At 41.7% G+C, this 57,671-nt stretch carries 42 protein-coding genes (2 of these 42 running past the window's edge); 37 read left to right on the forward strand and 5 right to left on the reverse strand.

Annotated features, from left to right (window positions below; translation table 11 throughout):
* The 11 genes from atpH to BLS24_RS06810 all read left to right on the forward strand — a co-directional run.
* Positions 1–325: the 3' portion of an ATP synthase F1 subunit delta gene (atpH, locus tag BLS24_RS06760; protein ID WP_091757379.1), read on the forward strand. 215 nt of this gene lie to the left of the window's left edge; 325 of the gene's 540 nt are visible here — the last part of the coding sequence; the start codon falls outside the window, past its left edge; its stop codon occupies positions 323–325.
* A 22-nt stretch (positions 326–347) separates the two neighbouring features.
* Positions 348–1,868 (forward strand): F0F1 ATP synthase subunit alpha, encoded by a 1,521-nt coding sequence (gene atpA, locus BLS24_RS06765; protein WP_091757381.1) that lies wholly within the window; start codon positions 348–350, stop codon positions 1,866–1,868.
* Positions 1,869–1,885: 17 nt separating this feature from the next.
* Positions 1,886–2,749, forward strand: coding sequence for an ATP synthase F1 subunit gamma (atpG, locus tag BLS24_RS06770; protein WP_091757383.1), 864 nt, complete (start codon positions 1,886–1,888; stop codon positions 2,747–2,749).
* 142 nt (positions 2,750–2,891) lie between these two features.
* Positions 2,892–4,286 (forward strand): F0F1 ATP synthase subunit beta, encoded by a 1,395-nt coding sequence (gene atpD / locus BLS24_RS06775; RefSeq protein ID WP_091757385.1) that lies wholly within the window; start codon positions 2,892–2,894, stop codon positions 4,284–4,286.
* Between the two features lie 5 nt (positions 4,287–4,291).
* On the forward strand, positions 4,292–4,720 hold the full coding sequence (atpC, locus tag BLS24_RS06780) for an ATP synthase F1 subunit epsilon (RefSeq protein ID WP_091757387.1): 429 nt from the start codon (positions 4,292–4,294) through the stop codon (positions 4,718–4,720).
* Between the two features lie 165 nt (positions 4,721–4,885).
* The gene (locus tag BLS24_RS15525; RefSeq protein ID WP_091757389.1) at positions 4,886–7,663 is read left to right on the forward strand and encodes a carboxylesterase family protein; all 2,778 of its coding nucleotides are present in this window, start codon (positions 4,886–4,888) and stop codon (positions 7,661–7,663) included.
* Positions 7,664–7,683: 20 nt separating this feature from the next.
* Positions 7,684–8,871 carry a glycoside hydrolase family 5 protein gene (locus BLS24_RS06790; RefSeq protein ID WP_091757391.1) on the forward strand — a complete coding sequence of 396 codons (1,188 nt, stop codon included), beginning with the start codon at positions 7,684–7,686 and terminating at the stop codon, positions 8,869–8,871.
* A gap of 143 nt (positions 8,872–9,014) precedes the next feature.
* On the forward strand, positions 9,015–10,262 hold the full coding sequence (locus BLS24_RS06795; RefSeq protein ID WP_091757393.1) for an ATP-binding protein: 1,248 nt from the start codon (positions 9,015–9,017) through the stop codon (positions 10,260–10,262).
* Positions 10,263–10,310: 48 nt separating this feature from the next.
* Positions 10,311–11,228: a macro domain-containing protein gene (locus BLS24_RS06800; RefSeq protein ID WP_091757395.1), complete on the forward strand. Its 918-nt coding sequence runs from the start codon at positions 10,311–10,313 to the stop codon at positions 11,226–11,228.
* Between the two features lie 94 nt (positions 11,229–11,322).
* Positions 11,323–12,159 carry a tetratricopeptide repeat protein gene (locus BLS24_RS06805; RefSeq protein ID WP_091757397.1) on the forward strand — a complete coding sequence of 279 codons (837 nt, stop codon included), beginning with the start codon at positions 11,323–11,325 and terminating at the stop codon, positions 12,157–12,159.
* A gap of 117 nt (positions 12,160–12,276) precedes the next feature.
* Positions 12,277–12,681, forward strand: coding sequence for a hypothetical protein (locus tag BLS24_RS06810; RefSeq protein WP_091757399.1), 405 nt, complete (start codon positions 12,277–12,279; stop codon positions 12,679–12,681).
* Between the two features lie 25 nt (positions 12,682–12,706).
* Here the strand turns inward: BLS24_RS06810 and BLS24_RS06815 are convergent, their stop codons facing one another.
* Together BLS24_RS06815 and BLS24_RS06820 are read right to left on the reverse strand one after the other, a co-directional pair.
* On the reverse strand, positions 12,707–13,168 hold the full coding sequence (locus BLS24_RS06815) for a hypothetical protein (protein WP_091757401.1): 462 nt from the start codon (positions 13,166–13,168) through the stop codon (positions 12,707–12,709).
* A 50-nt stretch (positions 13,169–13,218) separates the two neighbouring features.
* Positions 13,219–13,857: a hypothetical protein gene (locus BLS24_RS06820; RefSeq protein WP_091757403.1), complete on the reverse strand. Its 639-nt coding sequence runs from the start codon at positions 13,855–13,857 to the stop codon at positions 13,219–13,221.
* 245 nt (positions 13,858–14,102) lie between these two features.
* On the opposite strand from BLS24_RS06820, the gene BLS24_RS06825 reads away from it, so the two are divergent.
* Both BLS24_RS06825 and BLS24_RS06830 read left to right on the forward strand, forming a co-directional pair.
* The gene (locus BLS24_RS06825; protein WP_091757405.1) at positions 14,103–14,459 is read left to right on the forward strand and encodes a helix-turn-helix domain-containing protein; all 357 of its coding nucleotides are present in this window, start codon (positions 14,103–14,105) and stop codon (positions 14,457–14,459) included.
* Between the two features lie 488 nt (positions 14,460–14,947).
* A complete protein-coding gene (locus BLS24_RS06830; RefSeq protein ID WP_242872247.1) occupies positions 14,948–16,588 on the forward strand; it encodes a glycoside hydrolase family 43 protein in 1,641 nt (546 codons plus the stop codon).
* Between the two features lie 14 nt (positions 16,589–16,602).
* Here the strand turns inward: BLS24_RS06830 and BLS24_RS06835 are convergent, their stop codons facing one another.
* Positions 16,603–17,544 carry a helix-turn-helix transcriptional regulator gene (locus BLS24_RS06835; RefSeq protein WP_091757408.1) on the reverse strand — a complete coding sequence of 314 codons (942 nt, stop codon included), beginning with the start codon at positions 17,542–17,544 and terminating at the stop codon, positions 16,603–16,605.
* A gap of 319 nt (positions 17,545–17,863) precedes the next feature.
* Here BLS24_RS06835 and BLS24_RS06840 point away from each other — a divergent pair, with 319 nt between their 5' ends.
* The 13 genes from BLS24_RS06840 (at position 17,864) to BLS24_RS06900 (ending at position 38,080) form a co-directional block, all read left to right on the forward strand.
* Positions 17,864–19,264 carry an endo-1,4-beta-xylanase gene (locus BLS24_RS06840; RefSeq protein ID WP_091757410.1) on the forward strand — a complete coding sequence of 467 codons (1,401 nt, stop codon included), beginning with the start codon at positions 17,864–17,866 and terminating at the stop codon, positions 19,262–19,264.
* Between the two features lie 17 nt (positions 19,265–19,281).
* Positions 19,282–22,197, forward strand: a complete 2,916-nt coding sequence (locus tag BLS24_RS06845; RefSeq protein WP_091757412.1) for an extracellular solute-binding protein — start codon at positions 19,282–19,284, stop codon at positions 22,195–22,197.
* 16 nt (positions 22,198–22,213) lie between these two features.
* Entirely contained in the window at positions 22,214–23,152 is a 939-nt protein-coding gene (locus tag BLS24_RS06850) for a carbohydrate ABC transporter permease (RefSeq protein ID WP_071175018.1), read from the forward strand.
* Position 23,153: 1 nt separating this feature from the next.
* Positions 23,154–24,017 (forward strand): carbohydrate ABC transporter permease, encoded by an 864-nt coding sequence (locus BLS24_RS06855; RefSeq protein WP_091757414.1) that lies wholly within the window; start codon positions 23,154–23,156, stop codon positions 24,015–24,017.
* A 20-nt stretch (positions 24,018–24,037) separates the two neighbouring features.
* Positions 24,038–25,564, forward strand: coding sequence for a hypothetical protein (locus tag BLS24_RS06860; RefSeq protein ID WP_091757417.1), 1,527 nt, complete (start codon positions 24,038–24,040; stop codon positions 25,562–25,564).
* Between the two features lie 4 nt (positions 25,565–25,568).
* Entirely contained in the window at positions 25,569–26,228 is a 660-nt protein-coding gene (locus BLS24_RS06865) for a Yip1 family protein (protein WP_091757419.1), read from the forward strand.
* Between the two features lie 21 nt (positions 26,229–26,249).
* A complete protein-coding gene (locus BLS24_RS06870) occupies positions 26,250–28,820 on the forward strand; it encodes a DUF5696 domain-containing protein (protein WP_143015148.1) in 2,571 nt (856 codons plus the stop codon).
* A 14-nt stretch (positions 28,821–28,834) separates the two neighbouring features.
* Positions 28,835–29,743, forward strand: coding sequence for a carbohydrate ABC transporter permease (locus BLS24_RS06875; protein WP_091757423.1), 909 nt, complete (start codon positions 28,835–28,837; stop codon positions 29,741–29,743).
* The gene (locus BLS24_RS06880; protein ID WP_091757426.1) at positions 29,736–30,746 is read left to right on the forward strand and encodes a carbohydrate ABC transporter permease; all 1,011 of its coding nucleotides are present in this window, start codon (positions 29,736–29,738) and stop codon (positions 30,744–30,746) included. Before BLS24_RS06875 ends, BLS24_RS06880 begins: the two co-directional genes overlap by 8 nt.
* 68 nt (positions 30,747–30,814) lie before the next feature.
* The gene (locus BLS24_RS06885; protein ID WP_091757428.1) at positions 30,815–32,293 is read left to right on the forward strand and encodes an ABC transporter substrate-binding protein; all 1,479 of its coding nucleotides are present in this window, start codon (positions 30,815–30,817) and stop codon (positions 32,291–32,293) included.
* Positions 32,294–32,357: 64 nt separating this feature from the next.
* Entirely contained in the window at positions 32,358–34,085 is a 1,728-nt protein-coding gene (locus tag BLS24_RS06890; protein WP_091757430.1) for an SGNH/GDSL hydrolase family protein, read from the forward strand.
* Positions 34,086–34,104: 19 nt separating this feature from the next.
* On the forward strand, positions 34,105–36,120 hold the full coding sequence (locus BLS24_RS06895; protein WP_091757432.1) for a glycoside hydrolase family 3 protein: 2,016 nt from the start codon (positions 34,105–34,107) through the stop codon (positions 36,118–36,120).
* 79 nt (positions 36,121–36,199) lie between these two features.
* Positions 36,200–38,080 carry a sialate O-acetylesterase gene (locus BLS24_RS06900; RefSeq protein WP_176764362.1) on the forward strand — a complete coding sequence of 627 codons (1,881 nt, stop codon included), beginning with the start codon at positions 36,200–36,202 and terminating at the stop codon, positions 38,078–38,080.
* A gap of 9 nt (positions 38,081–38,089) precedes the next feature.
* Here BLS24_RS06900 and BLS24_RS06905 read toward each other — a convergent pair whose 3' ends face one another.
* Complete coding sequence (locus BLS24_RS06905; RefSeq protein ID WP_091757436.1) at positions 38,090–38,974, reverse strand: AraC family transcriptional regulator; 885 nt, start codon at positions 38,972–38,974, stop codon at positions 38,090–38,092.
* Between the two features lie 80 nt (positions 38,975–39,054).
* Here BLS24_RS06905 and BLS24_RS06910 point away from each other — a divergent pair, with 80 nt between their 5' ends.
* Positions 39,055–41,043 (forward strand): alpha-glucuronidase, encoded by a 1,989-nt coding sequence (locus BLS24_RS06910; RefSeq protein WP_091757438.1) that lies wholly within the window; start codon positions 39,055–39,057, stop codon positions 41,041–41,043.
* Positions 41,044–41,052: 9 nt separating this feature from the next.
* Here BLS24_RS06910 and BLS24_RS06915 read toward each other — a convergent pair whose 3' ends face one another.
* Complete coding sequence (locus tag BLS24_RS06915) at positions 41,053–41,922, reverse strand: helix-turn-helix transcriptional regulator (protein WP_091757440.1); 870 nt, start codon at positions 41,920–41,922, stop codon at positions 41,053–41,055.
* Positions 41,923–42,125: 203 nt separating this feature from the next.
* Here BLS24_RS06915 and BLS24_RS06920 point away from each other — a divergent pair, with 203 nt between their 5' ends.
* The 10 genes from BLS24_RS06920 to BLS24_RS06965 form a co-directional block, all read left to right on the forward strand.
* The gene (locus tag BLS24_RS06920; protein WP_176764363.1) at positions 42,126–44,969 is read left to right on the forward strand and encodes a glycosyl hydrolase 115 family protein; all 2,844 of its coding nucleotides are present in this window, start codon (positions 42,126–42,128) and stop codon (positions 44,967–44,969) included.
* Positions 44,970–45,015: 46 nt separating this feature from the next.
* Positions 45,016–45,954, forward strand: a complete 939-nt coding sequence (locus tag BLS24_RS06925; protein WP_091757444.1) for an ABC transporter permease — start codon at positions 45,016–45,018, stop codon at positions 45,952–45,954.
* A 15-nt stretch (positions 45,955–45,969) separates the two neighbouring features.
* The gene (locus tag BLS24_RS06930) at positions 45,970–46,842 is read left to right on the forward strand and encodes a carbohydrate ABC transporter permease (RefSeq protein WP_091757446.1); all 873 of its coding nucleotides are present in this window, start codon (positions 45,970–45,972) and stop codon (positions 46,840–46,842) included.
* 119 nt (positions 46,843–46,961) lie between these two features.
* On the forward strand, positions 46,962–48,671 hold the full coding sequence (locus BLS24_RS06935; protein WP_091757448.1) for a type 2 periplasmic-binding domain-containing protein: 1,710 nt from the start codon (positions 46,962–46,964) through the stop codon (positions 48,669–48,671).
* A 166-nt stretch (positions 48,672–48,837) separates the two neighbouring features.
* Entirely contained in the window at positions 48,838–50,961 is a 2,124-nt protein-coding gene (locus BLS24_RS06940; RefSeq protein WP_091757450.1) for a glycoside hydrolase family 3 C-terminal domain-containing protein, read from the forward strand.
* Between the two features lie 188 nt (positions 50,962–51,149).
* On the forward strand, positions 51,150–52,628 hold the full coding sequence (locus tag BLS24_RS06945) for an L-fucose/L-arabinose isomerase family protein (RefSeq protein WP_091757452.1): 1,479 nt from the start codon (positions 51,150–51,152) through the stop codon (positions 52,626–52,628).
* A 239-nt stretch (positions 52,629–52,867) separates the two neighbouring features.
* The gene (locus BLS24_RS06950; RefSeq protein WP_091757454.1) at positions 52,868–54,553 is read left to right on the forward strand and encodes a GH25 family lysozyme; all 1,686 of its coding nucleotides are present in this window, start codon (positions 52,868–52,870) and stop codon (positions 54,551–54,553) included.
* A gap of 249 nt (positions 54,554–54,802) precedes the next feature.
* Positions 54,803–56,032, forward strand: coding sequence for a UTP--glucose-1-phosphate uridylyltransferase (locus BLS24_RS06955; RefSeq protein WP_091757456.1), 1,230 nt, complete (start codon positions 54,803–54,805; stop codon positions 56,030–56,032).
* 141 nt (positions 56,033–56,173) lie between these two features.
* Positions 56,174–57,190: a UDP-glucose 4-epimerase GalE gene (gene galE / locus BLS24_RS06960; protein ID WP_071175038.1), complete on the forward strand. Its 1,017-nt coding sequence runs from the start codon at positions 56,174–56,176 to the stop codon at positions 57,188–57,190.
* Positions 57,191–57,237: 47 nt separating this feature from the next.
* Positions 57,238–57,671 carry the 5' portion of a phosphatase gene (locus BLS24_RS06965; protein ID WP_091757458.1) on the forward strand. Its footprint extends 379 nt past the window's final position, so 434 of the gene's 813 nt are visible here — the first part of the coding sequence; it begins with the start codon at positions 57,238–57,240; its stop codon lies beyond the right edge, outside the window.

Genomic DNA, 57,671 nt, shown 5'->3' on the forward strand with positions numbered 1-57,671 from the left:
TTTGAACTTCATCAAGATCTTGATCGAGAAGGGATTACTTAGAGAATTCTCTGCTTGTCAAAAGAGATTCAGGAAATGCTACAACGAGGAACACGGTATCGCAGATGCCCTTGTTACCACGGCTGTGGCGCTGGATGAGGCACAACTCAAACAGTTAACTGATAAACTTGAGAAGTTAAGCGGCAAAAAAGTGTTGCTGAAGCAGAAGGTAGATAGTGGCGTCCTTGGTGGCGTAAGAGTAGATCTTGAGGGACAGCTCTTTGACGGAACAGTCAAGGGCAGGTTATCCGAGCTTCGCAGAAAAGTTGATGAGACAGTCATCTAAATAATATACATCGGAGGATGATATGGAACTAAAACCAGAAAAAATATCCGAGGTCATTCGAAGCCAGATAAAGAATTATCAGAACGCAATTATCCAGAATGAAACCGGTACAGTTCTTACCGTTGGTGATGGTATCGCCAGAGTAAGCGGACTTTTGAACTGTATGGCAGGTGAGCTTCTGGAGTTCGAGAATGGTACATTCGGAATGGCTCAGAACCTCGAGGAAACAGTAGTATCCGCGGTTTTGTTCGGCGAGGATGTTGGTATCAGCGAAGGACAGACCGTTAAACGTACAGGTCGAGTTGTTTCTGTTCCTGTAGGCGAGAAGATGATCGGACGTGTTGTAAACGCTATCGGTCAGCCAATCGATGGAGCAGGTCCAATCGAAACCACAGAATATAGACCAGTTGAGTCACCAGCTCCTGGTATCATTGCCAGACAGCCTGTTAAGGAGCCTCTCCAGACAGGTATCAAGGCTATCGATTCCATGATCCCTATCGGTAGAGGTCAGCGTGAGCTTATTATCGGTGATAGACAGACTGGTAAGACTACAATTGCTATCGATACAATCCTTAACCAGAAGGGTAAGGATGTTATCTGTATCTACGTTGCTATTGGACAGAAGCGTTCAACAGTAACAGCACTTGTAGAAGATCTGAAGAAGGGCGGAGCAATGGACTACACTATCGTAGTTGCTGCTACAGCTTCTGAGCCTAGCCCACTTCAGTATATTTCACCATATACAGGTTGTACTATGGGTGAGTACTTCATGAATAAGGGAAAACACGTGCTTTGCATCTATGATGACCTTTCTAAGCATGCTGTAGCTTATCGTGCACTCTCACTTTTGATCAGAAGACCACCAGGACGTGAAGCTTATCCTGGAGACGTTTTCTATCTTCACTCAAGACTTCTTGAGAGAGCTGCTAAGCTTTCTGATGAAAACGGTGGCGGATCACTTACAGCCCTTCCAATTATCGAAACTCAGGCCGGAGACGTTTCAGCGTATATTCCTACAAACGTTATCTCCATTACTGATGGACAGATATTCCTTGAGACAGAGCTCTTCCACTCAGGTATCATGCCAGCGGTTAACCCTGGTATCTCAGTATCTCGAGTAGGTGGTAACGCTCAGATCAAGGCTATGAAGAAGGTTGCCGGAACACTTAAGCTTGTTTATTCACAGTATCGTGAACTGCAGAGTTTCGCTCAGTTCGGTTCAGATCTTGATGAAGATACAAAGGCTCGTCTTGCACAAGGTGAGCGTATCGTAGAAGTTCTGAAGCAGGACAAGAATCAGCCTGTTCCAGTTGAGAAGCAGGTTGCGATTCTCTATGCGGTTGTCAACAACATCCTTATCAAGGTCAATACCGAAGATGTTGCTGAATACGAAGCAGGCCTTTACGACTTCCTTGACAGCGATCCTACTGGTATCGCAGTTATGAAGGAAATCCGTGAGACTGGTAAGCTCGAGAGCGACACTGAGAATAAGTTAAAAGAAGTACTGAACGCTTATACTGAAAACTTTATCAAGAAAAAATAATCAGGAGGAAAACTTAAATGGCTGGATCAATGAAAGCTGTTAAACTCCGAATAAAGAGCGTTCAGAGCACGATGCAGATCACGAAGGCGATGCAGCTGGTTGCAGCTTCAAAGCTTCGTAAGGCAAAGGAAAAGGCTGATAACTCAAAGCCTTACCTTGAGACCGTGCTTGCAACACTTACAGATATAGCCAATGGAAACAATGATTTCCGTTCTATCTTTACCAAGAGTAATGAAGATAATGATAGATGGCTATATGTTGTAATCGCCGGAGACAGAGGTCTTGCAGGCGGATACAACTCAAATCTGTTCAAGTTTGTTGAGAAAGAGATCAAGGATAAGAGCAATGTTACAGTTCTTCCTATCGGTAAAAAATCTGTTGAGTTCTTTAAACACAGAAATGTGCCTATCCTCACAGAAGAGTATGCCGAGGTTGCCAAGATCACAATCTCAGATTGCTTCCAGATAGCAAAGCTGCTCTGTGGATCATATGGCGGAGATGGTTTTGGACATGTATTCCTGTGCTACACAAATTTCGTGTCCATGCTCTCTCAGGTACCTACCGCTACATCACTTCTCCCATTATCTGATCTCAAGACAGATAACAAAGAGAGCGATGGCAAGGCAAAAGACCTGATTCTGTATGAGCCAAACAGTGAAACAGTGTTCGATACAATTGTTCCTGAATATTTAGCTGGAATCTTGTACACAAGTATCAATATCTCATATGCTTCTGAGCTTGCTGCTCGTAGAACAGCCATGGAGGCTGCGACAGACAACGCAGAAGAAATGATCGAGAACTTGAGCTTGTACTACAATAGAGCTCGTCAGGCAAGCATCACACAAGAAATCACGGAAATCGTGGCTGGTGCTGAAAGCTAAAGTAATCACTTGGCGAGGTTTTTACGAGCCTAGTGTACTACTTTGTTCTGGCTCGTGCATAGCACGAGAGCAGAACTTCCATATAAGAGCAGAACTTCCATATAAAATATGAAGGAAAATAAAACATTTAAGGAGTTTAACAATGAGTGAAAATCATGTTGGAAAGGTAATACAGGTTACAGGTCCTGTACTTGACATCCGCTTCAAAGAGGGTGAACTTCCAGATCTTCACAATGCTATAGAGATCATGATCGAGGACCGCAAGCTTATTGCAGAGGTTGCTCAGCAGGTCGGAGATGACGTAGTTCGTTGCGTAGCTATGAGCTCCACTGATGGTCTTGTACGTGGCGTTGATGCCAAAGATACAGGAAGTCCTATCACTGTACCAGTTGGTGAAAAGTGCTTAGGAAGAATCTTCAACCTTCTTGGAGAGCCTGTTGATAACGAACCTGCACCAGAGGGAGTAGAGAGATGGGCAATCCATCGTCCAGCTCCTGCTTATGAGGATCAGGTTCCTGCTACAGAGATCTTTGAGACAGGTATCAAAGTCGTTGACCTTATCTGCCCTTACGCTAAGGGTGGTAAGATCGGTCTTTTCGGTGGTGCCGGCGTAGGTAAGACAGTTCTTATCATGGAGCTTATCAACAACGTTGCTAAAGCTCACGGTGGTATTTCCGTATTCACCGGTGTAGGTGAGCGTACTCGTGAAGGTAACGACCTTTACGGAGAAATGAAAGAAAGTGGAGTTATTGATAAAACTGCACTTGTTTATGGACAGATGAATGAGCCACCAGGAGCCAGAATGAGAGTTGGTCTTTCTGGACTTACAATGGCTGAATATTTCCGTGATGTAAAGAATCAGGATGTGCTTCTTTTCATCGATAACATCTTCCGTTTCACACAGGCTGGTTCAGAGGTTTCAGCCCTCCTTGGACGTATGCCTTCAGCCGTAGGTTATCAGCCTACACTGGCTACTGAAATGGGTGCTCTTCAGGAGCGTATCACATCCACCAAGAAGGGATCTATCACATCAGTTCAGGCCGTATACGTACCTGCTGATGACCTTACAGACCCTGCTCCTGCTACAACATTCACACACCTTGATGCTACAACCGTTCTTTCCAGAGATATCGCATCAAAGGGTATTTATCCAGCTGTTGATCCTTTGGATTCAACAAGCCGTATCCTTTCTCCAGATATCGTAGGAAAAGAGCATTACGAAGTTGCTAAGGGTGTACAGCAGGTTCTTCAGAGATATCGTGAACTTCAGGATATCATCGCTATCATGGGTATGGATGAGCTTTCAGAAGAGGATAAGCTTACAGTTTACAGAGCACGTAAAGTACAGAACTTCCTGTCACAGAGCTTCTCAGTTGCTGAGCAGTTCACAGGTCTTCCTGGAAAGTACGTTCCTCTCAAAGAGACAATCCGTGGCTTCAAGATGATCCTTAATGGTGAGTGCGATGATCTTCCAGAGAGTGCATTCCTTCTTGTAGGAACTATTGACGAAGTCTTCGAGAAAGCAAAGAAAGGATAACTATTATGTCCAGTTATCATTTACAGGTTGTGTCCCTAGATGGTCTCGAATTCGAGGGTGATGTTCAAAAGATCATGCTTCGTACAATAGATGGTGATGTTGAGATTTTGGCTCGTCACACCAACTACTGTACAGCTATTGGCATGGGCACCGCCAAAGTGACCATGGACGACGGCCAGGAGAGAAAAGCAGCCTGTATCGGTGGAATGCTTTCTGTAATGAACGGAGAGGTCAGAGTCCTTCCTACTACTTGGGAGTGGAGTGAAGACATCGATCTTGATCGTGCCATTGCTGCTAAGCTCAAAGCTGAAGAAACTTTGAATGACAAAGCAATCGACAAGGAAGCAAGAATTCGTGCCGAGGCCAAGCTCTACAGAGCTCTTGTACGAATCGGTTCCTCCGGTAAGGATAAAAGCAAATTATTCGATAATTAAAAATGACCCGCCTAGGATTTAGAGTCCCAGGCGGGTTTTTGATTGCAAAAATACAACTTAGCAACCTTTAGAATAGATGTAGCAATAATTGAATAGACCATTTTCCTCAAAAATTTTACTCTACGATAAGAGACTGTATTTTTTAACACAATGGGGTGAAAGATTATGTTAAGAACAACAAAAGTAGAAAATGGTTTAGTTAAAGGTCTTGCAGGCGAAGATCCTCGAATTACCGTATACAGAGGAATTCCTTTTGCAAAGCCACCAGTTGGGGAAAATAGATTCAGGGCTCCACAGCCATGCGACAACTGGGAAGGAACATTAGAAGCATACGATTTTGGACCGATCTCTTATCAGGACACACCTGGTATTGGCGGTGGCCTCTACGACAGAGAGTGGCACGTTGATCCAGAGATTCCAATGAGCGAGGACTGCCTCTATCTCAACATTTGGACTCCTGCTAAAAGAACTGACGAAAAGCTCCCAGTACTTGTATGGTACTTTGGCGGCGGCTTCCAGTGGGGCTACACAGCAGAGATGGAATTTAACGGAGAGGCACTTGCTAAAAGAGGCATCGTAGTAGTAAGCGTTGCCTACAGACTTGGCTGCTTCGGATTCCTTGCACACAAGGATATAACAGCAGAATCACCAGAAGCTCCAGGTAACTTTGGTCTTCTGGACCAGAGATTTGGACTTCACTGGGTTCATAGAAACATCGCTGCATTTGGCGGAGATCCAGATAGGATCACCATTTCAGGTCAGTCAGCAGGTGGCTCTAGCACAATGCACCAGCTCACCAATCCTGAGAACTACGATATCGTAAAGGGCGCTGCAATCCTTAGCGGAATCATCAGAATGCCTAAGGCAGATGACGATATCTTTAGACCACTTAATCTCTCCCAGGCAGAGGATCTCGGTGCTCAGTTCTTTGAAAGTCTCGGGGTAAAAGACCTTTCAGAAGCCAGAAAGCTCACATCAAAAGAACTGCTCGAAGGCTATGATAAATTTGTTCAGGATCATCCAAGAATGTTCCCTATCATCGATGGTAAGTTCTGCGACAGCGATCCTGTAGAGCGTTTTGTAAATAGAAAATGTGCTGATGTTCCTGTAATGTCAGGAAATACATCAGATGAATTTAAGATAGATGGAATCAGCATGGTAGAGTCCTCTGTAAAGAGTGCTTTTGGCGATGCTCATAAAAATGCACCTGACCAGAAATTCTACTATTACAGATTTGATCCAGATATTCCTGGAGATGGACATCCTGGAGATAGCTATCCTGGAACCTTCCATTCATGCGATCTTTGGTTCTTCTTTGGAAATCTTGCAAAGTGCCACAGACCATATGCAGGCCATCACTATGACCTTCAGAGACAGATGTGCGACTACTACGCAAACTTCATAAAAACTGGAAATCCTAATGGCGAAGGTTATGACAAGCTTCCACTTCCAGAGTGGACACCTTATACACCAGAAAATCCAGCAGAAATGGAGTTCCTTGGAAAAGGCGCTGTACCTAGATTTGAAGGTGGCATCAGACAGAATAGCCAGAAGCAGGCAGTTAACCCATATCTTCCTTCATGGGAGTACATCCCAGATGGTGAGCCATATGTATTTGGCGACAGAGTTTATGTCTATGGTTCACATGACCTCTATCAGGGCGAAACATTCTGCCTTGGGGATTATGTTTGCTGGTCAGCTCCAGTTAATGACCTTGGAGAATGGAAATATGAGGGAGTAAGCTATCCAAAGATTTCAGATCCTCTTAATCCAGATGGACATATGTGCCTCTATGCACCAGATGTTACTGTTGGTCCAGATGGAAAATATTACCTTTACTACGTTCTTGATAAGGTATGCGTTGTGTCAGTTGCAGTTTCAGATACACCGGCAGGTCCTTACAAGTTCTACGGATATGTTCATTACGAAGATGGAACCAAGCTTGGAGAAAAAGAAGGCGACGAGCCACAGTTTGATCCTGGTGTAATTACAGAAAACGGAGTCACATATCTTTTCACAGGATTCTGCGGACAGGGCGACAAGTCAAGACATGGCGCAATGCTCACTGTTCTTGGCGAAGACATGCTCACAGTTAAGAAAGCGCCTAAGTTCATCGCTCCTGGCAATCAGTACAGCCAAGGAACACCATACGAGGGACATGCATTCTTTGAGGCTCCATCAATCAGAAAGCACGGTGATACATATTACTTTGTATATTCATCAGAAGTTATGCATGAGCTCTGCTACGCAACATCAAAAGATCCTGAGGGACCTTACGAGTACGGCGGAGTAATCGTAAGTAACTGCGACCTCCACATCGACAGCTACAAGAAGGCTGAGGAGGCAACAGCTTACGGAGCCAACAACCACGGCAGCATCGTTGAGATTGCCGGCCAGTGGTACATCTTTTACCATAGACACACAAATGGAACATGGTTCAGCAGACAGGGCTGCGCTGAGAAGATCAACTTCGAGGCAGATGGCTCTATCAAGCAGGTTGAGATCACATCTTGCGGACTTAACAACGGACCACTTTCTGACAAGGGCGAGTACCCAGCTTATATCGCTTGTAACATCTTCACAAAAGAGCATAAGATATATGTTGAAGCAGGTGCTCCAAGAGTTGTCCAGGAAGGCGGAGATGGTGACCAGAACCCTGGCTACATCAAGGATATCGTCGATGGAACAACCATCGGATTCAAGTACTTTGACCTCAAGAAGGTTACCGGTCTTAGAATTAAGACAAGAGCTTACTACAACGGAACTTTCGAGATCAGAACAGCTCTTGATGGCGAAGTTCTTGGCGAGATCAAGGGCATCGGCTCAAATATCTGGACTTCATTTGAAGGTAAGCTAAAAGAGCTTAGCGGCACACATGCACTGTACCTGACTTACAAGGGAACAGGAAATGCAAGCTTGTCTTCAATTGAGTTCCTTCACTAATTTGAGGGGAATAGAAATTTATGTCAAAAAAGAAACTTATTATTTTTCCACTTGTCTTCGCACTCCTTACAGGGTGCGGAGCCAGTGCACCAGTAGATGATGGAGGTGCAAGCGCTACAGCTGAAGCTAGTGTGGAAGTAGCCCAGGATGTAAGTAGTACTGAGGCATCAGAAGGGAAATATGATATGAGAGATATCACACCTAAGGATCTTGTGGCCGAGATGACCACCGGTTGGAACCTTGGTAATACCTTTGATTCATGGGGTGGCTCAGGACTTTCAGATGAGACCTATTGGGGTAACCCCAAGACCACCAAGGAAATGATCGACGCTGTTCACGACAAAGGCTTTAATTCAATCAGAATTCCTGTGACATGGTATGATCACATGGGCGAAGCTCCTGAATATACCGTTGATGAAGCTTGGATGGACCGCGTAGAAGAAGTTGTCAACTACGCCCTTGATGATGGAATGTATGTTATCATTAATTCTCACCACGAAGAAGAGTGGCGTATTCCAGACAATGCTCACATCGATTCAGTTGACGAACAGGTAAAGGTTCTCTGGGTTCAGATTGCAGAGAGATTTGAGAAATATGGAGATCATCTTATCTTCGAAGGGCTCAATGAGCCAAGAGTAAAAGGCGGTCAGGATGAATGGAACGGCGGAACGCAGGAAGTTCGAGATTGTGTAAACAGACTCAATCAGACCTTCATCGACGCAGTTCGTTCAACAGGTGGCAACAATGAAAAGAGACTTGTTCTCATTACAACTGTTGCTGATTCACCTGTTAAACCGGCAATCAACGGTCTTACAATTCCAGATGATGAGCATATGGCAGTAACGATCCATGCTTACACACCTTATGATTTCACCTTCAAGTCAGACAATTCCTATGATAAGTGGGATGGTTCTCATAAGGCTGATATTGACTATATGTTTGCTGATCTAAGAAATAAGTTCATCAGCAAAGGCATTCCAGTCCTTATGACAGAGTACGGCGCTGTTAACAAAGATGGCAACGAAGATGAAGTATGCAACTGGGTTACCTACTACCTCACCAAGGCAAAAGAACTTTGTATCCCATGCTTTTGGTGGGACAACGGCCAGTTCAATGCCGGCAATGAATTCTTCGGAATCTTCAACAGAAATACCCTCAGCTGGGAAAGAGAAAAAGTCGCTGACGCGATAGTTGAAGTATATAAGTAAATATGAGCATTATAAAACGGTCGCAAATCTAAAATTTGCGACCGTTTTCAATCGTATTTTCAATCGTAAAAATTTGCGACCGAAAATACGATTGAAAAATAATCGATAATCTTCTATTATAGAATTATAAATGGAGGATGATCATGAAAGAAACAAGGCAATTAGAGTTCAAATCTGATATAACAAATACATTTTTAAAAACTGTTAGTGCTTTTGCAAATTATGATGGCGGTCAGATTATATTTGGTTTGGCTGATGATGGAAGTGTAATAGGACTTACTAATCCAAAGCAAGCATGTCTTGATATAGAAAATAAGATAAATGATTCAATTCGCCCTCAGCCTCAGTATGAGTTATCTGTTGATGACAAGAATAAGACTGTTGTTCTCGTAGTAGAAAGTGGGAGAAATAAGCCATATACTTACAAATCAAAGGCATACAGAAGAAATGATACGGCAACGATTGAAGTAGATGAGCTGGAACTCTCCAGACTAATTCTTCAGGGAAAAAATACAAATTATGAAGAACTTCCTGCAAGTAGGCAAGACTTATCATTCAAGATATTAGAAGAAAAAGTTAAACAAGAAATAGGAATAAGGGTATTTAACAAAGATGTGTTAAAAACATTGAATCTGTATAGCGATTCTGAAGGATATAATAACGCTGCTGAGCTTGTTGCGGATCAGAATAATTTTCCAGGAATTGATATCGCAAAATTTGGAGATAGTATAAACATCATATTAAAGCGTGTAACATTTGAGCATCAGTCAGTATTAGAGCAAATAGAACAGACGGTTCAAATTTTCAAAGACTATTACCAATATGAAGAAATACAGGGAATGAATAGAAAAACAGTAAGTAAGATTCCAGAGGAGGCATTCAGAGAATCAATTGCTAATGCGATAATTCATAGAACATGGGATGTTAATGCTCAGATAAGAGTTATGATGTTTGATGACAGGATTGAAATATCTTCTCCAGGCGGTTTGACATCAGGTCTTTCAAAAGAAGAGTACCTCAAAGGAAATGTTTCTATCCTAAGGAACCCTATTCTAGGGAATATCTTCTATAGATTACATATTGTTGAGATACTAGGAACAGGAATTTTGAGGATCAAACAGGCCTATGAAAGCAGCAACACTAAGCCTTCGTTTGAAATATATGACAATTCTATCAATGTTATCTTACCTGTTATGGATAGTTTGGTACTTTCTGAAGATGAAGAAATGGTATATAAAATCTTGAGTAAATCACAGCCTAAATCTGTCGGTGAAATTACAGAAGAGGTTCCTTTTGGAAAGTCAAAAGTAACTACATTGATAAAGGGATTGGTTGATAGAAAATATGTCACAGTAGTTGGCAATGGTAGAGGAACGAAGTATAAGTTGTAATGATAAGAATAGCATTGAATTATAAGCGAGTTTTATTTGGAGAAAACTATGGCATATAAAATAGTCCATAAAAGCCTAAAATCAATTAAGGCTGACGTAATAGTTAATGCTGCAAACACAAAACCAATTTGTACGCCGGGTTGTGAAATGGAGCTGTATGTAGCAGCAGATGCAGAAAAAATGTTGGATGCAAGGCGAATGCTTGGTGAGATAGAGCAAGGAAAAGCAGCATCTACAGAAGCATACAATCTCATGGCTGCTAGAGTGATTCATACTGCAATGCCTAGACATGGCTGTGACAATAGGGCTAAAGAAAAAGTGCTTAGAAACTGCTACAGAAATTCCTTTAAGTTGGCAGGAAGCTTCTCTTGTAAAAGTATAGCAGTGCCCATTTTTATGTTGGATAGTAAAACTTTTCCTAAAAGAAAAGCAATCGAAATAGCTATGGGGGAAGTGACTAAATACTTATCTAAAAACGACATAACAATATACATTGCTGTTCCTCAAATAGATGAGTTTGTTCTGCCAGATAATTTAATGCAAGATATTGATTCTTTACTTTATTATGAGGGTGAATCATATGGCGGAAATTCTTTACAGGATACAATAGAGAAGGAAACCGAAAGTTTTGGAGAATGCTTTTTTAGACTCGTGGATGAAAAGGGGCTCACTGATGCTACAGTATATAATAAGGCTAATGTAAACCGAAAGGTAATCTCTAAACTCCGTATAAAACCTGATAGAAATGTAGATAAAAAGACGGCGATTGCGCTTGCAATAGGTTTGGAGCTTGATATAAATGATACGGAATATTTTCTTAAACTTGCTGGTTTTGCCCTTTCTCCGAGAATTAAGTTTGACCGCATAGTCAGGTATTTTATAGAAAGTGGTAAATATGATATTCAAGAGATAAATGAAGCTCTTTTTAAATATACTGAAAGGGTGTTAGTTGGAGCTGATAAATAAATGTCTCTTGTGAAGAGACCTGTAAGAATCACTAAGACTGTACTATTTAGACAATACAAAGAATTATATTATTCTAGGAGGCATAGTCGTTGTGATGAATTTAATGATAGAAGAAAAGATAAAAGAAGAACTAAGAAAGAGTCTTAATGCCTTTAAGGAATCTGATAATCCAAGACTTTATGAGTTGATTAAAAAAGTAGTTATAGATGGTTGGAACTGTTACGAAGATCCGTTCTCATTTGCTGTGGCTCTTGACACCGCGGATATGACATGCCCTATGCCTGAGGCAGTTGGGGATATTGTAATTGATTTATATACAGTTGCTTCCGAAAATCAGATAAATAAGGGAACTGCCCTAAATAATCTTGGAGTTATTTTCTATAATGATCGATACGGGAGAAAAGATCAGTCCAAGGCTATTGAGTATTATAATGAGGCTGCAAAGAATGGTGATGAAGCAGCGTTCGCAAACCTTGGCTATTGTTATTATTATGGTTCTGGTACTCAAATAGATTATGAAAAAGCATATTACTATTTCAGCAAGGCTGCTCTAAAGGGCTCTGCTGAAGCAATGTATAAATTAGGAGATATGTTCAAATGCGGTCATTACGTAGATAAGGATGAAGATCTTGCTAGAACAGCGTATGTTAAGGCAATTAGTTTATTAGAAGATAATTCATATTTTATTCCATGTACTGGAAAGGCATATTTGCGAATTGGTGATATGTATTATGAAGGTATAGGAACGGAAATTGATCTTAATTTTGCATTGGAAGCTTATCAAAAAGCAGAAGCAGCTTTTTATGAGATGTTGCGTCTTGGTGATATTTACAGTGATAGTTCAATGAAACATGTAAAAAATAGGATTGCTGAAATAATGCTCAAAAAAGATGAGTATATTCCACAAATTGATTGGACCAAGAAGTTTTAGTGATGGTACACAGTGGTGTATAGTGTTAAAAAATGTCTCTTCACGGGAGACCTACAAGAAGTCTTTCTCAAATATAGTGATTATGTAATAAAACTTTAATTGAGAAAGGCTTTTGCAATGGATTATAAAATTTTGTATGAACTTACCGTGCGTTGCACTGCACATGAATGTAGTGAAGATTTGACGGCTTATAAAATTATAGATATTGACGAAGAAGCGGTGTATACCACTGACAAAAAATATATAAGATCACAGCTTATGGAAGTAGATGAAATAAAAATTGATAAAGATGGAGAAGAAATTATTCTAAGGGTTCCTTTTCTAAAAAAAGAATCCGCAATTATTTGGATCCGAGAAGCTTTTGTAATAATCAATGAAAAAGGATCACGAGCTATGTATGCTGCTGCTCTTGAAGAATGGAGGAAAATAATGCACCCATACTATGACTGCAGTTGGTTTACCGGAGGGCAAAAGGTGGACGAATGGCGAAAGGAAATGAAAAGAATAGCTGAAAGATTATGAAAATATTGTATAAAAGCTAATTTCATTAATTCTTTCGCTGTGTTGTAAAGCCTTCATACCTTGGTTCATATTTATAATGCAGAGCAGCTTCAATAAGTTCTAGTGTAAAGATTCCTACTGATTTATCTAAGATAACGTCTATTCTTCTAGTATTTGCTTTTATCCAATCGCCTGCATTTTCTTCGGTTATAGCGTAATCAGACATTCGCGTATCGTTTATTAGTGATGCAGCTAAAGTACTTTTTGCACTTCCTGCATTGTAATGCTGACTCTGAAATCTTGCATTGCTCCTTGGCCCTGCTTTACCAATCTTGAGGAATTCATCCTCGTATATAAACGTGTACACACCCATCTTCCCATTAGGAAGAGTTCCAGGGGTATGTGGAATGCCTCTATCTATAATCTCATATTCATTTTTAGTGATAGGATGATCCAGTAATTTAGTGATTTCAGTAATAATCCTATCAAATTCATCACAGTAATCCATCTTTTTTCTCCTAGAATTATTATATGCTTGCAGAAGTGTCATTATGCTTTTTATGGTATGGCTTGAACACATTGTATAGTTGGATCATCCATAAGTTTTAGACTAACAGAAGGAATGTCCATTTCCATATTTTTCATATTTTCTAATGCTACGTTTAAGAATTTCTCAGCATTTTCTGAAGAAAGAGCTCCTTCACATTTCACAATATTTGCTGAATGAATTTGGTATCCAAGTTCTGACGCGATATCTTTAAAATTTCTTTGCTTGTTGAGAGCTTCTAATACACTTCGAAACTGGAAATATCCATAAATCATGACTTGCATGATCGCATCAGTATTCCAGATTCTCTTGTAGAAATCTAAGAATGCTTCGCCTTCTGGCATTGGAGAAGGTATTTTTTCAAGGATTGTTTCAACCATCAACTTTAATTCATCTAATTTCTGGGTTTCTCCCACATAGAGATAATAGCCAACAGCAAATTCATTTACGAACATTTCTTGCTCAATATTTGAATCTTGCTTTATGTTGCTTTCACCAGCAAAGCAATGTCCGAGTTCGTGAATAATATTGTACCAGTGGAAATATAGATCAAATTTCTGCAATACGTCTGCACCTAAAATTTGCTTAAAACTTTCTTGCTGTTCTTTTGTTCCTGTTTCATATTTTCCTGATTGAATAACATATCTCATCCTGTCAATCCTCCGTAGGTCGATGTTTTCAAGGATAATTGTAACTATACAATATTCGGTATGCAATAAATATTTAACACACTATTTTTAACGATAATAAGAGAGAAGATAAATGCATAGCCGCTCAGAACACTCACTAAATATATGTTTTTTATGATGCGTTCATTCTTGTACTTTTTGAAATCGTAATATGATTGAAAAATATATACTAAAAGTATATAATATTAATATATGGAGGTATAATTATGAATACTATCAAAGAGTTAAGAAAAACTACTGGAATGTCACAGAGTAAGTTTGCATTATATCTTGGTATTCCAGTTGCAAATATACAACATTGGGAGCAAGGAAAGACTACCCCACCAGATTATGTGACTTCTCTTATTTCGAGAGTAATGAAAAGTGATGGATACATTGAAGAGGAGCTTACTACAGCGCAAATAGATATGCTTCGCCAGACACAGGCTACTCTTGCGTTAGAAAATCTAAGTGTAGGAAATATGGCTATGAATGCTATGGGAAAGATGATCAAAGGCAAGATTTCCAGAGAAGAATACCAAAGGATGTTAAAGGAGAATTATAAGGCAAATGGTAAGCATTGATCATTACAAATACCCTGGAGAGGAAATTCTCATTAACAAATGGCAGAAGATGATGTTGAAGCAGAACTGGAGAGGAAACTTTTTGAAGGATTAAGCGGTTGCGATTAATTAAGATTGCAACCGTTTTTTTGAATGCGTTTTTCAAATACATGCAAAAGTGAAGAAAGTAAATAAAAGGCATGCCAAAAACTCCTGAGAAAAGAAAATAGAGCATGCTAAAAACTTGAAAACTTAAAAAAGGCATGCTGGAAATCTTGAAATTGAAGGAAATTGGCATGCCAAAACAAGAAAATAGCTAAAAAGACATGCCGGGACGCCACAAAGCGCCGCGAGAGACAACCGCACGCATGCCAGACTGGCTTGAAGTGCCGCACGTCCCACCCCCCACTTGCAATTATTGACGTGAAATTAGCAATTATTTGGTGGAATCCCCCTATCCCCATACCGTATAGTCTTGTACATGGAATTAACAAGGTGGGGATGGCGAAATGTACAAAAACAAGAAAAATCCAGCAATGACAGCAATCAGCATATTAACGGCCTTGATAATTCTAGCGGGATGTCATGATAGGCAAGCTGAAAATCAGCAAGACAACGCAGTCATAGAGTTAGATCAGGATAACCAAGACAAAACGGCATCAGCTACAAACCAGACAACACAAACCGAGGGGGATACAGATATGTCAGCAACACATTCAGTTGAGATTCAAAAAAGCTACAAGCAGATAACAGAGCACAATCCGGTAATGCTCCAGAGATTTGGCGCAGATCCATATGCTCTTGTTTATAACGGAAGAGTCTACCTCTACATGACAGGCGACAAGCCATCATACGAGGCAGATGGCTCAGCCAAAGAAAATACATATTCAAATATCAACACTATCTGCGTAGTATCATCAGATGATCTTGTTAACTGGACAGATCATGGAACAGTATACGCAGCAGGCAAGAACGGTGCAGCAAGCTGGGGAGCAAACTCATGGGCACCAGCTGCAGCTTACAAGAACATTGATGGCAAAGACAAGTTCTTCTTATATTTTGCAAATAACGGAAATGGCATCGCTGTCCTCACAGCAGATAGCCCAACTGGACCATTCACAGATCCTATAAACGGACCACTTATTTCAAGAGAGACTCCAACCTGCGCAGAAGTAACATGGCTCTTTGATCCAGCAGTTCTCATGGACGATGACGGATCGGCATACATTTACTTTGGCGGCGGAGTTCCAAGTAAAGAGCAGGCTGCAAATCCAGGAACAGCAAGAGTTGCTAAGCTCTCTGATGATATGATCAGCCTCGACGGAGATCCAATCGCCATCGAGAACGTTCAGTATCTCTTTGAAGATTCAGGTATCAACAAGATAAACGGAACCTATTACTATTCATATTGCACAAACTTCGATGTTACTCCAGAAGCAGAAAAAGAGCTCGGCTTCTCTAACGGCGAGATCATGACCATGAAGTCAGATTCTCCTATGGGACCTTTCGAGCCAGCAAACGGAGTCCTCAAGAACCCTGAAGTATTCTTTGGTCTTGGCGGCAACAACCATCACTGCATGTTTGAATTTGAAGGTCAGTGGTACATCGCATACCACTCCAGAATCCTTGAAGAGAAGATGGGAATCCTTCACGGATACAGAAGTACCAACATTGATAAAGTAAGATTCAATGAAGAGGGCGAGCCAGCTGCCAGCGTTGGAACTAGAAATGGTGTAGCGCAGGTAAAAGACTTTGATCCATACCAGACAATCCCTGCAGTTACCATGGCAAATGAAGCAGAGATAGATACAACTCAGTTCGGCGAAGAAGCTAAGAAATACGGCTCAGGAGACATGATCCTTACTGGTATCAAGGATGGCTCATGGACCAGCATTGAAGGCGTTAACTTTGGTACAGAGGGAGCAAAGAGCATCGAAGTAGAGTATCTTGGCACAGGCGAAGGAACTATCAACGTTTGCCTTGATCTTCCATCAGCAGAGCCAGTATGCAGAATTCCTGTAGCAGCTGCAGGCAAAGAACTAACAACTGTCACAGCAGAGTTTGAAAATCCTGTAACAGAAAAACACACTGTATACTTCGTCTTTGAAGGAAGTAACTACAGTGTGCATTCATGGAAGTTTAATAAATAAGCAGCTCTTTTACATTATCCTTGCTGCTGTTTGTGCAGTCCTTGAGAAAATAAAGAACGGTACTCACCAGGGGTACACCCTTTCTTTTGCTTGAAGGTCCGGTTGAAAGTAGAGATACTTGAGAAACCGGACTGGAGAGCGATATCAGTAATAGAAAGATCGTCTCTTGTAAGGAGAACCTCCGTAGCCTTGATACGCTGACCGATAAGGTAGTCGTAGAAAGTACAGTTCATATATTCTTTGAAAAGTCTTGAGAAATGGAACTTGGAGAAACCGCTGTAAGCAGCCACATCCTCAAGAGTTATATCGTAGGTGTAATTCTGATCGATGTAATCAATAGCATTGTTGAGCTTTTCAAAATACTCATGTCTCTTAACTGGCGTGCTGTCAGTAAAGATGTTGATCTTGCTGAGGCGGTGCCTTGAGAGAATAGTCATGATCTGGAACAGGTGGGAATAGATAGAAAACTCATAGAACTCAGTCTTCTGGAAGTATTCATTCCATATCTGTGAAAAGAGATCGCTGATCTCGGAAAAGATCGGTGCGTGGCTCTCAGGAGTGATATGAATGCAGTCCTGAAGCATAGTGATAAGACTGGAGTATCCTCTAAGTGAAGAGAAAAAGTCTATATCAAAAAGGCATACGTATCTGCAGCCTGTCTTTGGTGCATGAAGGCTGTGGGATCTGCGAGGCGGGATAATGATGATCTCGCCAGGAACAACGTGATAGTAGTCACCATCAATTTCTACATCATAGTAGTTTTCAATAGGAACGATAATCTCAAGAGCGTTGTGCCAATGTGATGAATAGTCGCAAGGCAGCTCATTGTACCAAATTCGTAGAGATGAGTCCTTTGGAAAAATAGATTTCTCGTTATTGTTCACCATTACACGTGCTTTGTAATCGGTGTTTTGCTGATAATAGTCTAATTTAACATTGTCTTCTTTTTTGACCATCGTTGTTACACCTTTCTAATATCAGTGTCTTATTGAATTTACCCTCAAATAATATCATTATCTGGTAGATAAAACTTCTCAAAAATTGCTATCAATCATCAAAAAGTGCTCAATATAGATAATAGAAAATCAATTAGCTTCATGTCTATTGTTAAATGTGCACAAAAAATCACTACCATTTTTTGCGGTCAAAAAGCAATATCTGAACGCCATTTTGCAAAAAATGACAAGCAAATCTTCCCGCTAGCTTATATGCTATATCTTGTCAACTAGAATTATGATTAGCAAAAATTGATTACTAATTGGGGAGGCTAAGTTGATGAAAAAATGGGGAAGATCTTTGGCGTCTGTTATGGCAGTGATCATGGCGATTTCTATTACTGCATGCGGCGAAACAGCTGGATCTGAGGCGGTAAGCACCTCGTCAGAGACAGCAGTAAGCGCAGATGACGCATCATCAGTTTCTAGCTCAGAACCAGAAAATCAGGAGAAGCAAGAATTGAATACAGAAGAAAGTAAGGAGCAGATTCCAGCCCTTAGAGATGTGGTTCCCAAGAAAATGGGATGCAGGATTGGATGTGCTATTACAGGTAAAGAACCTTGGGATTCCAAGTTGTGGGACCTTGTTACAACGCATTTTAATGCAGTGACACTTGGAAACGAACTTAAGCCGGATTCACTCTTTGGTTATAGCGTAAGTACCTGTCCTGGTACCAAAGAGGCAGAGCTTAACGGCGAGACCATAACCGTTCCAGTTCTTAATTATAGTAATCCGGAAAAGATACTTAATAAGATACTCAAATGGAATGAAGCAAATCCAGACAGAAAGATAGAAGTAAGAGGACACGTTCTCCTCTGGCATTCACAGACTCCAGAGTGGTTCTTCCATGAAGACTATGACAAGACCAAGCCATATGTCAGCAAAGAAGAAATGGACAAGAGGCTTGAGTGGTACATAAGAGAAGTCTTAACTCACTTTACTGGAGAGAACAGCCCATACAAAGATCTTTTCTATGGATGGGACGTAGTAAACGAAGCAATATCTGATTCAACAGGAACCTATAGAACAGATACAGAAAGACCTGATGAAGATCTTCTAGAAGACAGACACGGCGGCAACTCCAGCTGGTGGCATGTATATCAGAGTGAAGAATTCATCATTAACGCATTTAAGTACGCTAACAAATATGCTCCAGATGATCTTGAGCTTTACTACAACGACTACAACGAATGTGATGCCAAAAAGAGAGCAGGAATCATCACTCTCCTTGAAGCAGTGAAAGCAGCCGAGGGGCCTAAGGGCGAAGGCACCAGGATCACAGCCATGGGAATGCAGGGGCATTACAGTATGACCGGTCCATCCTATACAGAGGTTGAGGCATCAGCCAAGGCCTATGGCAAGGTTGTAGGAAATGTACAGATTACTGAGTGGGATATCAGTGCAACAGATGGCTACGACGGAAGTCCAGAAGCTATGGAAAAAGAATATGAGGAACAGCGTAAGGTTTACAACCTCATGTACTACGGACTTCAGTCAGCTCAGAACTCAGGAGTAAACATTACGGGAATTACTTTCTGGGGAACAATAGATACACTTTCATGGCTACAGTTCAGATCCAATGTAGGTGGTGGAAGTCAAAAAGAACAAAAGCAGTGCCCACTATTATTTGATGGCAAGTATGAACCAAAGCCAGCATTTTGGGTGTTCGCACAAGAATAAACAAAGGACTATATAACATGAACAAGACATTGCGAAAAGTTTTAATAGTTATTGGGGTATTAGTAGTTTTCGCCGGTATATGCGTACTTCTTTCACATAGAGAAAGAACTGATTTCCATGAGAAATACGAAGGCACAGATCTCACTGTAGAAGTTGAAGGAATGGAAAGAGTAGGCGCTTATACAGGATATCTTAATGAACATGCAGATGCAGACAGACCTTCAGGTGACATTGCAGTAAACATTGATGAATACGAATCAAAAGGTACTGTTCGCAAAGAAAACAACGGTATTTTTACAGAGACAGGTTCTGAGATTACTTGGACAGTAGATGTACCAAAGGCTGGTATGTACCAGATCTACATCGAGTATTTCATTCCAGAATCAAGAGGAGTTCCTGCAGAACGTACCGTATACATTAATGGAGAACTTCCATTTGAAGATGCCAGAAACATTTCATTCACCAGAATGTGGATGGATGGCGGAGAAGTTAGAACTGATAACAGAGATAACGAGATCAGACCAGTTCAGGTTGAATACTTCGATTTCCAGTCAGCATATTTTAGAGATGACATGGGATTCGTACCAGAACCATATGTTTTCTATTTTGAAAAAGGTGAAAACACACTTACATTCGAAGCAGACAATGAACCTATGATCCTCTCAAAGGTAGAGCTTAGAGGTGTTACAGAAAGACCTACTTATGAAGAGTATCTTGCAGCTAATAAACATGATCCTGCATCAGAGCAGGCCAGAAATTACATGCAAGTGGTTCAGGGTGAGGATTCTACCTTAAGATCTGAATCCTCCCTATATGCCAAGTATGATAGATCCTCACCTACCACTTCACCAAATAGTGTTACACACACAGTTCTCAACTATGTAGGTGGAGAAAGCTGGAGATCAACAGGTCAGTGGATCCAGTGGGATATCGAAGTTCCAGAGGATGGCTATTACAACATCATGGTAAAAGCCAGACAGAACTACGCAAGAGGATCTGTATCAAACAGAAGCGTTTACATTGATGGCGAGATTCCATTCAAGGAGCTCGAAGAGATCTCTTTTGAATATTCAAACGATTGGGAGAGTCTTGAACTTCCATATGATATCTACCTTACAAAGGGTGTTCATACTGTAAGACTAGAGGCAACTCTTGGAGGTGTTGGACCAATCCTTGAACAGGTTCAGGATTCAACCTACAGACTCAATCAGATATATAGAAAGATTCTTGTTTACACTGGCGCAAGCCCAGATGTTTACAGAGACTACCACATCGACACAACATATCCTGAGATCATGAAAGCAATGGACCTTGAGTCAAAGAGATTATACAAGACCGTTGATGACATGGTTGAATACTCAGGACAGATGGCAGATAACATCGCTACAGCTCAGACAATTGCTCAGCAGCTTGAAAGATTTATCGAAAAGCCACAGAAGATCACAACAGAGTTCGTTGCATTCAAGGACAACATCACATCACTTGGTACTGCACAGCTCAAGATGAGTGAAACAAAACTTGATGTAGATTACATCGTAGTTTCAGGAACAGATGCTCATCCAAAGAAAGATAAAGCAACTGTATTTAGCAAGATCGGTCACGAAGTAAAATCCTTTGTAGCATCATTCTTTGTAGATTACAACTCAGTAGGTGATGTTTACGATGGCTCAGAAGAGAAGGTAATCAAGGTTTGGGTACTTACTGGTAGAGACCAGGGAACAATCCTTAAGTCCATGATCGATGATGAGTTTACAACATCAACAGGAATAAAGGTCAACGTAGAGATCGTTGATCAGGCAGCACTTCTTAACGCAGTACTGGCAGGCAGAGGACCAAACGTAGTTCTTTCAGTTTCAGCAGAAAAACCTGTTAACTACGCACTTAGAGGAGCAGCAGAGGATATCACTCAGTTTGAAGGCTGGGAAGAAGTAATGAGTCACTACTCACCAAGCTCTTATGAGCAGTACAGCCTTGATGGTCATATCTACGGAATACCTGAGACACAGACCTTCAACGTAATGTTCTACAGAAAAGACGTACTTGAAGAGCTTGGACTTGAGGTTCCACAGACCTGGCAGGAACTCATCGAAATGCTTCCTACAATTCAGGGTAACAGCCTTTCAATAGGTATTCCTACAGCGGCAGGTAGCAGCGGTGCATCATCAGCTTCTACACAGGTTATGTCAAATGTACCTGACCTTTCAATGTACTTCTCACTCCTTTATCAGTACGGCGGTGACATGTACAACGAGGCAGGAACCAAGACTACAGTCAACACAGAAGCAGGCGTCAAAGCCTTCGATGATTACGTAAGATACTTTAACGATTATGGCATTCCTACAATCTATGACTTCGTCAGCAGATTCCGTTCAGGAGAGATGCCAATAGGTGTAGCAGCTTATTCAACATACAACACACTCATGGTTTCAGCACCTGAGATCAGAGGTCTTTGGGACTTCACTCTCATTCCTGGAACGTATAGGACGGATGAGAACGGAAAAACATATCTTGATCGCTCAGACTTCATAACAGGAAGTGCAACTATGATGATCACAACTGAGGATGAAGAGTTAAAGCAAGCTTCATGGGAATTCATGAAGTGGTGGGCAAATGAAAAAACTCAGGTTAGATTTGGTCGTGAGATCGAAGCGCTCCTTGGTTCATCTGCTAGATACGCAACAGCAAACAGAGATGCATTCAAGAATCTCTCATGGAGTGCAGATGATATCGAAGTTCTTGATGAACAGTGGGATCAGACAGTTGGTATCAGAGAAGTTCCTGGTGGATATTTCACAGGAAGACATATCTCAAATGCCATCAGAAAAGTTCTAACAGATAAGACGGATTCCAGAGAGACCATTATTGATTATTCAATCTTTATAGATGAAGAGATCAAGAAGAAACGACTTGAGTTCGGTATGTCAGTAGATTGATTAGGAGAAACTAGAAATGAAGGAATATCTGCAGAAGTATCTGACACTGCGAAAACATAATTTTCAAGTAGCAGTTAAGAAAGCCAAAAACAGGAAGATGTGCTATTTGTTCCTTGCACCATACGCAATACTTTTCACTATGTTTTATGTATTTCCTGTAGTGGCATCAATATATTACAGTTTCACTTATTACAACATCCTTGAACCACCAAGGTTCATCGGACTTCAGAACTACACAAGCTTGATCCTTCAGGATGATATCTTCCTGATAGGTGTCAAGAATACACTTATGATAGCTCTCATAACAGGACCACTAGGATACATATTGTCATTCGTTTTTGCATGGCTCATCAGTGAACTTCCTAGATGGATCAGAAGTATTGCGGTAGTTGTTTTCTACGCACCATCAATCGCTGGTAACTGTTATGTTATCTTCTCAGTATTCTTCAGAGGAGATGTTTACGGTTATGTAAATGCGTTCCTGTTAAGTCACGGACTCATTGATACAGCCAAGCTTTGGCTCATTGATCCAAAGTACATGCTTCCGATCTGTATGCTGGTAATCCTCTGGATGAGCTTGGGAACAGGATTCCTTTCATTCGTAGCTGGTCTTCAGGGTATAGATAGGGCTCAGTACGAAGCTGGATACATGGATGGGGTCAAGAACAGATGGCAGGAGCTTTGGTATATCACACTTCCAAACATGAAGCCAATGCTCATGTTCGGAGCGATCATGGCCATCACATCATCATTTGGTGTATGTGAAGTAACAATGGCACTTTGTGGATATCCTAGTACAAACTATGCAGCACGAACAATCGTAACACACCTTTATGACTACGGTTTTGACAGATTTGAGATGGGTTATGCCTGCGCTATAGCAACAGTATTGTTCTTGATGATGATTCTTTGTAATAAAGCAATTCAGAGCTTGTTAAGGAGAGTTGGAACTTGATATGAGTAAGCTAATTAAGAAAAGAAAACCTAATAGATCCATCGGAGGAGATATAGCACTTTACATCTTCCTTATACTGGTTGCGATGGTCATGGTATTCCCAATCGTATATGCAGTCAGCAGTGCTTTGAAGCCACTTGATGAGTTGTTCAAATTCCCACCAAGGATCTTCCCACAGCATCCAACATTTGATAACTTCTCAGATTTGTTTGTAACAATGGGAAAGAGCGGAGTAGTAACATTCTCAAGATATCTTTTCAACACTGTATTTATCACATTTGTTGGTACAGCAGGACATCTTATCATTGCATCAATGGGTGCCTTCGTACTTGCCAAGTATGAATTCCCAGGTGGAAAGACATTCTTCAAGATTGTCACAGTATCCATGATGTTCACAGGTATGGTAACACAGATTCCTAACTACCTTATCATCAACAAGCTTGGATGGATCGACACATACTGGGCAATAATCGTTCCTGCATTTGCAGCACCAATGGGATTCTTCCTTATGAAGCAGTTCATGGAAGGACTTCCAACATCACTTATTGAAGCAGCCAAGATCGACGGTGCCAATGAGTGGACGGTATTTTCAAGAATCGTTATGCCAAACGTAAAACCTGCATGGATGACACTTATCATCTTCTCAGTACAGGGACTTTGGAATAACAGAGCATCAACATTTATCTATTCAGAAGAACGTAAGACTCTTGTATATGCCCTTCAGCAGATTCAGGCTGGTGGAATTGCAAGAACAGGACAGGGAGCTGCAGTACTTGTAGTAGTAATGATCGTTCCAATTCTTATCTTCGTATTCTCAGAAAGCCAGATCTTAGAGACAATGGCTAGCTCAGGACTTAAAGACTAATGTGAAAGGTTGAAGCAGTTATGCATAAGAAAAATTTCATTATAAAAACTGGAATAGCGTTAATTGTAGCTGCGACAGTGCTTCTTCAGCCGGTCACAGCACAGGCCAAAAGTGATGGAGAGTATGGATACACCTACAACTACGACTGGTGGGGCGATGTTCAGGAAAGTCCGGACCTTTATACAGTTTGTAAGGTATTTACATCTTCAGAACTTGGACTTGATCTAAAGCTAAAAAATCCTCAGGGACTTTTCGTATATGGCACAAGCATTTACGTGTGCGATAGCGGTAACAACAGGATCATAGAGCTTGATAGAAAATCTCCTGAAAAGCTTGAAGTAAAAAGAATCATTGATTCTTTTTCTGGAGGAACAGGAACAAATACATTAAATAACCCTACTGATATAGCAGTTTCAGAAAAAGGAAACATCTTCATCGCAGATCAGGGAAATGCAAGAGTATTAAAGCTTGATAAAGACTTAAATTACATCATGGAATTTACAAAGCCTGATGATAGCACCCTTGATCCAGCACTTGTATTCCAGCCAAACAAGCTTGCAATCGATACAGCAGAACGTGTTTACTGCATAGCAATTGGAATCAACAAAGGTCTCGTGAAGTATGAAAACGATGGAACCTTTTCAGGATTCGTAGGTGCTACAAAGGTAACCTTCAATTTTGCTGATTACGTTTGGAAGAAGCTTGCTTCTCAGGAACAGAGAGCCAAGATGGAATCCTTCGTTCCAACAGAGTACGAGAACATCTACATGGACTACGAAGGCTTCATATATGCAACAGCAGCTATCAGAACCAATGAAGACAACAAGGTTGAGGGTGATGCAGTTAGAAAGTTAAATCTCCTTGGTGCAGACATCCTGGTAAGAAATGGTGAATGGAAGATCATCGGTGATCTTTACTTTGGATCAGGCGGTGGTTATGAAGGCCCATCAATCTTTACAGATGTAACCTGCATGGACAACGACATTTATGTCTGCCTCGACAGAAACAGAGGAAGACTTTTTGGATATGATGATCAGGGCAGAATGGTATTCGCCTTTGGTGGAAACGGAAACATGGACGGATATTTCAGAAGACCATCAGCCATCGAGCACTACGGACATGAGCTCTATGTACTTGATAGCCTTGATTGCTCCATAACAGCTTTTGTACCAACAGAGTTTGGTAACACAGTCTACAACGCTATCGAAGATTTCGACAAAGGTAATTACGAGAAATCTGGAGAAGAGTGGCAGAAGGTTATGGATCAGAATGGCAACTACGATCTTGCTTACATCGGTCTTGGAAGAGCACTTCTAAGACAGGAAAGATACAAAGAAGCCATGAACTACTTTGAACTTAAGTATGACGCCGAGAACTACTCAAAAGCTTACAAGCAGTATCGTAAGCAGTGGGTTGAAGAACACATCGGCTGGATAGTACTTGTGGTAGTCTTGTTATTCCTCATTCCTCTTGGAAGAGGCAGGATCAAGAGTATCAAACATGAGATAGATACAGCAGACATTTTTATAACAGGTAAAGACAGGTGAGGGTATGATAGCAAAACCAAAAGAGAATATGACTCCAAAAGAAAAATATATTGATTCGCTGAAGTTTGCTCTTTACTGCATGACTCATCCCCTCGATGGTTTCTGGGATCTGACTCATGAAAAAAGAGGAACCTATGCAGCGGCAAATACTATACTTGCTGCAGCGCTTGTTCTTAGAATCATGAAGCTCAAATACACAAGCTTTTTGTTTATGCAAGTTTATTGGGAAGACCTTAACATCTTCCTGTATCTTGCCAGTATCATTTTTCCACTTTCCCTTTGGGTAGTTGGCAATTGGGCTCTGACGACACTCTTTGACGGAAAAGGAAAACTGGGACAGGTATATATGGCAACCTGCTATGCATTTACGCCATATGTGATCATTCAGTTCCCGCTGATGATATTCAGTAATTTCGTAACTGTTCAGGAAGGTCAGTTCTACTCAGTAGTCAGCGCACTTTCCTTGGTATACGCAGCCCTACTTGTAATAGCTGCCATGGGGCAGATTCACGAATACTCCGCTGGAAAGAACATTCTTTTTACTGTTGCAACACTGTTTGCAATGTTGGTAATGATCTTCATCCTTATGATCTTCTTTAGTATGATCTCACAGGGTGTAGCGTACTTCATTTCAATAGCAAAAGAATTGATGTTCCGAATGTAGGAATGGCAAGAGGTGACGAACTTGAAAAAAGAGTTAAAGCAAAAACTAATAAAAGGGTTAATAAAACTCATCCCTTCATTGATCTTATTTTTGATAATTGTTGGAGCTATCTTTTATGTAGTTAATACTAAGGCTCCAGAAGAGTCAAAAGAAGCTATTCCTCCATACGCTTATGGTGGTGGCGAAGATACGATTACCATCGATAACGGACAGCTTAAGTTATCCATGGATCCAAAGACAACTGAATTTAGTATTGAGGTAAAGGACAGCGGCAAGGTGTGGTACTCAAATCCACAAGGTGCAGCAGAAGATGAGAAGGCACTTGATGATCAGAAAGCATATCTTCAGTCACCACTTATCATGTCTTACTCGATCACACAGGGACTTGAGACAACTTACAACTCATATGCCTTCAGTGCGCAGAATGGTATCTACGAGATCATTCCTGGAGACAATGAGATCAGAGTTAATTATTCACTTGGAAGTGTACAAAAAGAATTCATCATTCCTCCAGTAAGTACTGCAGAAGAGTTTGAGGGTTACCTCTCACAGATGGATAAAAAAGATGCTGATCTTATTAAACAGTACTACAAAAAGTACGACATCAATAAGCTCACACCAAAGGATAACAAGGAAGAGCTCCTTGCAAACTATCCTATCATCGAGACAGAAGTTATCTACGTACTCAGAACTGCTACCAAAGAGAACGTAAGAAAGACTATTCAGGATAAGTTTGAGGCAGTTGGATATACATATGATAATTACCTTGCAGATAAAGAGCTGGATCAGTCATCAAACACATCAGATAATGCAATCTTTAATGTAAGCGTTGTCTACAAGCTTGAAGGAAAAGACCTGGTGGTAGAAGTTCCATTTAGCGATCTTGATTTTGATCCTGAGACACCTATCTATACCATCACTCCTCTTCCATATTTTGGAGCAGGCGGACCAAATGATAACGGCTTCATGCTGGTACCAGAAGGTGGCGGAGCACTTATCAATTTCAATAACGGCAAGACATCACAGAGTAGTTATTACACCAACGTTTATGGCTGGGATATGTGTCTTAGCAGAGATGCAGTAGTACACAACACAAGAGCTTATTACGGAGTATACGGTATTTCTGAAGGAAATGATTCTTTCATCTGTATCCTCGAAGACGGCAGAAGCTACGCATCGATCCAGGCCGATGTTGCTGGCAAGAACCACAGCTACAATTTCGTAAATGCCAAGTACAGCATCTGCCAGAGAGAAAAATTTGATGTAGGTGATATCGCTAACTCAGATATTTACGAATATGCAACAAAGCTTCCAGATGAGACCTTAAGACAGAGATACACCTTTGTAAACTCAGGAAGCTATGTAGATATGGCCAAGGTCTATAGCACATATCTTCAGAATGAATACGCAGGCTACCTTGATCTTGTAGATGACACATCAGCTCCAGTAGCCATTGAGATCGTAGGTGCTATCGATAAGGTTAAGCAGGTTCTTGGTGTTCCAGTATCCAGACCACTTAAGCTCACAAGCTACAAAGATGCAGATGCCATCATCACTGATCTTGGAAATAACGGCGTATCAAATATGCAGGTTAAGCTTTCAGGATGGTGCAACGGTGGTGTCAAGCAGAAGGTACTTGCAAGGACCAAGACAGTTGGTGCACTTGGAAGCAAGAAAGACCTTAAGAATTTTGTTAATAACGCAGAAGCAAATGGAAATACAGTTTACTTAAATGGTATCACACAGTACGCATACGACAGCAATCTTATAGATGGATTCTTTTCCTATAGAGACGCTGCCAAGTTCATCAGTAAGGAAAGAGCTGAGCTTCACGCATACAGCCATGTAACTTACGCAGAAAGAGATTCAGAGGACCTTCACTATCTCCTTCATACAGAACTTGCAAACAAGTACGCAGACAAGCTTGTAAATACTTCTAAGAAGTACAATGCTGGAGCATCCTTCCAGGATCTTGGAATGGATCTTTCATCAGACTTCTATAGAAAGAAGACTTACAGCAGAGAACAAGTACTGGGGCTCCAGGTAGAACAGCTTAAGAGCTACAACGAAGCAGGAACACCAGTAATGATCAACATGGGTAATGATTATGCGATTCCATTCGCATCAATGGTTACAAACATGGATCTTAGAGGAAGCGAATATACGATCCTTGATGAGTGTGTTCCTTTCTTCCAGCTGGCTGTTCACGGAAGAGTAGATTACACAGGTGAGCCTATCAACATCTGTGGAAATGCAGAAGATGAAGTTTTATATTCTGCTGAATATGGCGCAGGACTTCAGTTTACATTCATGGAAGAAGATTCCTTCGCAACACAGAAGACTTTATACACAGAGTATTACGGATCATCCTACGATGCTTGGAAAGATCGCATGGTTGAGATCTACACAAGATACAACAATGAACTTGGACATACATTCAATCAGGAAATGACAGGTCATGAGAATTTAACGGCTGATGTTTCCTGCACAGAATATGCAGATGGTACTAAGGTTTACGTTAACTACGGCTATACTGATTACACTGAAGGCGCAGTTAAAGTACCAGCAAGAGATTATGTAGTTACAAGGTGAGAGGGGAGTTTGTTATGAGTAAGCAAAAAAACAAATTGGCTGGGCTTCAAAAACGCAAAGCCATATCAGGATATCTTTTCATATCACCCTTCATAATTGGCTTCTTGGCCTTCATGGTCAAACCACTTTTTGAATCCTGTTACATGAGCTTTTGCAATGTAAATCTGGCGGCAGGAACTGTTACCAAGACCTTTAACGGTTTAACGAATTATGTATTCGCCTTCAGGGTTGATCCTGAATTTAACAGGCTCTTGTGGGAAGAACTCTCACGTATGATGGTTTATTCACTGGCTATCATAGTTTTCAGTTTCTTTGTGGCGCTGATACTTAATCAGAAGTTCAAGGGAAGAGCACTGGTAAGAGCAATATTCTTCCTTCCGGTAATCCTTTCATCAGGCGTTATCGTAGGACTTGAGTCCAACAACGAACTTATGTCATCACTGGCACAGACAATTGAGCAGTCCACATCTGGAATCAGCATCACAGCAGCTATGGAGACTATCCTTAGAACTGCAGGCGTGGGTGTAAGAGCATATGAAAAGGTATTTGAAGTTATCAACAATATCTACGACGTAGCTCTTTCATCAGGAATCCAGATCATCATCTTCCTCTCAGGACTTCAGACAATATCTTCAAGCATGTATGAAGCAGCTGACATCGAGGGATGTACCAAGTGGGAGAGCCTTTGGAAGATCACCTTCCCAATGATCAGTTCTCTGTTCCTTGTTAACTGGATCTACACAGTAGTTGATTTCTGTATGAGATCGGATAACGGGGTTATTGAAAAAATACAGAAGGTAATGATTGACCAGCAGCAGTACGGCAATGCATCAGCAATGTCATGGGTATACTTCTTGCTCGTACTTGCATTCGTTGGAATAACATCATTCTTCATTTCAAAGAGGGTTTATTACTATGACTAATACAGAGAATAATACAAGATATGACAAATTAGGATTCTGGGAAAGAAATAAGCTTTCTGGTGGATATCTTTTACAGAAAAAGATTTCTGAGAGAGCAGTAAGCATTATCAGATTCATACTTCTGTTTGGTATGTGCTTCATGATCCTTCAGCCAATCCTTAACAAGATTTCTGTAAGCTTCATGACAGAAAAAGATCTGTATAATCCGATCGTTATTTCTATTCCTGAGCATTTTACCACAGGAAACTACAGACTTGCAGCAGAGCTTATGAACTATAGACAGGCAGTAATTAATTCACTACTGATCTCTCTTACGATCGCAGCTCTTCAGATTGCAGTCTGCACACTGGTTGGATATGGATTTGCCAGATTTGAATTTCCATTCAAGAAATTCTGGTTCGCCATGGTAATACTTGTAATCTTGATTCCACCACAGACTATTGCAAGTTCACTTCATTTGCACTTTAGATTTTTTGATATATTGGGATTATGTCAATTGATTACCGGTAATACAATTAATCTTAGGGGTTCAAAGTTACCTTATTATCTCATGAGTGCAGGATGTATGGGACTTAAGAACGGTCTGTACATATACATGATCCGTCAGTATTTCAGAAATATTCCTGGCGATCTTGAAGAAGCAGCGTATGTTGATGGCTGCGGAATGCTTAAGACCTTTGTAAGGATCATGCTTCCACAGGCTAAGCCAATCATCACATCTTGTTTCCTTTTTGCCTTTGTATGGCAGTGGACAGATGGATTCTATTCCAAGATGTTCCTTGGTAACACCAAGCTTGTAAGCACAGGACTTGCAAGGATCGTAGATAGCCTTGGTGCTTATATCCAGAGAATAAACGGCGTTAAGACAACAATTTCTGTTGCTTACTCAAACTGTATTCTTGCAACAGGAACACTTATGATCATCGTACCACTTATTATTCTCTATCTCTTTGCACAGAGATCATTTGTTGAGAGTATCAGTAGTACAGGTATCAAAATGTAATGGTAGCTACCGGATATTATAAATATTCGGACTAATATTTTCCCAATGGGGTAAGGAGGATTTAGAGTATGAGAAAGTCTCTAACAACCAAAGCAACAGCCGTTATCACAATGGCAGCTATGCTTACAAGTATGGCAGCCTGCGGCGCAAACGAGTCTGCACCAGCAGACAACACTCAGCCAGAAGCTTCTACTGATGCATCAGTAGAAACAGCTGCAGCAGATGCTTCTGAGGAAGCAGCTCCTTCTGACGAGTATGATCCATATCAGGTTATCACAGATGACGCTGGTAACCCAATTGACCTTGGTGGTATGGATATCATTATCCGTGACTGGTGGTCAGGTGATGAGCAGGAACCACAGAACGATTATGAGGAAGCTCTCAAGGATTACAGAGATTGGATCCAGGAAACTTACAACTTCACAATCAAGTCACAGGCTATTTCTGACTGGGGTTCAACACCACAGGATTTCGTTGACTACGTTACAACAGGTGGCGACGATGTAAACTACCTCTTCGTTCTTCGTGACGATCCAGCTATCACATCAGCTATGGCAAATGGTCTTCTCTATGATCTTTCAACACTTGATTGCCTTGACTTCAATGACATCAAGTTCCAGAGAAACCTTCTTCACGAGCAGTATTCAAAGGGAGATAGCATCTATGCTATGTTCGCTGGATATTCAGAGGCTCGTACAGGAGTTTACTTCAACAAGAGACTTCTTACAGAAGCTGGAATTGACCCAGATTCAATCTATGATATGCAGGCAGATGGATCTTGGACATGGGATAAGTTTGATGAGCTTATGTCAAAGGTTCAGCAGGATAAGGATAACGACGGTACTGTAGATGTTTGGGGTCTTACACTTAACGAAGGTGTTATGACAACAGAAGCTGTATTCTCAAACGGCGGATCTTACATCGATAAGGATGCAAGCGGAAAGTATGTATACAACCTTGAGTCTCCTGAGACACTTGAAGCTCTTGAGTGGACAGTAGATATGTACAAGAAGTATGACATGCCAGATCCAGAGGGCGCTGAGTGGGATTACTACAAGGAAGCATTCATCAACGGTATGGCTGCATTCATGGTAGAGGATGAGTATGCTGGCGCACCTGGTAACTTCCTTGAGGATATGCAGGATGATGTTGGATTCGTTATGTTCCCTAAGGGACCTAAGATGAACGACTACATCAACGTTTGGACAAACAACCCAGTTGCAATCCCTGGCTGCTATGATGCTGACAGAGCTTGGAAGCTTGCATTTGCTTGGAACCTTTACACAAATCCACCAGCAGCAGAGTACTATGACTACAACGGATACCTTTCAACAGCTAGAAATGGTAAGTTCGATGAGAGAGCTGTAGACGAGACAATCACAATGATGACAGAAAAGGGAACAATTGCTTACCACGGCATGATCCCTAACTTAAGCCTTGGCTCAGACTTCGTATGGAACATCACAGCTGACTGCGTAGTATCAGAGCAGGTTGAAGCAATCCGTGACACATGGAAAGCTTATGTAGATGAAGCTAACGCTCAGTAATTAGGGCTTTTAAGGTTTACAAAAGGGCGGCTATCATAGCCGCCCTTATTTTATAGGGGTGAGTATGAATACTTTATTACGTGAGGGGCCAAAAGCACCAAAGGATCCTGTAAAGAAAAGACCATTTTTCTTTATCATGCAGGAAAAAGAAATATTTGCTGCGCCACAACCTGACGGCAAGGGAATCCAGTTCCTTTTTATGGACATGGGTAGACTTGTGGATGCTGCTAAACTATCTGGAAATATCGGCGATGATTATATGCTTGAGCTCTTAAGATCAACAGAGGGCTTTAAGACCATGGTACATTCTATCGGGGTAAGTGTATCAGGAAGAAATACTTCTGAAACTGTTAAGTTTGTAATGGAGATGTATCCAGTTAAGGCAGGTCAGAAGGCAACTAAGATTGAAAAAGATGTTCTGATGAACGGAATGGAAGAAGTCATCAGACTTGATGAAATAAATTGGGAAACTACTGATAAGGAAGTAGGGCAGATCAGATTTGAATTTGCTCAGCCTGGAGTTCAGGCTACTACTGACATCAGATTATATTTAAATAAAGGCTTTATAGCACCCGTTCAGCCAATTGAACGAACTGTAGATTTTCATTCGGCAGGATATCGTCAGATGATATCAAAAAGCCTTTTTGATATGGGAAATACAAGCCGTCTTGAAAAAGTCCTTGGTAAAGCTGGTAGTGGCGAAGATGTGACACTTGCCTTTATCGGAGGCTCCATAACCCAGGGAGCTGGTGCTATTCCTATCAATACAAAGTGCTATGCAAGAGTGTTTGCAGACAGCTTTCAGGAAAAATACGCTAAGGGCGGAAAAGTAAATCTCCTAAAAGCTGGAGTTGGCGGAACCCCATCAGAGCTTGGTATGCTTAGATTTGAAAGAGATATCTTGAGAAATGGCTCTCAAAAACCAGATCTTATTGTGATAGAGTTTGCGGTTAATGACGGAGATGATGAGACGCAAGGAGTGTGCTATGAGAGTCTTGTAAGGAAAGCTCTTGCTCTTCCATGGAAGCCTGCAGTAGTACTTCTTTTTGCAGTGTTCTCCTTTGACTGGAATCTTCAGGATAGGCTGTCGCCTGTGGGCTACAAGTATTCTGTACCTATGGTGAGCATCATGGATGCGGTGACGCCGCAGTTTCCACTCCTTCCGGAGGATGGAAGAGTGATCTCCAAGAACCAGTTCTTTTATGATGTGTATCATCCAAGTAACCTTGGACATCAGATCATGGCTGACTGCCTCATAGAGCTTATTGATAAGGTAAATGAGACCCATCGTGACAACGAGCCGGAACCAGCAGAATTCCCAGAACCAGCTATCGGAGCTGATTTTGAAAAGGTGGAGCTTCTTGATAAAGCTGAGTTTGATAAGCTCAAGGATAAGTACAAGATCACAAGCTTTTGCTGCGGCTCTTTTAACGACACAGACAAGGACCTTCAGTTTGTGGAGATGGACAGCGAGATAGAACAGACTCCTGAGTTTCAGTATAACTGGCATCATTCTGGTAAAGATGGTGCAGAAAAAACATTTACAATTACCTTAAGTTGTAGCAAACTAGTGATAATATTTAAGGATTCCGGCAATTCATCCTATGGCAAGGCAGATGTCTATGTGGACGGCAATCTGGTCAAGACTCTTGACCCCCTTGTAGTAGGTTGGACGCACTGTAATCCAGTGATACTGTTCAATGATAAGCGCACCAAAAGGCACAAAGTGGAAGTTAAGATGCAGGATGCTTCCAAGAAGTTTACGATACTTGGCTTTGGTGTCGTTGGGTAATGTTTATTAGGAGTTATTTATGAGAGAAGCAAAATTAAAAGAAATGCTTGGAAAGCTCACTCTTGATGAGAAGCTTTCTATGATCCACGGAGCTGGATTCTTCCGTACTGCTGGAGTTGAGAGACTTGGTATTCCTGAGCTCATCTCATCTGATGGACCTATGGGTGTCAGAGGAGAATTTGCCAATGACAAGTGGATATCTGTTGGACACGGCGAAGATAATGTTACTTATTTTCCATGTAACAGCGCCCTTGCCAGCACATTTAACAGAGCTCTTGCTACTGATGAAGGTAGTGCACTTGGCGAAGAGGCAAGAGGCAGAGGCAAGGATGTAATCCTTGCACCGGGTATCAATTTAAAGAGAAGTCCTCTCTGCGGTAGAAACTTTGAGTATTTCAGTGAAGATGGATTCCTTACAGCGGAGCTTGCAATTCCTTTCGTAAAGGGTGTTCAGAGGCATGACGTTGCAGCCTGCGTCAAGCACTTTGCCATCAACCATCAGGAAACATCAAGACTTTCAGTTGATGCTGATATTGATGAAGACGTACTTAGAGAGAATTATCTCAAGGTGTTTGAGAGAGTCTTATTAGAGTCAGGCGCTCATTCTGTAATGGGTGCTTACAACAAGCTCTACGGTGATTTCTGCTGTGAGAGTGAGTTCCTCTTAAAGAAGGTATTAAGAGATGAATGGAAGTATGACGGTTTAGTAATATCCGATTGGGGCGGAGTTCATAATTCCAAGGAAGCAGCACTTGGCGGCTGCGATATCGAAATGTCCGTGACGGATGACTTTGACGAGTACTGCTTTGCAAATCCTTTGAAAAAACTTATCAAAGCCGGAGAAGTAGATGAGAAGGTAATTGATGAGAAGGTACTTAGAATCCTCAAAGTCATGAACAAACTTCATATGCTTGATGGAAAGAGAAAACAGGGCGCATACAACACAGCTGCTCATCAGAGAACTGCTTATAGAGTAGCTGCGGAGTCAATAGTTCTTTTGAAAAATGAAAAAGACGTACTTCCTCTTGATCCTGCAAAGCAAAAGAGAGTATTGGTTGTTGGTGATAACGCTATCAGACAGCACTCACTTGGCGGCGGAAGTGCAGAGATCAAGGCCTTCTACGAGGTTGCTCCACTTCTTGGACTCAAGGAGAGACTTGGGGGTAACACTAAGGTTGACTTCCTTATGGGATACGACGCAGAGATCGCACCAGAGAGTCAGGAGATCAACTGGCAGCAGGCAAGCCTTGAGGAGAGACAAAAAGAGGCTAAGGTCAAGAATAAGTTAAACAAAGAAATGAGCAAGGAAGTTATGGATGCTCTTAAGAATAACAAGTATGACAGTGTTATCTTTGTGGGCGGTCTCAACCATAACTATGATTCAGAAGGCAAAGACAGAATAGATATGGAGCTTCCTTATGGACAGGATGAGCTCATTGAGAAGATCCTGAAAGTTAGAAACGATGCGGTGATCGTCCTCATTGGCGGAAGCTCAGTACAGATGAACAAATGGATCGATAAAGCTTCTTCTGTTATCTGGAGCTATTACAATGGCTGCGAGGGTGGAAGAGCAATTGCCGATGTTATCTTTGGCAAGATCAATCCTTCAGGTAAGCTTCCTGAGACCTTCTATATGAAGCCTGAGGATTCATCAGCTATTTCTGTTGGAGATTTCGGAAATACTGATATGGTTCATTACAAAGAGGGATATAGGATTGGTTACAAGTACACAGATCATGCAGGTATTCCGGTTCAGTTCCCATTTGGCTATGGATTATCATATAGCAAATTCTCTTTTACCAAGGAAAAGTTCATGAAGGGCGAAAGAGAACTTAGACTTACAGTTAAGAATGAAGGTAAGAGAACCGGCCTTGAAGTTGTCATGGTATATGGTACCAACGACAGGACAGGCGTAAGAGAGCTTATCGGATTTGAAAAGGTTAACGTTGTCAGCGGTAGAAAAGTTGATGTGGCTATAAAGGTTCCAAAGGGATACAGCGACGTCAGTACTTCAAGAACTGCTAGCAAAAAATGATTAGTTCTTAGCAATTACATGCGTGAAAAGAAATTAAGCGATGGTTATAATCTTACCTATAGAAAGGAATGGTAGGATTATGTCATCGCTTAAATTATGTCGATTGATCTCTGATGGCGCAGTTCTTCAGCGCAGGAAAAGTATACACATATGGGGATGGGACGATGCAGGAATGCAGGTTACCATCAAACTTGAAAACGATATTACTACAGCAAAGTGTGACGCAAAGGGAAGATTTGACGCTTATCTTCCAGCAAGGGAAAGTGGTGGACCTTACAAACTCGTAGTGTCTGATGACAAGGGTGAAAAAGTCATCGTTGAGAATATCCTGGTGGGCCTTGTATGGCTCTGTACAGGTCAGTCCAACATGGAGCTTCCTCTTGCCAGGACCAAGGATCAGTATCCTGAGGTTGTGGCAAGTGATGAAAATGACAGGATCAGAACCTTTAAGATCGTAGAGGAGACCTGCTATACAGGCCCTTATGAAGAGCACAATACCGGTAGCTGGGTTTCAGTAGGCAGAGACACTATCATGAACCTTTCTGCTACAGGTTACTTTTTTGGTAAACACCTTCAGAAGCTCACAGGTCAGCCAATAGGCCTCATCAATGCAAGCCTTGGCGGATCAAGGATCTATTCCTGGATGGGCAAAGAGATGCTTGAGGGCTATGATGATCTTCTTGAGATAGCTGGTCACTATGCCGACAGCTCTTTTGTTGAAGGACAGATCAAAAAGAACATTGAAAATGGCGATAAGTGGAGAGGTGATATCTACAAGGCAGATAAAGGAATCTCAGAAAAGTGGCATGAGGATAAGCTTGATATTTCTGGCTGGACAGACCACAAGGTTCCAGGATTTTTCAAGGGAACAGAGCTTGACGGATTTATTGGCGCAGTTTGGTTTAGAAGAGAATTTGATCTTCCTAAGGAACTTGCGGGCAAAGAGGCTCGTCTTTTCATGGGAACCATGGTTGATAGCGATATCATCTATGTGAATGGACAGAAGGTCGGAGAGACTGGCTATCAGTATCCACCACGTAAATATGACATTCCAAAGGGACTTACAAGAGAAAAGAAAAACACCATTGCCATCAGACTTACAGTTGAGACTGGCATGGGAAGATTTACAGAAAATAAGGAACTTAAGATATTTAATAAAGATGCTGCAGTATATCTTGATGGAATCTGGAAGTGCAAGATTGGTGCTACCGCTGAGGAGATTCCTGCAACAGACTTTATCAACTGGAAGCCAACAGGCCTTTATAACGCTATGACAGCACCTTGCACAAACTACCCAATTGACGGAGTTATCTGGTATCAGGGCGAGAGCAATGTTGGGGATGGCTATGATTATGCAGATCTTACAGAGCGCATGGTTAAGGGCTATAGAAAGGCATGGAAGGAAGAAAATCTCCCATTCATTGCAGTTCAGCTTCCAAACTTTGTAATAGATCAGCTTCCAAGAACTGATGACTGGGGGCAGTTTAGACTTGTTCAGAACAAGATCCTTGATATGCCAATGACTGGTCTTGTGGTTACCATGGGACTTGGCGAAGACAATGATCTTCATCCGGTTGTCAAAGAGCCAGTAGGAGAGAGGTTAGCTCTATGTGCTGCTCATCTGAAATATGGCTATAATGGAGAGTACACTGGTCCTGTAGCCACAAGTGTCCTCATGGATAATGGGGAGATCACAGTTAACTTGACCCATGGGGGCGGACTTACAGTTAAGGATGCCGGCAAGGGACTTGAGTTACAGGATTTTTATGTAATTGATATAAATGGAAAAAGACAAAAAGCTAAGGCAAGACTTCAGGATGGTACTGTAGTTGTAGATAGTCCATTTGATGAGGGCAAGGCAAAGAGACTATGCTGGCTTTCAGAGAATACCTATCACGGCGGACTTATCACTAACAGCACAGGAATACCGATGTCTCCTTTTGACCTTGCGATCGAATGATAGGGGATATTATTTGTTATCAGCGCCAGTGCGATACAGCTTTCTAAACTCTGTTGGAGAGCAGCCGTTTACATCCTTGAATACTCTGTTGAATGTAGACAGGCTAAAGAAACCAGACCTAAGAGCAATATCCATTACAGAAAGGTCTGTGTCGCCAAGGAGCTCTTTGGCCATAAGGATCCTGCGCTTAGTGATATACTGATAGCATGATATTCCCATGTAGGACTTGAAAAGACGCTCAAAGTGGAACTTCGAAAAACCTGCTAGGTCAGCAAGCTTTTCAACAGTAAGTTCATCTGAGCGATGAGAATCAATATAGTTAGTAACAAGCACCAGCTTGTCGATGTTCTTGTGCTGGTAATCCTGAGCTTCAATAGGAGCAGGCGCATCGCTAAGGTGCATGCTACCGATCTGAGCCAAGATAAGTGTTACAAGAGAATAAACGGAGATCTGCAGAAACTCGTCGCTTGCGCCGTAGAGTCTGTCGATTTCCCAGAAATAGTTGTGTAATCTAGCTGATTCAAGAGGAAAATCCTTCTGTTTGATATGAGTATAAGAAGGAAGAGTCTTGAGAAGCGGAACAAGGGATGAAACCTGAGAGTAGCCGCCAATATCAAATAGGAGGATGAGCTTCTCACCGCCAGGTGCATCAGAAAGATACTCGTGAAGAGTTCCAGGAGCGATCATTACGATATCTCCAGGGGCAACGTTTATCATAGATTTGGTATCGTTGTGGAATTTCACTTTAAGAGAACCTGACACACAGAGAATGAGCTCTACCTCATTGTGCCAGTGCAGTGGATATTCTGAAAGGGTGTTGTGATATAGCAGAACTCCCTTTAAGGTATCATAGAAAATATCTTCCCGGGCCTGTTCGTTAATGTTATGTATCATACAGATTACACTCCTAATAGGATACTGCGTTTAATATGTGCATTATTTTAACATAAATTTACTAAAGAGAGGTATTAAAAATGGAATCAGCAAAATGGAGTCAGCTCTGGCTTGATTACAAAAAACGCAAAGACTCAGTAGAGAATATTGCTATTGAAGTTCTTGGTTTTGACAGAGCTCACAGGGTTATAGATAGCGGGGTAAAAGAACTTAAGACAGCACTTAGCAGATTATTTGGAGCAGAAGTTTCAGAAGGAAATGGGGCCGATGATTCTTTTGCTATTAAGATCGTAAAAGATAGCGCTGTGGCAAAAGAAGGCTACGAAGTGTCTTCATCAGCTTCTGAGATAAGGGTTACAGCTAGCGATGAAAACGGCGCTCTCTACGGAATCTTTGCAGCTATCCGCAAGCTTTCATGCGGCGCACGCAAGGAAGAAGTTTCAGAAAAGGCAGCACCATCTAACCCTCTTAGAATGATGAATCACTGGGACAACATGGATGGTAGCATCGAGCGAGGCTATTCAGGCAATTCATTTTTCTTTGTAAATAACGAGATCGTAGTTGATGAGAGGACTGTTGACTACGCTAGATTCATGGCCAGCATCGGTATCAACGGCATCGTCATCAACAACGTTAACGTCAAGGATGCTGCAAGCTATCTTATTACCGACAGATATTTTGCCAAGGTAAAAGAGCTTTCAGAGGTATTTGCAGATTACGGAATCAGATTATACCTCTCTCTTAACTTTGCTTCACCTATAGAGCTTGGAGGACTAACGCTTTGCGATCCTCTTGATGAGTCAGTAATAGGCTGGTGGAAGGATAAGATAAAAGAGGTATATGATAAGCTCCCTCTTCTTGGAGGATTCCTTGTAAAAGCTGATTCTGAGGGAAGACCAGGACCATTTACCTACGGCAGAACTCAGGCTGACGGCGCAAATATGCTGGGTGATGTAATAAAGCCATACGGCGGAATCATCATTTGGAGATGCTTTGTATATAACTGCACTCAGGATTGGAGAGATTACAAGACTGACAGAGCAAGAGCAGGCTATGACTACTTCAAGAATCTTGATGGAGAGTATCACGACAATGTAATTTTGCAGATCAAGAACGGTCCTATGGATTTCCAGATCAGAGAGCCTATTTCTCCACTTCTTGGCGGACTTACCAAGACTAATCAGATGCTGGAGGTTCAGATCGCTCAGGAATACACTGGTCACCAGATCGATTTGTGCTATCTCATTCCTATGTTCAAAGAGGTACTTGATTTCAAGACATATTGCCAGAAGGACAAAGATACTATCGCAGATGTTGTAAGCGGAAGAGCCTTTGGTAACAGCCTTGCTGGTATGGCAGCAGTTATCAACACAGGTAATGACTTCAACTGGACAGGTAACTATCTGGCAGCAGCTAATCTCTACGGCTTTGGAAGACTTAGCTATAACACAGAGTTATCCTCAGAAGAGATTGCAAGAGAGTGGATAAAGATGACATTTGCTCTTGAAATTGTGGATGAAGATATGTTAACTGACATGCTCCTTAGATCAAGAGAGATATACGAGAAGTACACAAGCCCACTTGGTATCGGCTGGATGGTAACTCCTAACGGCCACTATGGACCAAGTGTTGACGGATATGAATATTCAAGATGGGGAACTTATCACAGAGCAGATCACCTTGGAATTGGTGTAGACAGAACTGATAAAGGAACTGGCTATGCTCAGCAGTACTACAAGGAAAATGCGGAAGTTTACAATGATCCAAAGAAGTGCCCTGATAACCTGGTTCTTTTCTTCCATCATCTTCCATATACATGGAAGCTTCAGTCAGGAAAGACTGTGATCCAGCACATCTACGATACTCACTTTGAGGGATATGCACAGGCGCAAGAGCTTGCTGCAAACTGGGAGAAGCTTGAAGGCAAGATTCCTTCAGATATGTACAACAACGTGCATCACAGATTTGAGATGCAGCTAGCAAATGCAAGAGAGTGGTGTGATCAGGTGAATTCATACTTCTATAGAAAGAGCGGAATTGAAGACGAGCTTCACAGAGAGATATATTAAGCTGCTAGCTTAACTTTCATCTCTGTGAGATAACTGAAACTGTTTGGGTGCAACACCGATCTGCTTGGAGAATCTTCTTGAAAAGCTTGAGTAGTTGTTGTAACCAACCATAAAACAAACATCATATGGAGAATAGTTCTGGAGCAGTAATTTTTGTGCCAGAACTATTTTTTTGGCATTTATGTAGTGCTTTAAAGAATCTCCCATAGCTTCACTAAATACGCGGCTTAGATGGTCACTACTGTAGTGAAGGTCAGCAGACATCTTGTTGATGGTGATGTCCTCTTCTATGTGAGAGTCTATGTAATCAAAGATCCTTGTTACAACCTGCGGTGTAATGCTACTCTGAGCCTGTGTCGCAGCCTTTGATGAATACTGGCAGGTTAGGAGTAGGAATTCTGCCAAAAGAGATTTGGACAAAATGGAGTGCCCAAATTCCTGACTTACTAAACTAGCCTCAAGCCTTTCTGCTATTTCAATAAAACGTGGAAGAGCCTCTTCAGGAATGTGAAGGATATTCATATTAGGTGAAGCTTCGCTTCTAAATAGAGATGAGAAGTCTGTTTCAGCATCACCAAGATTTTTGAGATATTCATATTGGATGTTGATAACGATTCGCTCGTAACCGCTGATATTAACATCTTCCAGGTCAAGGCCGTGGAAAACTAAAGGGCTGATAAAGAACATATCGCCGCGTTTCATCTGTATCAGGTCAGGCTCGATCATGATGTTAACGTTTCCTCTCAAAAAGAAGACAATCTCGTAACCATCATGGGTGTGAACAGTCTTTACGTCAGAAGGCATAACTCTGGCTGTTTTGTGCTCACAGATGATCTCCTGGTCTATTATGCTATACGGACAATCCAAACATTTTCTCATTCTAATACCCCATTTTCTTTCTTCTAGACAAAACTCACAATGACTTAATGGAATAACTCGAAACCCTTGTGCAATATTATATCGGAAAATGCAAAAAAATTCTATCTTTTTGTGTATTTATATATAAATCCTAGACAATACAATTGAATTATAAAAAATGTGCTGACATTTTTTTATAATAAGTAACGATGTCGAGGGACAAGGTGGCAAAAGTAGGGTTTGACAACAGGATAATGTTTACATATGAAGCTAAGTCATATTCTGGCGTTAACCAAATTGCTACGTTAGTCAGAAAAGACGTAAATCTCGTAACAGGGTTCACAGCCAAAGAGTATGTCAGAGGCGAGAAGTGCAAGAACCTTGTGATCTACGGAACAGTTGACAGAAGCGATTATCTCGAAGAGCTTGAAAAAAGAGGTGTTGTAAATCTCAAAGAGGTAAGAGGAAAGTGGGAAGTATACAGCTTTCAGGTAGTTGATCATCCTATGGATGGCGTAGAACACGCTCTTATCATTGCTGGAAGCGACAAAAGAGGTACTATCTACGGACTCTTCCATTTATCAGAGCTTCTTGGAGTTTCACCCTTCGTCAATTGGAATCATGCATATCCTCGAAAGAGAAAGAATGTATTCCTGACAGATGAAGTTAATGTAGTAACCAAAGAGCCCTCAGTAAAATACAGAGGATTTTTTATAAATGATGAGTGGCCAGCTTTTGGTAACTGGGCAACAGAGCACTTTGGAGATGTAAATGCCAAGTGTTATGAGAGAATATTCGAGCTTCTCCTTAGACTTAAGGGAAATTACCTGTGGCCAGCAATGTGGAGATCCAACTTCAGTATGGATGGCCCTGGACTTGAAAGTGCAAGACTTGCCAATGAACTTGGTGTAGTAATGAGTACATCTCACCATGAGCCTTGCATGAGAACAGGAGAAGAGTACTCACTTCTTAGAGGTAAGGATTCAATATACGGAGACGATTGGAGCTTTATTTCTAATAGAGAAGGCATTACAAGATTCTGGAGAGACGGTCTTGTAAGAAACAGAGATTTTGAAAACGTAATTACTCTTGGAATGAGAGGCGAAAGAGATTCCAAGATCCTAGGGCAGGATGCAACCCTTGCCGATAATATAGATCTTTTACGAGATGTTCTAAAGACTCAGAACCAGCTCATAAAAGAGATAATAGATGAAGATGTTCAGAAAGTACCAAGACAGTTCGTACTTTTTTCGGAAGTAGAAGAGTTCTTTTACGGAGATAACAAGACCAAAGGCCTCCTGGGAGATCCAGAGCTTGAAGGCGTAACCTTGATGCTAAGCGACAACAACGTGGGCTATACCAGAACACTTCCTTCCAAGGAGATGAGAGACCACAAGGGCGGCTTCGGTATGTATTATCACATGGATATGCATGGCGGACCATTTTCCTATAAGTGGATCGGAGCAACATATCTCCCAAGAGTATGGGAGCAGATGACTCAGGCCTATGATTTTGGGGTAAAAGAGATATGGGTTGTAAATGTAGGTGATATAGGAACTCAGGAATTTGGACTTTCCTACTTCCTTGATCTTGCATACGACATAGAAAAATGGGGCGGAAAAGATGCTTCTATAACTCAGAAATACGTTTCTGAGTGGGTTGAGCGTTCATTTGGCGCTATGATGCCACAGTCCCTACGTAACAAGGCTCAGAAGATCATATGGGATTACACAGGTCTTTTGGAAAAAAGACGCCACGAGATAATGCATGGCAATGTATATCATCCACTTCACTACGGTGAGGCTCAGGATATACTTGATATATCAGAGGGAATCCTCAAAGAGGCAGCTGCCATCAAGAAAAGGATAAGCAATCAAGATATGTCAGCCTTCATTTCTCTTTTGTATTATCCAGCTTGTGGAACAGCAAACCTCATGAAGATGTGGATCCTGGCTGGAAGAAATGAACTTTTTGCTAGGCAGAACAGGATCGAAGCTAATCAGATCGCGGTATTAGTAGATGCTTGTGTCAAAGAAGACGACGCTCTCATTACTGAATATGAAACAGTAGATGATGGCTACTACAAGGGCTTTGGAAGATCAGAGCACATCGGCTTTATCAACTGGAATGAAGAAGATGACAGATTCCCAATGAGATACCTTATCTATGGGGCTAATTCTCCAAGAATGATGGTATCCCGCAAGGATGACGAGCACTACATGACAGGTACAGAGTGGTGCGACAGGCCACAGACCTGGAAAGACATGCTAAGAGCAGATGTAGATAGTATCGAGTTTGATCTTATAAATGGAAGCGAGCATCCATATAGATTTAAGATTACTGCTGACAATGATTGGATGAATTTTTCCAAGGTTGAAGGCGAGGTAAAGGCAAGAGAGAGAATAACTCTTTCAGTAGATAAGTCTTTATTAAAAGAAAAAGTGACAGGACATTTTGATATTGAGTGCGTAGGATTTGGCACAGCCCATACTACAGTAGAGGTTATGCCACCACAGGCTGTTCCTGGTCATTATATGGAGAGCGACGGATTTGTTTGTATCGAAGCTGAGCATTTTAGTTCCAAGAAGGATACGACAAAAGGCTCCTTTGAGGTCCTGTCTCCATATGGAAGAAGTGGAAGCGCTATAAAAGTCTTCCCTTCTACAGCAGATTTTTTGACAGAAAAGAAAAGACCAAGCGTTGAGTACAAGTTCTGGGTAGAGGATGAAGGAGACTACGAGCTCACATTCGACCTTGCACCAACTACACCAACAACCTTCAAGACTGAGCAGTATCTTGGCTACTCAGTAAATGAAGAAGAGATATGCATAGTTAATTCGGTACATAGAACTGACATACCATATTTCCTAAGTCCGCAGTGGGCGCAGGAGGCCAAGGACAATGTTAAGAAAGTCAGCGAGAAGGTTCGCTTAAAAGCTGGCAAGAATACACTGCAGTTCTACGGTATGAGTCCAGGCATAGTACTGGAAAGAGTTCTTTTTGTAAGAGATGGGGTAACGATTCCGAGTTCATACTTGGGCCCCAAAGAAAGCTACTTGGGCGATTGATCTTGTGGGGATAAGACATAAATAGAGAAGCATAAGGAGGAAAAGTATGAAAGAGAAGGGGAAGACGTCTAATTTCAAGTTTAGCGTCTACATGAAGAGGTATTGGCAGTTATATGTCATGCTTCTGTTACCACTGACATATTTATTAGTGTTCAAATATGCACCAATGGTCTATGTTCAGATTGCATTTAAGAAGTACAGCTTGGTTGAGAGTATCTGGAAATTGCCAGTAGCAGCCAATCACGGATTTGAGTATTTTATTAAGGCTTTTAAGACTAATGATTTTAAATATGCCCTTAGAAATACACTTACACTTAATTTGCTGGATCTGTTTTTTGGTTTTCCAGCACCTATCATTTTTGCACTGATATTAAATGAGCTTTGTTTTGCAAGATACAAGAAGGTAGTTCAGACAATTGCTTATATGCCTCACTTCCTTTCTTGGGTCATCATCTACAGCTTGGCACTTCAGCTCCTTGCACCAAATGATGGTCTTGTAAACATGGTAATTCATGACCTTGGCGGAAAAGCTATTCCATTCCTTAATGAAGAAGGTCACTGGATCGGAAGTTATATTGGCTTTGGTATTTGGCAGAACTTTGGTTGGGGATCCATTGTTTATCTGGCATCTATCGCAGGTATCAATCCAGAACTATATGAGGCAGCAGCTGTTGATGGAGCAGGAAGGTTCCGCAAGATGTGGCATATCACTCTTCCAGGAATCAAGCCAACCATCGTAGTTCTTCTCATCATGAGCCTTGGTAATATTCTTGGTGGTGGTTTCGACAGACCATTCGCATTCCAGAATAACCTCGTAATGAGAGTTGCTGACGTTATTCCAACATTCGTTTATAGAGTAGGTATTAAGGGACTTCAGTTCTCACTTACAACAGCTGTAGGTCTTTTCCAGTCAGTTGTTGGTGTGTTCTTCCTGTTAATGGCTAACTTCATCTCACGCAAACTTGGTGAGAGAGGAATATGGTAAAGGAGGAGCATAGACATGAAAGTTAAATCAAGAGCAGATAAAATCTGGGATATTGTATTTGTGATCTTTTGCTTGCTTGTAAGTGCGATCTGCATTATCCCAATGTTAAACCTCCTTGCTAAGTCACTTAGCGGTGTGGATTATATCGTAAGAAGTGAAGTATATCTTATTCCAAAGGGACTGAACTTCAAGGCATATGCAACAGTACTTAAGGATGCCAAGTACATAAGAGCTTTCTTCTGGACAGTTTTCCTTACTATCATTTGTACAGTTGCATCACTTACAATGACAACACTTTGCGCTTATCCTCTTATCTTCGAAGGACTTAGGGGCAGAAAAGCAATAAACGTATTCATTACTATCACGATGTTTTTCAATGCAGGAACAATTCCTAACTACCTGCTGATGCAGAAGCTTAACCTTTTGAGTAACCCATTGGTTCTCATCATTCCTGGTGTAATGAGCGTATACAACATGATCATCATGCGAAGCTTCTTTTATGGGATACCAGATAGCCTTCGTGAATCAGCCGAGATTGATGGAGCATCATTCTTTAGGATATTGATCAGTATTTATCTTCCTCTTTCCAAGCCTGTTATGGCTACACTGGCTCTTTTCTATGCAGTAGGAAGATGGAACGGTTATTCAGATGCCCTTATGTACATGAGAGAAGCCAAGTATTATACATTGCAGCTTCTTTTGTACAACATCATCAACAACATCAACCAGGTTGAGGTTGCAACACAGGAAGGCTTCTCAGCACCAGGTCTTTCAGAATCGCTTAAGGCTGCGGTAGTAATGTTCTCAACAGTGCCTATCCTGTGCATCTACCCATTCCTTCAGAAGTACTTTATTCACGGGGTTACATTAGGTGCTGTAAAAGAATGATCACTTGGCGAGGTATTTTCGAGCTTAGTGAGAATTCTTGTTCTGGCTCACACGAAGTGTGAGAGCAGAACTTCCTTATTGGTAGTAATTTAAATTTAAATAAATATGGAGGTATAGTTATGAAGAAAAAGGTATTATCTATGTTTCTTGCATCCGTTATGGCACTTTCAATCGTGGCTTGCGGATCATCAAACGGGGGCTCTGAGACCCAGACTGGCACAGATACAGCTAAGCAGGAAACTGCTACTGAGTCTGAGACAACAGCTGAGCCAGAGACTGCATCTGAACTTGTTGACGGCAAGTTTGCTGAGACAAGAAAGATCACAGTAGAGATCTACGACAGAGGAAACGATGGCGGATCAGATCCAGAAAACAACATGTACACAGAGTACATCAAAAAGGGAATGCTTGAAGAGCACAACGTAGAAGTTACTTTCAAGAAGGTTCCAAGATGGACAGAGGTTGATGATATCAACAACCTTCTTGCAGCTGGCGAAGCTCCAGACATCTGCGTAACTTACAGCTATCCTACAGTTCTTACATACGCTCAGATGGGCGGTGTTATCGACCTTGCTGACTATGTAGATGCATACAAGGCTGATCTTCCAAATCTTTGGAACTGGCTTGGCGAGCAGAACATCTACTGGGATAAGGATCCTAAGACAGGTTCTATCTGGGCAATCGAAGGTAGACGTGCTGAGCAGCAGAGAATCGTAACATTCGTTCGTCAGGACTGGCTTGATAAGCTTGGGCTTGAGGCTCCAAAGACAACTCAGGAATTCGAAGATATGCTTATTGCATTCAGAGATAACGCTGATACTCTTCTTGGAAAAGACGCTTCTAAGATGGTTCCATTCTCAACAAGCTATGATGTAGGTTGGAGAACAGCTAACATCATCACATCTTTCATGGATCCTAAGATCACAGATAAGGAATACTACATCAACGGATTCGATGACAGAATGGTAACACAGGCTTCTACAAAGGAAGCAGTTAAGCTCCTTAACAAGTGGTACAACGAAGACCTTATTTGGAAAGATTTCGCTCTTTATGGAAGCGGAGACACAACTGAGGATGACATGATCAAGGCTGGTTATGTTGGTGCATTCCAGCACAACTGGGATTATGTATTCAGAAACGGTGAAGACAGCATCAACGCAAACCTTAAGAGAAATGTAGGTGAAGATGCTAAGTTTGTTGCTGTAGATTGCTTCCAGAACTCAGACGGAAAGTATGCTAAGTGGCTTTACAGCTCAGCTGGTGACAGAAAGATCTTCTTCCCAACAACAAACACTGAGCCTCTTGCTTCACTTCTTTATGTTGACTTCATTTCAAAGCCTGAGACAATTAAGTACCTTCAGGCTGGTGACGAAGGCGTAACACACGAAGTTCTTGATTCTGGTGCTATCCAGATCATTGCTGCAACAGGCGATGCAATCCAGAACTCTGGTAAGAACATTGACTACACAATCACATGTAACGGAACAAACTTCGGTGATGAGAAGCTTGCAGCTCTTTCACTTGCATATGGTTATGCAGAGGCAGATCCTGAGCTTGTAAGCCAGGCAGACGTTATCTCTCGTACAGATGGTATTGAGCCAGTTAATGTAAACGTTGGTGAGATCACAGCAGAAGCTGGTGTTGGTGATACTCTTTCATCAAAGAGAGACCAGATCTATGATAACGCTGTAGTTGCAGCAGAAGCTGACTTCGATTCAACATGGGATAGCTATATGTCAGATTACCTCTCAGCAGGTGGACAGGCTATCATGGATGAGCGTGCAGAGAAGTGGGCTGAGTACTTCGGCGATGCAGACATGCTCCCATAATAACTAGACTTTTAAAGTGAATTTGAGGCATAACCCTTGCGGTTATGCCTCTTTTTCTATCCGCAAATATTAAGCTGATTAAGGCAAAAAATGGTAAGAAAAAACAATTTCCATTCTTTAAAATTGAAAATGGATCACAAAAGATTAATTAAAGGGGATTGTTTTTATGAATAGAGAGGAAGCTAGAAAGCGAGCAAAAGAACTTGTTGCTAAGATGACTGTTGATGAAAAAGCATCACAGCTTCGTTATGACGCTCCAGCTATCGATAGACTGGGAATTCCAGCATACAACTGGTGGAATGAAGCTCTTCACGGAGTTGCAAGAGCGGGCACAGCTACAATGTTCCCACAGGCTATTGGACTTGCAGCTGCATTCGATGAGGACCTTATGGGAGCCATCGGTGATATTGTTGCTATTGAGGCTCGTGCCAAGTACAACGAGCAGTCCAAGAGAGAGGATAGAGATATTTACAAGGGACTCACTTTCTGGGCTCCTAATGTAAATATATTCAGAGACCCACGTTGGGGTAGAGGTCATGAGACCTATGGAGAAGATCCTTATCTTACCAGCAGACTTGCAGTTCCATTTGTTAAGGGAATGCAGGGTGATGGAGAATATATGAAGGTTGCTGCATGTGCCAAGCACTTCGCAGTGCATTCAGGACCAGAAGGAGAGAGACATTTCTTTGACGCCAAGGCATCCAAGAAGGACTTGGAAGAGACATACCTTCCTGCTTTCGAGGCATGCGTAAAGGAAGCTGGCGTTGAGGCAGTAATGGGCGCATATAACAGAACAAATGGTGAGCCATGCTGCGCAAACAAGCCTCTCATGGTAGATACTTTAAGAGGTAAGTGGGGATTCGAAGGTCACTTCGTATCAGACTGCTGGGCGATCAAGGATTTCCATGAAAATCACAAGGTAACAAGTAGCCCAGAAGAGTCAGCTAAGCTTGCTCTTGAAATGGGATGTGACCTTAACTGCGGATGTACTTATCAGACTATCATGAATGCTTATAGAGCAGGCATTCTTGATGAAGAGCTCATTACAACATCCTGTGAGAGACTCTTTACTACAAGATTCCTTCTTGGAATGTTTGATAAGACAGAGTATGATGAGATTCCTTTTGAGAAGGTTGAGTGCAAAGAGCATCTTGCTGTAGCTAGCAGAGCTGCAAGGGAGTCAGTAGTACTTCTTAAAAATGATGGACTTCTTCCACTTGATAAGTCCAAGATAAGGACTATTGGCGTAGTTGGACCAAATGCTAACTCAAGACTTTCACTTATTGGTAACTATCATGGAACAGCTTCTAGATACATCACTGTTCTTGAAGGTATCCAGGACAAGGTTGGAGATGACGTCAGAGTTCTTTATTCTGAAGGCTCAGACATCTTCAAGAATAACATCAGTAACCTGGCAGATCCTAATCTTCCAGACAGACTCTCAGAGGCGCAGGCTGTTGCTGATCACTCAGATGTAGTGGTAGTAGTAGTTGGTCTTGATGAGAACCTCGAAGGAGAAGAGGGCGATGCAGGCAATCAGTTTGCATCAGGAGACAAGATCAATCTTAATCTTCCTCTTTGCCAGAGACAGCTCCTTTACTCAGTACTTGAGTGTGGCAAGCCTACTATCGTAATCGATATGGCTGGTAGTGCTATCGACCTTAGCAAGGCTGAGGAAGAGGCCAATGCAGTACTTCAGGCTTGGTATCCAGGTGCTAGAGGCGGTAAGGATGTTGCAGATATCCTCTTTGGTGATGTTTCACCTTCAGGTAAGCTTCCTGTAACGTTCTATGCATCAGCTGATGATATTCCAGATTTCAAAGACTATTCTATGAAGAATAGAACTTACAGATACTTTGAGGGAACACCTCTTTATCCATTTGGATATGGCCTCACATACGGTGATTGTTATGTTAAGCCTGATCATCACTTACATATGGACAATGGCTTCAAGGATGAGCAGATTGATGCAGAGCTTACAGTTAAGGTTGCAAATGATGGAAAGGAGGATACAGACGAGGTTGTTCAGGTTTATATCAAGGATCTTGATTCTAAGTTTGCTACGACACATCCAAGCCTTTGCGGCTTCAAGAGAGTGCATGTTCCTGCAGGCTCAGAGGTAGAGGTTACTGTTAAGCTTGATAAGAAGGCATTTACATCTGTAAATGAAGAAGGTGAGAGAAAGGTGTTTGCCAAGAACTTCAAGCTTTATGCTGGATGCCAGCAGCCAGATGCTAGATCAAAAGAGCTCACTGGACACGAGTGTGTAGAGATCGAGGTTACGCTTTGATAGCTTGTCTTTTTTAGAGACTAAAAAAATTACAAGATATAGGTATTTTGAATAATTTTATCGGGGTATTTTCTATAATTTGGCACGTTGTTTTTTAGTGCTTTTTAGCTGATAATGATATACGTCGGTTAGACTAAAGGTAGAGTAGAGCAGATTGCTCTTGGTATAAAAAAGAAAGGGGATTTATTATGATCAATATTCCAGAGGTAAAAATCGGTCTTGTTGCAGTAAGCCGTGACTGTTTCCCAGCTTCACTTGCTGTAAACAGAAGAAAGGCTTTAGTAGAGGCCTACAAAAAGAACTACAACGACAAGGACGTTTATGAGTGTCCTGTTTGCATCATCGAGAGCGAGACTCAGACACTTGAGGCTCTTGAAGATGTAAAGAAGGCAGGATGTAACGCTCTTTGCGTATATCTTGGAAACTTCGGACCAGAAATTTCTGAGACACTTCTTGCAGAGAAGTTTGATGGACCTGTAATGTTCTGTGCGGCAGCAGAAGAGTCACAGGGCGACCTTATCGATGGTAGAGGAGATGCTTACTGCGGTATGCTCAATGCAAGCTACAACCTTCACCTTCGTAACGTTAAGGCATACATCCCAGAGTATCCAGTAGGAACAGCTGATGAGTGTGCTAAGATGATCAACGAGTTCGTTCCAATCGCTAGAGCACTTGATGGACTTGCAAACCTCAAGGTTATTTCATTTGGACCACGTCCTATGAACTTCCTTGCTTGTAACGCTCCTATCCAGCAGATCTACAACATGGGTGCTGAAATTGAAGAGAATTCAGAGCTTGACCTCTTCGAGTCATTCAATAAGCATGCTGGTGATCCTAGAATCGCAGAAGTTAAGGCAGATATGGAAAAGGATCTTGGCGCTGGTAACAAGAAGCCTGAAATCCTTGAGAAGCTTGCTCAGTATGAGCTTACACTTCTTGACTGGATCGAAGAGCACAGAGGCGGCAAGAAATATGTATGTATCGCTGGTAAGTGCTGGCCTGCATTCCAGACACAGTTCGGATTCGTTCCTTGCTACGTTAACTCAAGACTTACAGGCAGAGGAATCCCTGTATCTTGCGAAGTAGATATCTATGGTGCAATTTCAGAGTTCATCGGAACATGCATTTCTGATGATGCTGTTACACTTCTTGATATCAACAACTCTGTACCTGCTGATATGTACGAGCAGTCAATCAAGGGCAAGTTCGACTACAAGCACACAGATACATTCATGGGCTTCCACTGCGGAAACACATGCACAAGCAAGCTTTCAAGCTGCGAGATGAAGTTCCAGAGAATCATGGCTAGAAACCTTCCTGAGGAGGTTACACAGGGAACACTTGAAGGTGACATCATTCCTGGTGATATCACATTCTACAGACTTCAGAGCACATCAGACAATCACCTTAAGGCATATGTTGCACAGGGTGAGGTTCTTCCAGTTGCTACTCAGTCATTCGGTGGAATCGGTGTATTCGCTATTCCTGAGATGGGAAGATTCTATAGACACATCCTTATCCAGCACAACTTCCCTCATCATGGAGCAGTTGCATTTGGACACTTTGGAAAGGCTCTTTACGAAGTATTTAAGTATGTTGGAGCAGAAGTTATTGGCTACAATCAGCCAGCTTCACTTCCATATCCAACAGAGAATCCATTCGTGTAAAGCACTTGGTGAGGTCCTTTCGAACCTAGTGCGCACCGCTTCTTTGTACTTAGCGAGGTTCTATCGAGCTTAGTACAGAAGAAGGTTCGATAAAGCACTTGACGAGGTATCGTCAATTAGGGGCTATGGGGTTTTAGTTTAATAATAAAGTGCCACTTTGGAGGTTGCTCCAAAGTGGCATTTCTTATATAATTGTTTATGTTAAGAAAAATGTAAAAATCCGAGGGGAGTCAGTGTAAATGAAAAAAGTGGGAAAACTCATTCTTTCAGTAGGAATGCTCATCTCTGCGGTAGCACTCCTATCTTTTTCGCCTGTAGGCTGCATTACAGCTGAGGCTGCAGGAGCAGGACCAGAAGTTGCAGTAGGCATCGATGTTTCTAAATATCAGGGAGCAATCAACTGGCAACAGGTCAAAGCTTCAGGTATCAGATTCGCTATGATCCGTGTTGGTACTACCAAGAAGGGTCTCGACGAACAGTTTGTAAATAACATCAACGGAGCTAATGCTGCTGGCGTTAGAACAGGTATCTATATCTATTCTTATGCTACAACTCCAGAGGCAGCAGCTGCAGAGGCCAACCAGGTTCTTGCATGGATCGCTCCTTATTCAGTAACTTTCCCAGTTGCAATTGATATTGAGGATCAGTGTCAGAGAGGACTTAATGCTGCTCAGCTTCAGGCTATCGCAGATACTTTCTGTGGAATACTTAATGCTAATGGATATGAGACAATGGTTTACGCAAGTCGTAACTGGTTCCTTCAGAGAATGCCTAGTGTGGCTTCAGCAAAGTGGGTTGCTCAGTACAACTCAGCATGTGATTATCCTGGTGAGTATGCTATGTGGCAGTCAACAAGCCATGGTTCATATGCAGGTGTTCCTTCAAGGGTAGACGTTAATCACCTCTACACAGATTATTTCTCTCGTATCATTCCAGAGGGATTTAATAGCTGGGGCGGACACGTATTCTACTACAGCAATTACCGTAAGCAGTATGGTTGGCTAAACCTTGCAAACGGAAGATATCATACAGATGCTAATGGATTTGTTCAGACTGGTTGGTTCCAGGATGAGACAGGTATCTACTACCTGAAGCCAGCAGAAGGCGGACTTGCAGCAGTTGGATTTAATGATATCGACGGTTCAAGATTCTACTTTGATGCGAATGGTAATAGATGCACAGGTCTTCTTAATCTTGGAGAAGCTGGTGTATATTATGCTAATGCTGATGGTGTTTGTCAGAAGGGCTTTGTACAGTTCGAAGATGGTATTCACTATTTTGATGAAAACTATGCAATGCGCGCAGGTCTTACACAGATTGGTGACAAGCTTTACTTCTTTGGTCCGAGTGGTGCAATGCAGACAGGTATGATCGCACTTGAAACTGGTAAGTACATGTTTGGTGCAGATGGTATCGCAATTAGCGGATGGTTCTCCAATGAGCAGGGCCAGAGATTTTACTTCGCACCTGATACACATACAGCAGTTACAGGCCTTGTAACTCTTGATAAAGCTAACTACATGTTTGACGCAGAAGGCGTTATGCAGACAGGCTGGTCAGGAGATGTTGCTAGCAGATTCTACTTTGGACCAGACGGCAAGATGGTTACAGGCTGGAATGCAATCGACGGCAAGAACTTCTACTTTGGCGCAGATGGTAAGATGGTTGTTGGACTTGCATCTCTCAAGGATGGTGTTTACTATCTTGATCCTACTGATGGACACCAGGTTGTTGGATGGGTACAGACTCCAGAAGGTTGGAGATACTTCGATGTTAACAACGGTAGAATGCTTGTAAAGGTTACAGCACTTCTTGATAACGTAAATTGCACATTTGACAAGAACGGAATCCTTGTTGATCCAGCAGGCTGGACACCAGGAACTCCAGCACCTGCACCTGCTCCAGAAGCAGCACCAGCAGGCTGATAAAAGAAATTTGATCGAGAGAAGTTGCCATTTGTGTGGTGACTTCTCTTTTTTGTGGAAAGTGAGCTATAGGGACGGAGGAAGTGAGCCATAGGGACGGAGGTTGGGGCTCATTTTTGCAAAAAATGAGCCCCAACCTCCGTCCCTATGGCTCACTTCCTCTGTCCTCAAGACTCACTTTTTACGAAAACTTTGACATGTGGTAAAATGGAAAAAGTGTTTATTAGAGGACGACGGAAAGGAAACGTTATGAACTTAGAAGAAGCAAAAAAGAAACTTGAGGAGTATGGCCAGAGCCATGTTCTCAAATATTATGATGAGCTTTCAGATGGCGAGAAGGCTGATCTTCTTCAGCAGATCGAGGATACAGATTTTGCTGTACTTGAAAACTGCAAGAACCTTGGAAAGAGTGAAGGAAGGGGACAGTTTGCTCCACTTGCAGCAATGCAGGTTTCCGAGATTGAAAAGAGAAAAGATGAATTCACTAAGATTGGTGTAGAGGCTATTAAGGCTGGTAAGGTGGCAGCAGTTCTTTTAGCTGGTGGAATGGGCACAAGACTTGGTTCAGACAACCCTAAGGGAATGTATGATATCGGTCTTACCAAGCACGTTTACATCTTCCAGAGAATTATCGAGAACCTTCAGGATACAGTTAAGGCTGCAGGCGGCGCATATATTCATCTCTTTATCATGACAAGTGAAAAGAATAATGATGCTACAGTAAACTTCCTTAAGGAGCATAACTACTTTGGATATCCAGAGGATAAGGTAACATTCTTTAAGCAGGATATGGCGCCAGCTTCAGATTATGAAGGAAAGGTTTACATGGAAGGTAAGGGCAGGATCTCAACATCACCTAATGGTAATGCTGGTTGGTATTCATCAATGCTCAAGGCAGGCCTTCGTGATGTTATCCTTGCAGAGGGCATCGAGTGGATCGATATCTTTGCAGTAGATAACGTTCTTCAGAGAATCGCAGATCCTTGCTTTGTGGGCGCAACACTTAATGCAGTTGTTGATTGTGGCGCTAAGGTTGTTCGTAAGAGCGCACCAGACGAGAAGGTTGGTGTTATGTGCCTTGAGGATGGCAAGCCATCTATCGTTGAGTATTATGAGCTTTCACAGGAAATGATGGATGCCAAGGATGCTAACGGCGATCCAGCATACAACTATGGTGTAATCCTTAACTATCTCTTCAACGAGAAGGCTCTTAATGAGATTGCCAAGAAGACTCTTCCTCTTCACGTTGTTGAGAAGAAGATTCCTTATATTGATGAGAACGCTGAGCTTGTTAAACCTGAGAAGCCAAATGGCTGCAAGTTTGAGCAGCTTGTTCTTGATATGATCCACATGCTTGATAGCTGCCTTCCTTATGAGGTAGTAAGAGAGTATGAGTTCGCACCAATCAAGAACAAAGAAGGTGTGGATTCAGTAGAGTCTGCAAGAGAACTTTGCAAGAAGTGTGGTATTGAGCTTTAATTACAATCAGTTAACATTATGACAGGTACGCATAACAAAAGAACGTTGTAATATAGTAATTCACTTACTAAAATAAAAGCCAAGATAATAATTTGTGAAAACAGACAACATTTTGCAAAGAACAAAAAGAGAGGTATCAAAATGGCAATTCTAGTAACAGGTGGAGCAGGATATATCGGATCACACACAGTCGTTGAGCTTCAGAACGCTGGATACGACGTGGTAGTTATGGACAATCTGGCAAATGCGAGCAAGAAAGTAATTGGCAGAGTTGAGGCGCTTACTGGTAAAAAAGTGCCATTTTATGAGGCAGATATTAGAAACAGAGAGGATCTCGAGAAGATCTTTTCAACAGAGAAGATTGACAGCGTAATTCACTTCGCTGGACTTAAGGCAGTAGGCGAGTCAGTTCAGAAGCCTTGGGAGTATTATGACAACAACATCACAGGAACACTTACACTTGTTGATGTCATGAGAAAGCATAACTGCAAGAACATCATCTTCTCATCTTCAGCAACAGTTTATGGTAACCCAGCATTTATTCCTATCACAGAGGAATGCCCTAAGGGAACATGTACAAACCCTTATGGATGGACAAAGTCAATGCTTGAGCAGGTTCTTACAGATATTCAGAAGGCTGATCCAGAGTGGAATGTAGTTCTTCTTAGATACTTCAATCCAATCGGAGCACACAAGAGTGGAACAATCGGTGAGAATCCTAATGGAATTCCTAACAACCTTATGCCATACATCACACAGGTTGCAGTAGGTAAGCTCCCAGAACTCAATGTATTTGGTAACGACTACGATACACCAGACGGAACCGGCGTACGTGATTACATCCACGTAGTTGACCTTGCAGTAGGACATGTTAAGGCTCTCAAGAAGCTTGCTCCTGGAAGCGGACTTAACATCTACAACCTTGGTACAGGCGTAGGATACAGCGTACTTGATATCGTTAAGAACTTCGAAGAAGCTACAGGAGTTAAGATCCCATACGTGATCAGAGACAGACGTCCTGGTGATATCGCAACATGCTACTCAAATGCTGACAAGGCAGAGAAGGAGCTTGGCTGGAAGGCTGAGAATGGTATCAAAGAAATGTGCGCAGATTCATGGAAGTGGCAGAGCCAGAATCCTAACGGATACGAAGACTGACCATGATAGCGTGATATGGGGGAAGTAAGAGAAATAGAGGTTTTTAGATGTACCATATAGAATGTGATACCCATACACATACAATATATTCAAGACATGCATATTCAACTATAGAAGAGAATGTCAGAGCTGCCAGTGAGAAAGGAATCAAACTCCTTGGCAGTACTGATCACTTCAGTGAAATGCTTTTTCCAGATTACAAAGACGTCAAGAATTATCAGTACTTCTTTGGAACTAATATGTGGCCAAGGCAGTTTCATGGCGTTACTCTTTTAAGAGGCTGTGAGGCTGACATAGTAGATATGGAAGGCCATATGTTTGGATTTGACAACATCATTACCAAGTCTATCGTAGGTGATGAGATGGAAAGTCCAATGCCACTTATTGATATGGTATTTCGCAGAATGGACTACGTGATCGCAAGTGTTCATTCCAAGAGACATACAGTAGGTCATTCGGCAGCGGAGAACACTCAGATGTT

The sequence above is a fragment of the Butyrivibrio sp. INlla18 genome (assembly GCF_900103635.1).
In the GTDB taxonomy this organism is placed as follows: Bacteria; Bacillota; Clostridia; order Lachnospirales; family Lachnospiraceae; genus Butyrivibrio.

Coding starts and splice junctions, on each gene's coding strand:
- atpA (WP_091757381.1), top strand. CDS start 348: ATGGAACTAAAACCAGAAAAAATATCCGAGGTCATTCGAAGCCAGATA.
- atpG (WP_091757383.1), top strand. CDS start 1,886: ATGGCTGGATCAATGAAAGCTGTTAAACTCCGAATAAAGAGCGTTCAG.
- atpD (WP_091757385.1), top strand. CDS start 2,892: ATGAGTGAAAATCATGTTGGAAAGGTAATACAGGTTACAGGTCCTGTA.
- atpC (WP_091757387.1), top strand. CDS start 4,292: ATGTCCAGTTATCATTTACAGGTTGTGTCCCTAGATGGTCTCGAATTC.
- BLS24_RS15525 (WP_091757389.1), top strand. CDS start 4,886: ATGTTAAGAACAACAAAAGTAGAAAATGGTTTAGTTAAAGGTCTTGCA.
- BLS24_RS06790 (WP_091757391.1), top strand. CDS start 7,684: ATGTCAAAAAAGAAACTTATTATTTTTCCACTTGTCTTCGCACTCCTT.
- BLS24_RS06795 (WP_091757393.1), top strand. CDS start 9,015: ATGAAAGAAACAAGGCAATTAGAGTTCAAATCTGATATAACAAATACA.
- BLS24_RS06800 (WP_091757395.1), top strand. CDS start 10,311: ATGGCATATAAAATAGTCCATAAAAGCCTAAAATCAATTAAGGCTGAC.
- BLS24_RS06805 (WP_091757397.1), top strand. CDS start 11,323: ATGAATTTAATGATAGAAGAAAAGATAAAAGAAGAACTAAGAAAGAGT.
- BLS24_RS06810 (WP_091757399.1), top strand. CDS start 12,277: ATGGATTATAAAATTTTGTATGAACTTACCGTGCGTTGCACTGCACAT.
- BLS24_RS06815 (WP_091757401.1), bottom strand. CDS start 13,168: ATGGATTACTGTGATGAATTTGATAGGATTATTACTGAAATCACTAAA.
- BLS24_RS06820 (WP_091757403.1), bottom strand. CDS start 13,857: ATGAGATATGTTATTCAATCAGGAAAATATGAAACAGGAACAAAAGAA.
- BLS24_RS06825 (WP_091757405.1), top strand. CDS start 14,103: ATGAATACTATCAAAGAGTTAAGAAAAACTACTGGAATGTCACAGAGT.
- BLS24_RS06830 (WP_242872247.1), top strand. CDS start 14,948: ATGTACAAAAACAAGAAAAATCCAGCAATGACAGCAATCAGCATATTA.
- BLS24_RS06835 (WP_091757408.1), bottom strand. CDS start 17,544: ATGGTCAAAAAAGAAGACAATGTTAAATTAGACTATTATCAGCAAAAC.
- BLS24_RS06840 (WP_091757410.1), top strand. CDS start 17,864: ATGAAAAAATGGGGAAGATCTTTGGCGTCTGTTATGGCAGTGATCATG.
- BLS24_RS06845 (WP_091757412.1), top strand. CDS start 19,282: ATGAACAAGACATTGCGAAAAGTTTTAATAGTTATTGGGGTATTAGTA.
- BLS24_RS06850 (WP_071175018.1), top strand. CDS start 22,214: ATGAAGGAATATCTGCAGAAGTATCTGACACTGCGAAAACATAATTTT.
- BLS24_RS06855 (WP_091757414.1), top strand. CDS start 23,154: ATGAGTAAGCTAATTAAGAAAAGAAAACCTAATAGATCCATCGGAGGA.
- BLS24_RS06860 (WP_091757417.1), top strand. CDS start 24,038: ATGCATAAGAAAAATTTCATTATAAAAACTGGAATAGCGTTAATTGTA.
- BLS24_RS06865 (WP_091757419.1), top strand. CDS start 25,569: ATGATAGCAAAACCAAAAGAGAATATGACTCCAAAAGAAAAATATATT.
- BLS24_RS06875 (WP_091757423.1), top strand. CDS start 28,835: ATGAGTAAGCAAAAAAACAAATTGGCTGGGCTTCAAAAACGCAAAGCC.
- BLS24_RS06880 (WP_091757426.1), top strand. CDS start 29,736: ATGACTAATACAGAGAATAATACAAGATATGACAAATTAGGATTCTGG.
- BLS24_RS06885 (WP_091757428.1), top strand. CDS start 30,815: ATGAGAAAGTCTCTAACAACCAAAGCAACAGCCGTTATCACAATGGCA.
- BLS24_RS06890 (WP_091757430.1), top strand. CDS start 32,358: ATGAATACTTTATTACGTGAGGGGCCAAAAGCACCAAAGGATCCTGTA.
- BLS24_RS06895 (WP_091757432.1), top strand. CDS start 34,105: ATGAGAGAAGCAAAATTAAAAGAAATGCTTGGAAAGCTCACTCTTGAT.
- BLS24_RS06900 (WP_176764362.1), top strand. CDS start 36,200: ATGTCATCGCTTAAATTATGTCGATTGATCTCTGATGGCGCAGTTCTT.
- BLS24_RS06905 (WP_091757436.1), bottom strand. CDS start 38,974: ATGATACATAACATTAACGAACAGGCCCGGGAAGATATTTTCTATGAT.
- BLS24_RS06910 (WP_091757438.1), top strand. CDS start 39,055: ATGGAATCAGCAAAATGGAGTCAGCTCTGGCTTGATTACAAAAAACGC.
- BLS24_RS06915 (WP_091757440.1), bottom strand. CDS start 41,922: ATGAGAAAATGTTTGGATTGTCCGTATAGCATAATAGACCAGGAGATC.
- BLS24_RS06925 (WP_091757444.1), top strand. CDS start 45,016: ATGAAAGAGAAGGGGAAGACGTCTAATTTCAAGTTTAGCGTCTACATG.
- BLS24_RS06930 (WP_091757446.1), top strand. CDS start 45,970: ATGAAAGTTAAATCAAGAGCAGATAAAATCTGGGATATTGTATTTGTG.
- BLS24_RS06935 (WP_091757448.1), top strand. CDS start 46,962: ATGAAGAAAAAGGTATTATCTATGTTTCTTGCATCCGTTATGGCACTT.
- BLS24_RS06940 (WP_091757450.1), top strand. CDS start 48,838: ATGAATAGAGAGGAAGCTAGAAAGCGAGCAAAAGAACTTGTTGCTAAG.
- BLS24_RS06945 (WP_091757452.1), top strand. CDS start 51,150: ATGATCAATATTCCAGAGGTAAAAATCGGTCTTGTTGCAGTAAGCCGT.
- BLS24_RS06950 (WP_091757454.1), top strand. CDS start 52,868: ATGAAAAAAGTGGGAAAACTCATTCTTTCAGTAGGAATGCTCATCTCT.
- BLS24_RS06955 (WP_091757456.1), top strand. CDS start 54,803: ATGAACTTAGAAGAAGCAAAAAAGAAACTTGAGGAGTATGGCCAGAGC.
- galE (WP_071175038.1), top strand. CDS start 56,174: ATGGCAATTCTAGTAACAGGTGGAGCAGGATATATCGGATCACACACA.